The organism is Streptomyces sp. NBC_01288 (genome assembly GCF_035982055.1).
Classification (GTDB): Bacteria; Actinomycetota; Actinomycetes; order Streptomycetales; family Streptomycetaceae; genus Streptomyces.
The window spans coordinates 10,056,025-10,112,200 of the sequence record NZ_CP108427.1 but is presented as its reverse complement, the minus strand read 5'-3'; the positions used below and the strand labels follow the sequence as shown (position 1 = coordinate 10,112,200).

General features: G+C 70.8%; 57 protein-coding genes (2 of these 57 running past the window's edge). 34 read left to right on the top strand and 23 right to left on the bottom strand.

The features are described from left to right. From OG194_RS45545 to OG194_RS45505, 9 genes are all read left to right on the top strand, one after another. Nucleotides 1–396, top strand: partial view of a carbohydrate ABC transporter permease gene (locus tag OG194_RS45545; RefSeq protein ID WP_327406603.1) — the end only. The gene continues 516 nt to the left of window position 1, outside the view; only the last 396 of its 912 coding nucleotides appear in the window; its start codon lies beyond the left edge, outside the window; it ends in the stop codon at nt 394–396. Continuing rightward, complete coding sequence (locus tag OG194_RS45540) at nt 393–1,295, top strand: carbohydrate ABC transporter permease (RefSeq protein WP_327406602.1); 903 nt, start codon at nt 393–395, stop codon at nt 1,293–1,295. Before OG194_RS45545 ends, OG194_RS45540 begins: the two co-directional genes overlap by 4 nt. Before the next feature lie 79 nt (nt 1,296–1,374). Then, nucleotides 1,375–2,505, top strand: a complete 1,131-nt coding sequence (locus OG194_RS45535; protein WP_327407413.1) for an ROK family transcriptional regulator — start codon at nt 1,375–1,377, stop codon at nt 2,503–2,505. A 34-nt stretch (nt 2,506–2,539) separates the two neighbouring features. After that, nucleotides 2,540–4,066, top strand: coding sequence for a GMC oxidoreductase (locus OG194_RS45530; RefSeq protein ID WP_327406601.1), 1,527 nt, complete (start codon nt 2,540–2,542; stop codon nt 4,064–4,066). Nucleotides 4,067–4,097: 31 nt separating this feature from the next. Beyond that, nucleotides 4,098–4,709: a nucleoside deaminase gene (locus tag OG194_RS45525; RefSeq protein WP_327406600.1), complete on the top strand. Its 612-nt coding sequence runs from the start codon at nt 4,098–4,100 to the stop codon at nt 4,707–4,709. Then, nucleotides 4,706–5,632 (top strand): sugar phosphate isomerase/epimerase family protein, encoded by a 927-nt coding sequence (locus tag OG194_RS45520; protein WP_327406599.1) that lies wholly within the window; start codon nt 4,706–4,708, stop codon nt 5,630–5,632. Before OG194_RS45525 ends, OG194_RS45520 begins: the two co-directional genes overlap by 4 nt. Before the next feature lie 49 nt (nt 5,633–5,681). Next, a complete protein-coding gene (locus tag OG194_RS45515) occupies nt 5,682–6,926 on the top strand; it encodes an MFS transporter (RefSeq protein WP_327406598.1) in 1,245 nt (414 codons plus the stop codon). An 83-nt stretch (nt 6,927–7,009) separates the two neighbouring features. Then, on the top strand, nt 7,010–7,192 hold the full coding sequence (locus OG194_RS45510) for an antitoxin (protein ID WP_327406597.1): 183 nt from the start codon (nt 7,010–7,012) through the stop codon (nt 7,190–7,192). A gap of 154 nt (nt 7,193–7,346) precedes the next feature. Beyond that, a complete protein-coding gene (locus OG194_RS45505) occupies nt 7,347–8,420 on the top strand; it encodes an MHYT domain-containing protein (protein WP_327406596.1) in 1,074 nt (357 codons plus the stop codon). Nucleotides 8,421–8,490: 70 nt separating this feature from the next. On the opposite strand, the gene OG194_RS45500 is transcribed toward OG194_RS45505, so the two are convergent. Continuing rightward, nucleotides 8,491–10,779 carry a zinc-dependent metalloprotease gene (locus tag OG194_RS45500; protein ID WP_327406595.1) on the bottom strand — a complete coding sequence of 763 codons (2,289 nt, stop codon included), beginning with the start codon at nt 10,777–10,779 and terminating at the stop codon, nt 8,491–8,493. Between the two features lie 88 nt (nt 10,780–10,867). On the opposite strand from OG194_RS45500, the gene OG194_RS45495 reads away from it, so the two are divergent. Both OG194_RS45495 and OG194_RS45490 read left to right on the top strand, forming a co-directional pair. Beyond that, complete coding sequence (locus tag OG194_RS45495; protein ID WP_327406594.1) at nt 10,868–12,373, top strand: metallophosphoesterase family protein; 1,506 nt, start codon at nt 10,868–10,870, stop codon at nt 12,371–12,373. A gap of 72 nt (nt 12,374–12,445) precedes the next feature. Then, nucleotides 12,446–13,501, top strand: coding sequence for an LLM class flavin-dependent oxidoreductase (locus OG194_RS45490; RefSeq protein WP_327406593.1), 1,056 nt, complete (start codon nt 12,446–12,448; stop codon nt 13,499–13,501). Between the two features lie 8 nt (nt 13,502–13,509). On the opposite strand, the gene OG194_RS45485 is transcribed toward OG194_RS45490, so the two are convergent. Further along, entirely contained in the window at nt 13,510–14,493 is a 984-nt protein-coding gene (locus OG194_RS45485; protein WP_327406592.1) for a TauD/TfdA dioxygenase family protein, read from the bottom strand. A 176-nt stretch (nt 14,494–14,669) separates the two neighbouring features. On the opposite strand from OG194_RS45485, the gene OG194_RS45480 reads away from it, so the two are divergent. Beyond that, nucleotides 14,670–15,500: an aldo/keto reductase gene (locus OG194_RS45480; protein ID WP_327406591.1), complete on the top strand. Its 831-nt coding sequence runs from the start codon at nt 14,670–14,672 to the stop codon at nt 15,498–15,500. Between the two features lie 133 nt (nt 15,501–15,633). Continuing rightward, nucleotides 15,634–16,068, top strand: a complete 435-nt coding sequence (locus tag OG194_RS45475; RefSeq protein WP_327406590.1) for a cupin domain-containing protein — start codon at nt 15,634–15,636, stop codon at nt 16,066–16,068. 18 nt (nt 16,069–16,086) lie between these two features. Here OG194_RS45475 and OG194_RS45470 read toward each other — a convergent pair whose 3' ends face one another. The 3 genes from OG194_RS45470 to OG194_RS45460 form a co-directional block, all read right to left on the bottom strand. After that, nucleotides 16,087–18,438 carry an ATP-binding SpoIIE family protein phosphatase gene (locus OG194_RS45470; RefSeq protein WP_327406589.1) on the bottom strand — a complete coding sequence of 784 codons (2,352 nt, stop codon included), beginning with the start codon at nt 18,436–18,438 and terminating at the stop codon, nt 16,087–16,089. A 64-nt stretch (nt 18,439–18,502) separates the two neighbouring features. Further along, nucleotides 18,503–18,970, bottom strand: a complete 468-nt coding sequence (locus OG194_RS45465) for a peroxiredoxin (protein ID WP_327406588.1) — start codon at nt 18,968–18,970, stop codon at nt 18,503–18,505. Then, complete coding sequence (locus tag OG194_RS45460) at nt 18,967–19,347, bottom strand: DoxX family protein (protein WP_327406587.1); 381 nt, start codon at nt 19,345–19,347, stop codon at nt 18,967–18,969. The genes OG194_RS45465 and OG194_RS45460 overlap by 4 nt, the downstream gene beginning before the upstream one ends. 118 nt (nt 19,348–19,465) lie before the next feature. Between OG194_RS45460 and OG194_RS45455 the strand changes: the two genes are divergently transcribed. The 13 genes from OG194_RS45455 to OG194_RS45395 all read left to right on the top strand — a co-directional run bounded on the left by OG194_RS45455 (nt 19,466) and on the right by OG194_RS45395 (nt 32,720). Further along, nucleotides 19,466–20,083 carry an HAD family hydrolase gene (locus OG194_RS45455; RefSeq protein ID WP_327406586.1) on the top strand — a complete coding sequence of 206 codons (618 nt, stop codon included), beginning with the start codon at nt 19,466–19,468 and terminating at the stop codon, nt 20,081–20,083. 46 nt (nt 20,084–20,129) lie between these two features. Next, entirely contained in the window at nt 20,130–21,296 is a 1,167-nt protein-coding gene (locus OG194_RS45450) for an acyl-CoA dehydrogenase family protein (protein ID WP_327406585.1), read from the top strand. Next, complete coding sequence (locus tag OG194_RS45445) at nt 21,297–22,064, top strand: SDR family NAD(P)-dependent oxidoreductase (RefSeq protein WP_327406584.1); 768 nt, start codon at nt 21,297–21,299, stop codon at nt 22,062–22,064. It begins immediately after the preceding gene. Between the two features lie 114 nt (nt 22,065–22,178). Then, complete coding sequence (locus OG194_RS45440; protein WP_327406583.1) at nt 22,179–22,979, top strand: FadR/GntR family transcriptional regulator; 801 nt, start codon at nt 22,179–22,181, stop codon at nt 22,977–22,979. Nucleotides 22,980–23,078: 99 nt separating this feature from the next. After that, nucleotides 23,079–23,879 (top strand): enoyl-CoA hydratase/isomerase family protein, encoded by an 801-nt coding sequence (locus OG194_RS45435; RefSeq protein ID WP_327406582.1) that lies wholly within the window; start codon nt 23,079–23,081, stop codon nt 23,877–23,879. 2 nt (nt 23,880–23,881) lie between these two features. Then, nucleotides 23,882–24,853 (top strand): acyl-CoA dehydrogenase family protein, encoded by a 972-nt coding sequence (locus OG194_RS45430; RefSeq protein ID WP_327406581.1) that lies wholly within the window; start codon nt 23,882–23,884, stop codon nt 24,851–24,853. Beyond that, the gene (locus tag OG194_RS45425; protein ID WP_327406580.1) at nt 24,850–25,989 is read left to right on the top strand and encodes an acyl-CoA dehydrogenase family protein; all 1,140 of its coding nucleotides are present in this window, start codon (nt 24,850–24,852) and stop codon (nt 25,987–25,989) included. Before OG194_RS45430 ends, OG194_RS45425 begins: the two co-directional genes overlap by 4 nt. Before the next feature lie 15 nt (nt 25,990–26,004). Then, on the top strand, nt 26,005–27,603 hold the full coding sequence (locus tag OG194_RS45420; RefSeq protein WP_327406579.1) for a FadD3 family acyl-CoA ligase: 1,599 nt from the start codon (nt 26,005–26,007) through the stop codon (nt 27,601–27,603). A 1-nt stretch (nt 27,604) separates the two neighbouring features. Beyond that, nucleotides 27,605–28,810 (top strand): CaiB/BaiF CoA transferase family protein, encoded by a 1,206-nt coding sequence (locus tag OG194_RS45415; RefSeq protein WP_327406578.1) that lies wholly within the window; start codon nt 27,605–27,607, stop codon nt 28,808–28,810. Beyond that, entirely contained in the window at nt 28,807–29,643 is an 837-nt protein-coding gene (locus OG194_RS45410) for an enoyl-CoA hydratase/isomerase family protein (RefSeq protein WP_327406577.1), read from the top strand. The genes OG194_RS45415 and OG194_RS45410 overlap by 4 nt, the downstream gene beginning before the upstream one ends. Continuing rightward, nucleotides 29,643–30,788 (top strand): thiolase family protein, encoded by a 1,146-nt coding sequence (locus OG194_RS45405; RefSeq protein WP_327406576.1) that lies wholly within the window; start codon nt 29,643–29,645, stop codon nt 30,786–30,788. The genes OG194_RS45410 and OG194_RS45405 overlap by 1 nt, the downstream gene beginning before the upstream one ends. An 11-nt stretch (nt 30,789–30,799) precedes the next feature. Then, nucleotides 30,800–31,948: an acyl-CoA dehydrogenase family protein gene (locus tag OG194_RS45400; protein ID WP_327406575.1), complete on the top strand. Its 1,149-nt coding sequence runs from the start codon at nt 30,800–30,802 to the stop codon at nt 31,946–31,948. A 10-nt stretch (nt 31,949–31,958) separates the two neighbouring features. After that, a complete protein-coding gene (locus OG194_RS45395) occupies nt 31,959–32,720 on the top strand; it encodes an SDR family NAD(P)-dependent oxidoreductase (RefSeq protein WP_327406574.1) in 762 nt (253 codons plus the stop codon). 1 nt (nt 32,721) lies between these two features. Here the strand turns inward: OG194_RS45395 and OG194_RS45390 are convergent, their stop codons facing one another. Further along, the gene (locus OG194_RS45390; RefSeq protein WP_327406573.1) at nt 32,722–33,972 is read right to left on the bottom strand and encodes an amidohydrolase family protein; all 1,251 of its coding nucleotides are present in this window, start codon (nt 33,970–33,972) and stop codon (nt 32,722–32,724) included. Next, entirely contained in the window at nt 33,966–34,997 is a 1,032-nt protein-coding gene (locus tag OG194_RS45385) for a CoA transferase (protein ID WP_327406572.1), read from the bottom strand. Before OG194_RS45385 ends, OG194_RS45390 begins: the two co-directional genes overlap by 7 nt. Nucleotides 34,998–35,067: 70 nt before the next feature. Here OG194_RS45385 and OG194_RS45380 point away from each other — a divergent pair, with 70 nt between their 5' ends. After that, complete coding sequence (locus OG194_RS45380) at nt 35,068–36,057, top strand: enoyl-CoA hydratase/isomerase family protein (RefSeq protein WP_327406571.1); 990 nt, start codon at nt 35,068–35,070, stop codon at nt 36,055–36,057. Nucleotides 36,058–36,123: 66 nt separating this feature from the next. Here OG194_RS45380 and OG194_RS45375 read toward each other — a convergent pair whose 3' ends face one another. From OG194_RS45375 to OG194_RS45345, 7 genes are read right to left on the bottom strand one after another with little or no spacing between them, the layout of a single operon-like run. Further along, nucleotides 36,124–36,852 (bottom strand): enoyl-CoA hydratase-related protein, encoded by a 729-nt coding sequence (locus tag OG194_RS45375; RefSeq protein WP_327406570.1) that lies wholly within the window; start codon nt 36,850–36,852, stop codon nt 36,124–36,126. Next, entirely contained in the window at nt 36,849–38,147 is a 1,299-nt protein-coding gene (locus tag OG194_RS45370) for an amidohydrolase family protein (protein WP_327406569.1), read from the bottom strand. Before OG194_RS45370 ends, OG194_RS45375 begins: the two co-directional genes overlap by 4 nt. Nucleotides 38,148–38,173: 26 nt before the next feature. After that, a complete protein-coding gene (locus OG194_RS45365) occupies nt 38,174–38,497 on the bottom strand; it encodes a hypothetical protein (protein WP_327406568.1) in 324 nt (107 codons plus the stop codon). Continuing rightward, on the bottom strand, nt 38,463–38,846 hold the full coding sequence (locus OG194_RS45360; RefSeq protein WP_327406567.1) for a hypothetical protein: 384 nt from the start codon (nt 38,844–38,846) through the stop codon (nt 38,463–38,465). The genes OG194_RS45365 and OG194_RS45360 overlap by 35 nt, the downstream gene beginning before the upstream one ends. Further along, nucleotides 38,843–39,550: an ABC transporter ATP-binding protein gene (locus tag OG194_RS45355; protein WP_327406566.1), complete on the bottom strand. Its 708-nt coding sequence runs from the start codon at nt 39,548–39,550 to the stop codon at nt 38,843–38,845. Before OG194_RS45355 ends, OG194_RS45360 begins: the two co-directional genes overlap by 4 nt. Further along, on the bottom strand, nt 39,547–40,257 hold the full coding sequence (locus OG194_RS45350; RefSeq protein ID WP_327406565.1) for an ABC transporter ATP-binding protein: 711 nt from the start codon (nt 40,255–40,257) through the stop codon (nt 39,547–39,549). Before OG194_RS45350 ends, OG194_RS45355 begins: the two co-directional genes overlap by 4 nt. Further along, nucleotides 40,238–42,352 carry a branched-chain amino acid ABC transporter permease gene (locus tag OG194_RS45345; protein ID WP_327406564.1) on the bottom strand — a complete coding sequence of 705 codons (2,115 nt, stop codon included), beginning with the start codon at nt 42,350–42,352 and terminating at the stop codon, nt 40,238–40,240. Before OG194_RS45345 ends, OG194_RS45350 begins: the two co-directional genes overlap by 20 nt. A 209-nt stretch (nt 42,353–42,561) precedes the next feature. Here OG194_RS45345 and OG194_RS45340 point away from each other — a divergent pair, with 209 nt between their 5' ends. Genes OG194_RS45340 through OG194_RS45325 form a run of 4 tightly spaced genes read left to right on the top strand, consistent with a single transcriptional unit; the run spans nt 42,562 to nt 45,680 of the window. Then, entirely contained in the window at nt 42,562–42,957 is a 396-nt protein-coding gene (locus tag OG194_RS45340) for a nuclear transport factor 2 family protein (protein WP_327406563.1), read from the top strand. After that, nucleotides 42,954–44,069 (top strand): acyl-CoA dehydrogenase family protein, encoded by a 1,116-nt coding sequence (locus OG194_RS45335; RefSeq protein WP_327406562.1) that lies wholly within the window; start codon nt 42,954–42,956, stop codon nt 44,067–44,069. The genes OG194_RS45340 and OG194_RS45335 overlap by 4 nt, the downstream gene beginning before the upstream one ends. A 2-nt stretch (nt 44,070–44,071) precedes the next feature. Then, complete coding sequence (locus OG194_RS45330) at nt 44,072–44,857, top strand: acyl-CoA dehydrogenase family protein (protein WP_327406561.1); 786 nt, start codon at nt 44,072–44,074, stop codon at nt 44,855–44,857. A gap of 19 nt (nt 44,858–44,876) precedes the next feature. Beyond that, on the top strand, nt 44,877–45,680 hold the full coding sequence (locus tag OG194_RS45325; protein WP_327406560.1) for an acyl-CoA thioesterase: 804 nt from the start codon (nt 44,877–44,879) through the stop codon (nt 45,678–45,680). A 54-nt stretch (nt 45,681–45,734) separates the two neighbouring features. Here OG194_RS45325 and OG194_RS45320 read toward each other — a convergent pair whose 3' ends face one another. The 3 genes from OG194_RS45320 to OG194_RS45310 are packed head-to-tail and all read right to left on the bottom strand — an operon-like array spanning nt 45,735 to nt 49,124. Beyond that, the gene (locus tag OG194_RS45320) at nt 45,735–46,496 is read right to left on the bottom strand and encodes an SDR family NAD(P)-dependent oxidoreductase (RefSeq protein WP_327406559.1); all 762 of its coding nucleotides are present in this window, start codon (nt 46,494–46,496) and stop codon (nt 45,735–45,737) included. Nucleotides 46,497–46,555: 59 nt separating this feature from the next. Beyond that, the gene (locus OG194_RS45315) at nt 46,556–47,704 is read right to left on the bottom strand and encodes a thiolase family protein (RefSeq protein ID WP_327406558.1); all 1,149 of its coding nucleotides are present in this window, start codon (nt 47,702–47,704) and stop codon (nt 46,556–46,558) included. Then, on the bottom strand, nt 47,697–49,124 hold the full coding sequence (locus OG194_RS45310; RefSeq protein WP_327406557.1) for a class I adenylate-forming enzyme family protein: 1,428 nt from the start codon (nt 49,122–49,124) through the stop codon (nt 47,697–47,699). The genes OG194_RS45315 and OG194_RS45310 overlap by 8 nt, the downstream gene beginning before the upstream one ends. 66 nt (nt 49,125–49,190) lie before the next feature. Between OG194_RS45310 and OG194_RS45305 the strand changes: the two genes are divergently transcribed. The 3 genes from OG194_RS45305 (at nt 49,191) to OG194_RS45295 (ending at nt 51,032) form a co-directional block, all read left to right on the top strand. Then, on the top strand, nt 49,191–49,952 hold the full coding sequence (locus tag OG194_RS45305) for an SDR family NAD(P)-dependent oxidoreductase (protein ID WP_327406556.1): 762 nt from the start codon (nt 49,191–49,193) through the stop codon (nt 49,950–49,952). A gap of 5 nt (nt 49,953–49,957) precedes the next feature. Next, nucleotides 49,958–50,719 (top strand): SDR family NAD(P)-dependent oxidoreductase, encoded by a 762-nt coding sequence (locus OG194_RS45300; RefSeq protein ID WP_327406555.1) that lies wholly within the window; start codon nt 49,958–49,960, stop codon nt 50,717–50,719. A 127-nt stretch (nt 50,720–50,846) separates the two neighbouring features. Beyond that, on the top strand, nt 50,847–51,032 hold the full coding sequence (locus OG194_RS45295) for a hypothetical protein (RefSeq protein WP_327406554.1): 186 nt from the start codon (nt 50,847–50,849) through the stop codon (nt 51,030–51,032). Nucleotides 51,033–51,086: 54 nt separating this feature from the next. Here OG194_RS45295 and OG194_RS45290 read toward each other — a convergent pair whose 3' ends face one another. The 6 genes in view from OG194_RS45290 to OG194_RS45265 are tightly spaced (at most 31 nt apart) and all read right to left on the bottom strand, a layout consistent with a single transcriptional unit that may run on beyond the window. Further along, on the bottom strand, nt 51,087–51,920 hold the full coding sequence (locus OG194_RS45290; protein WP_327406553.1) for an SDR family oxidoreductase: 834 nt from the start codon (nt 51,918–51,920) through the stop codon (nt 51,087–51,089). Next, nucleotides 51,917–52,372 carry a VOC family protein gene (locus OG194_RS45285; protein WP_327406552.1) on the bottom strand — a complete coding sequence of 152 codons (456 nt, stop codon included), beginning with the start codon at nt 52,370–52,372 and terminating at the stop codon, nt 51,917–51,919. Before OG194_RS45285 ends, OG194_RS45290 begins: the two co-directional genes overlap by 4 nt. After that, nucleotides 52,369–53,427: a CaiB/BaiF CoA transferase family protein gene (locus OG194_RS45280; RefSeq protein WP_327406551.1), complete on the bottom strand. Its 1,059-nt coding sequence runs from the start codon at nt 53,425–53,427 to the stop codon at nt 52,369–52,371. The genes OG194_RS45285 and OG194_RS45280 overlap by 4 nt, the downstream gene beginning before the upstream one ends. After that, entirely contained in the window at nt 53,424–54,380 is a 957-nt protein-coding gene (locus OG194_RS45275; RefSeq protein WP_033282963.1) for an LLM class F420-dependent oxidoreductase, read from the bottom strand. The genes OG194_RS45280 and OG194_RS45275 overlap by 4 nt, the downstream gene beginning before the upstream one ends. A gap of 31 nt (nt 54,381–54,411) precedes the next feature. Then, nucleotides 54,412–54,810, bottom strand: coding sequence for a cobalamin B12-binding domain-containing protein (locus OG194_RS45270; RefSeq protein ID WP_327406550.1), 399 nt, complete (start codon nt 54,808–54,810; stop codon nt 54,412–54,414). Next, on the bottom strand, nt 54,810–56,176 hold the 3' portion of the coding sequence (locus tag OG194_RS45265) for a methylmalonyl-CoA mutase family protein (protein WP_327406549.1). The gene runs 235 nt beyond the window's last position; 1,367 of the gene's 1,602 nt are visible here — the last part of the coding sequence; its start codon lies beyond the right edge, outside the window; its stop codon occupies nt 54,810–54,812. Before OG194_RS45265 ends, OG194_RS45270 begins: the two co-directional genes overlap by 1 nt.

Genomic DNA, 56,176 nt, shown 5'->3' with positions numbered 1-56,176 from the left:
GTGGTGATCCTGCTCGGCGTCTGGCGCAACTTCGGCACCGCGATGGTCCTGTTCCTCGCCGGACTTCAGGCCGTGCCGGAGGACGTGTACGAGGCCGCGGCGCTCGACGGGGCGGGCAGATGGCGGCAGTTGAGGCACATCACCCTGCCGCTGCTGCTGCCGACCACCCTCATGGTGTCGGTGCTGCTGACCGTCTTCTACCTCCAGGTCTTCGACGAGCCCTATCTCCTCACGGACGGCGGACCGTTGGGCTCCACCGAGTCCGTGTCGCTGTACACCTACCACCAGTTCGGATCCGGTCAACTGGGCATGTCCTCGGCCGCGTCCTTCGTGATGCTGCTGCTCGTGCTGCTGGTGAGTGTTGTCCAGTTCCGACTGCTGAGGCCCCGCACATGACCGCCGTAGCCGCGTCGTTGAACGACGCCGACGCCGACCTGATCGCCACAGCCGCCGAGGCCCCAATCGCCCTACGCACACCGTCCGTTGGCCGACCCCTCCTGTACGGCGCGTTGGTGCTGTGCGCGCTGCTCACGCTGCTGCCCTTCTTCTGGGTGGTCAGCGGTTCGCTGCGCGGACTCGACGAGTTCCGCTCCGACCCGGGCGCGTGGCTGCCGCGGCACGTCACGCTCGACAACTTCGGGCGGCTGTTCCGGACCGAGGGCTTCGGGCGCTTCCTCACCAACAGTGTCCTGGTCGCCCTCATGGTGGTGATCGGCAACATCGTGGCGGCCTCGGCGGCCGGATACGCCCTGGCCAAGCTGGAGTTCGCGGGCAAGCGGCTCGCGTTCGGGGCGGTGATGGCGGCGATGATGGTGCCGTTCACGACGGTGTTCGTCACCCAGTTCGTGATCACCGTCGACATGGGCCTCGCCGACACGCTCACCGGCATCGCGCTGCCCGGTGTTGCGCTGCCGCTCTCGGTGTTCATCATGCGGCAGTACGCGCAGTCGGTGCCCGACGAGTTGCTGGAGGCGGCGCGCATCGACGGCGCGGGCGAGTTCCGGATCTTCTTCCGGGTCTTCCTGCCGCTGGCCGGTCCCGCGGTCGCGACGATCACGATCATGTCGTTCCTGAACTCGTGGAACAACTTCATCTGGCCGCTCATCGTCGCCCAGAGCACGGCGAGTTACACCCTCCCGGTCGGCCTCGCCGCCACCAGCCAGGCGGCCCAGCACGTCACCGACTACGGACTGGTCCTCGCCGGCGCGATCGTCGTGATGCTGCCGGTCCTCGTGCTCTTCCTGTTCCTCCAGCGGTACTTCGTGCAGGGCATCGCCGGATCTGGGATGCGGTGACGCATGTGACCGAGACCTGTGGGTTCACGCCCGTCCCACGGGGCAGGTCCGAGGAGGCGGAGGGGTGTTGATGTCGGGGATGAACCAGAGCGCCGTGCGGCGCGTCAACACCTCGGTCGTCCTGCGCGCGCTCGCGGTGTCCGCGGGGCCCACGACACTGACCGCGCTCGCCGAGCGGGCCGGACTGTCCCGCCGTACCATCGAGCTGATCCTGGACTCCCTCGTCGAGGCGGGCTGGGTGGCCGAGTTGGAGCGGATACCGATCAGCGGCTCTGCCGGGCGACCGGCCCGGCGGTACGAACTGCGCGCGGAACACGCCCTGTTGGCCGCCGTCTACATCAACACCGCTGACGCCTCGGCCGTGATCGCCGACGTACGCGGCCGTATCGTCGGCCGGGCGCACCGCCCGCTGCGCGCCTACCAGGACCCGCGGGTCACGCTCGACGACGCGGCGGCCCTGGTACGGGAGGCGCTCGACGACGCGGGCGGATCACCGGAGCGGCTGCGCGCGGGCGCGGTGGCGGCCGGTGGCGCCATCGACGACGAGGGTGTCGTACGACGCCTGGTGCACACCACGCGCTGGGAAGGTGTGCATCTGCCCAAGGAGCTCGAACAGCGCGTCCGGATGCCCTGGTTCGCGGACAACGACTCCAACCTCGGTGCGCTGGCGGAGCGTTGGCGCGGTGTGGCCGGTGATCACGACAATGTCGTGTGGGCGATCCTCGGCAACCGGACCGGTCTCGGCATCCTGATCCGCGGGGCCGTACACCGGGGCCTGGACGGCGCGGCGGGTGAGATCGTCGAGGCGCGGTCGATCCCGACCGGCACGGTCCAGGACCGCCCGGTGGCGTTGCTGAGTTCACCGGAGGCGGCCCAACGCACAGTGGCGCGGGCCAGGTTCGAGGCCGCCCGGGCCGGGGACGCCGAAGCGCTCGCCGAGGTCGACGAGTTCGTCGAGAACATCACCTCCATCCTCACCACCCTGTCGTGGACGGTCGCGCCCTCGCTCATCGTGCTGGGCGGTGGTCTGGAGGACGCGGCCGATGTGCTGCTCCCCCGGGTGCGCGAGGCGATGCGCGCCGCCCGTACCCCCGCGATCGAACTGCGCGCCACCGGCCTGGGCCGCGACGCCGCGCTGATCGGGGCCGTAAAGCTGGCACTCGACCGCATGGACACCGAGTTGTTCGGCCCGCTCGTCCTCAGTCCCTAACTCCCCCCACAGCAACCGATCTTGGAGTCTCCCTGTGACCGACACCCCGCACACCGACGTCCTCATCGTGGGCAGCGGCATCATGGGTTCCGTGGTGGCCCGGCTGCTGCGGGAGAGCGATCCGGGGCTGGGCATCACGATGGTCGACGGCGGCAGCGCGATCGGCGAGGCGCCCGGGCTGCATCTGCACGACGTCGCCGACCCGGACGTCTGGTCGCGGTACAACGAGCGGGTCGCATCCGGCATCCAGGGCATGTACACCGGCGCCGAGGTGGTGCGCGAGGTCGCGGACAGCCTCGCCGGACTGACGCCCGGCATGTTCCACGCGCTGGCCTTCGGCGAGGACGCCGAGGCGATGCCGGCGACCGCGCTGGCGTGGAACGCCGGCGGCATGGGCGTCCACTGGACCGCCGCGACTCCGTGGCCGGCCGGACCCGAGGTCTTCGACTTCGGCGACCCGGCCCGCTGGGAGGCCGACCTGGACACCGCGCGCCGCCTGCTCGCCGTCTCCCCCTCCCCCATCGGCCCGACCGAGGTCGGCCGGACCGTCCTCGACGTCCTGCGCCGCCGCTACGACGACACCTCACCCGCCGACCGGCGCCCGCAGCCGATGCCCATGGCCGTCACGCCGACGGACTCGGGCCCCATGCCGCGCACGGCGCCGGGGACGATCTTCCCGGCGATCGCGGCGGACGACGACCCGGCGTTCACGCTGCTGACGGGGACCCTTGCGACCCGGTTGCTCATCTCGGACGGCCGGACCACCGGAGCCCGACTGCGCCGCGTCGCCGACGGCACCGAGTCCGCGCTCCACGCGGACACCGTGATCGTGTGCGCCGACGCGCTGCGCACCCCCCAACTGCTGTTCGCCTCGGGCATCCGCCCCGGCGCGCTGGGCCGTTACCTCAACGAGCACGCGTTCATCACCGCCCAAGTGCTCCTGGACCTGGACCGGTTCGGGATCGCCCTGGACGATCTGCCGCTCGCGCGCACCGGCGAGTTCAGCACGGACTCACTGTGGGTGCCGCAGAACGGGTCGGCACAGCCGTTCCACGGCCAGATCATGAACCGGACGTACGTCGACGAGGACGGCCGCCCGCTCGCCCACGCCGTGGGTCTGTCGCTGCTCGTCCCTGTCGAGTCGCGCCCCGAACACCGGCTCGTCTTCTCCGAGTTGGAGACCGACCTGGCTGGACTGCCGCGTATCGGTGTCGAGTTCGCGTACACGGACACGGACCGTGCGCTGATCGACCGGGGGCTCGCCGAAGTCCGGTCGCTGGCGGAGGAGTTCGGCCCCTTCGACCCCGCGACCGAACTCGCCCTGCTCCCGCCCGGCTCGTCCCTGCACCTGACCGGTACCGTCCGCTCGGGCACCGCCGACGACGGCACCAGCGTGTGCGACCCGGACGGCCGGGTGTGGGGCTTCGACAACCTGTACGTCGCCGGCACCGGCGTGATCCCCACTCCGATGGCCGCCAACGTGACGCTCACCGGCGCGGTGACCGCCGTACGGACCGCCCGTGCGGTGACCACCCGCACCGCGCCGCTCGCCGCGCGCTGAGAGGAAGCCCGAACGTGAAGGAAGCCCGAACGTGATCGACATCGTGAAGGAATACCGCGTGGCGCTGCCCGCGTGGATCGACGACGAGCTGACCGACGTGCCCGCCGTCGTCCCCGGCCGCGAGGACCGGATGCGCCTCGTGCACCGGCTCGCGGACCGCAACTGGCGGGAGGGGAACGGCGGTCCGTTCGCGGCTCTCGTCGCCGAGCGCGACTCCGGCCGGATCGTCTCGGTCGGCGTGAACATCGTGCTCGCCTCCGGAGTCTCCAGCGCCCACGCGGAGGTCATGGCCCTCGGCCTGGCCCAAATGGCCACCGGAGGCTGGGACTTGGGCGCCACCGGCCTCCCGACCCACGAGCTGGTCGTCAACTGGCGCCCCTGCGTCCAGTGTTACGGCGCCACCTTGTGGTCCGGGGTGCGCGGTCTGGTGGTCGCGGGCGAGGGCCTGGAGCTGGAGGAGATCACCACGTTCGACGAGGGCCCGCTCGGCGCGGACTGGGCCGAGCAGTTCGAGGCGCGGGGCATCGAGGTCGTAGGAGACGTTCTCCGGGAGGAGGCGCTGACGGTGTTCCGGAACTACCGCGAGGCCGTCGACGAGGCGGACGGTGTCGTCGTCTACAACGCGCGCGGAGGTGCCGAGTGACCCCGCGTTTCGCGACCGATGTCGTCACCTTCTACCACCCGGACTTCTGGGATCTCCCCTCCGCGGACGCCGTACGCGCGTGGGCGCTGGCTCATCCCGAGCGTTTCTGGGAACGGGTGATGGACGCGCTGGACGAGGCAGGCGTCACGGGCATCGAACTCACCTTCGCGCCGGGCGACATCGAGTCGGCGCTGCGGGCCTTCGGCAGCGCGCAGGGCTTCCGCCGCGAGCTGGTGTCCCGGGGGCTGGCCGTCGTGAGCGCGTTCGTCGCCGGGGACGACAGCCCCGACTGGCGGGACGCCGACAACCTGCCCGCGATCGTCTCCGACGCCGAACGACGCGCGGCCTTCCTCGTCGATGTGGGGGCCGAACTCCTCGTCGCAGGACTCCCCATGCGCACGACGTTCGGAACCCGGCCGCCCCTCTTCGTCGACGCCCCGTTCATGACCCGCATGGCCGACATCGCCCACGCGGTGGGCGAGGCCGTCTCCCGGCAGGGCGTGCGGCTCGCCTTCCATACGGAGTCCAACAGCACGCTCTGGTACGAGCGCGACATCGACCTGTTCATGGCCTTCACCGATCCGCGCTACGTCTGGCTGTGCCCCGACTCCTGCCACATCGCGCTCGGCGGTGGTGATCCGGTGGCCGTGGCACGTCGTCACGCGCGGCGTGTCGCCCTGGCGCACTGGAAGGACGCGGTCAGGCCCATCGACGTGGAGCTCACGATCGACGAGACGGTCTTCGCCCAACAGCAGCCCTACATGGCCGAGTTGGGCTCGGGCATCGTCGACTGGAAGGGCTGGGCCGACGTGATGTCCCGTACACCCGGCGCCGACACGGTGCTCATCGAACTGGACGAGGCGGCCGATCCGGTCGCCGCGTTGCTGGCGGGGAGGGCGGTGGCGTCGTCGGTGCTGCCGTGACCGGGGGCACAACTGCCGTGGCAGAACGGTCACTTGATACGATCCGATCATGCCGCGCCTGGTGGATGTCCCTGGGTACGTACGCTTCTGGACCGCCTCCGCGATCTCGTCGTTCGGCTCGCAGATCACCGGACTGGCGCTACAGATCCTCACCGCCGTCACGCTCAGCGCGTCCGCCACGGAGGTGGGTCTGGTCAGCGCGGCCCGCTGGGCGCCCTATCTGCTCTTCGGGCTCGTGGCCGGGGTACTGGTGGACCGCTGCCGGCGCAGGCCGGTCATGGTGGCCATGGACCTCGGCCGGGCCGTCCTCCTCGGCGCGATCCCGCTGCTGTACGCCCTGGACCGGCTCAGCATCGCCGCGCTGTGCGCGTGTGTCTTCGCCTTCGGGGTGCTCTGTCTGTTCTTCGACGCGGCCAACCACTCCTACGTACCGCAGCTGGTCCCCAAGGAACTCCTCAACGCGGGCTATGCCCGGGTGGGGCAGGCCGACGCGGCGGCCGGATCGACCGGGCCGCTGATCGCCGGAGTGCTGATCAGGGTGGTCGGCGCGCCGCTGGCCGTGCTCGTGGACGCGGTCAGCTATCTGGTGTCCGGCCTGTTGCTCACCTCGGTGCGGGCCTACGACCCGGTTCCCGACCGAGGCGCCCGGCGCAGTCTCGTGACCGAACTGCGCGAGGGCGTGGCCTGGGTCTACCGCCATCGGACCCTGGCCTCCATCGCGCTGACCTCGCACCTGATGCTCCTCTTCAACACCGTCGTCAGCACGGTCTTCGTGGTCTTCGCACTGCGTGACCTGAGGATCGGGGACTTCGGTCTGGGCGTGACGTACGCCTGCGCGGGCCTCGGCGGAGTGATCGGCGGCGCGTTCTCCGCACGCGCGGCGCGGAGGTTCGACGTCGCCGCCGTCCTGATCGCGGGCCGTCTCGTCGCCGCCGTCGGCTGGCTGCCCCTGGTCCTCGCCCACCGGGGACCGTGGGCCCTGGTCTCCGTCTCGCTGGCCTTCTTCGTGGTCTCCGGCGCCATCTCGCTCGAAAGCCCGGTCGAGATGAGCTACCGCCAGGCGGTCACGCCCGAGCGGCTGCGGGGACGGATGAACGCCACGATCCGCTCCTTCAACTGGGGCACGGTCGCGATCGGCGCACCCCTGGGCGGCCTCCTCGCCGACCGGGTCGGCTATCGGTTCGCCCTGTGGGTGGGCCTGTCCGGGGCGGTCCTCCAGGCACTCCTGCTCGCCGTGTCCCGGACCCGGGAGGCCCGCGACACCGACGGGGTCGAGCCTCTCGTACGGGCCTGAGCACACGGCCGGTGCCCGACATGCGCCCCACCGGAAGCCGGGGGATGCTGGGAGGGCCAACGCACGTCCGAAGGAGGACAGCCATGTCGTTCATGGACAAGGTCAAGGGAATGCTGGGCCAACACCCCGACCAGGCCAAGCAAGGCGTGGAACGGGCGGGAGACATGGTCGACAAGCGCACGGGCGGCAAGCACGCCAAGCAGGTCGACACGGCCCAGGACAAGGCCAATGACTTCATCGACCGCGAGAAGCCGCAACAGCCCTGACCGCTTCTGTCCCCGTATCGACCTCGATGCGACCCAAGTGCACCCCGGAAACCACAGAGTTAATCGACTGCTGATGTGAAAGCCTTGCGCGCCCCGGGCCCGATCCGTACATACTCCCCCCACAAGAAGCCACAACTCTGGGGGGAGTTGGCTCATGCAAGGCACGATCGACGGGTTCCGCTACGGTGCGGTGACCCCGGTGGCGGCCTATCTGATGGCCTGCCTGGGAGGGGCTCTGGGGCTGCGCTGTGTGGTGCGGTCCCTGCACAACAGACAGTCATGGAAGGCGGGTTGGCTCGCGCTCGGCGCGACGTCGATCGGCAGCGGCATCTGGACGATGCACTTCATCGCGATGATCGGCTTCCAGGTCGAGGAGACCCGGATCGGCTACGACGTCGGCCTCACGGTGCTGAGTCTGGCCGTGGCGATCGTCGTGGTCGGCATCGGCGTGTTCGCCGTGGGCTACCGCGGCGCGACCGCTGGGACGCTCTCCGCGGCCGGCGTCATCACCGGATTAGGAGTCGCCGCCATGCACTATCTGGGCATGGCGGCCCTGAAGTTGAACGGCGACATCGAGTACCGGACCAGCACGGTCGCGCTCTCCGTGGTGATCGCGATCGTCGCCGCCACGGCGGCCCTGTGGGCGGCCGTCTCCATCCGGGGCTTCCTGGCGAGCCTGGGCGCCAGCCTGGTGATGGGCGTGGCCGTGTCCGGGATGCACTACACGGGCATGGCCGCCGTGAGCGTCCATCTGCACGGCACCGGCGGGGCGTGGACGGGCGACTCCGCCAACTCCATTCTGCTGCCCATGCTGTTGGGACCGGCGATCTTCCTGCTGCTGGCCGGGGTCGTCGTGATGTTCGATCCGCTGCTGGTGATGGGCGAGGGCGACTGGGACCGCTCCTTCGCCCGCCACCCGGTCGGCCCGGACACCGGCGGCAAGCGGCCCGCCCAGCGCCCCGACTCCCTTTTCGACACGCAGGACCGCCCGGCGGCCGGCCGACCAGGCGGGTACGAGAGCCCGCCCGCCCCACCGGGCAGCCGCCGGAGCCGAAGCCGGACCACCCGCAGAAACCCCGCCGCCCCGGCACCGGGCCGACCGGCCCCGTACGGCGGCCCCGCCATCCCGTCGCCGCCCAATCCCCGCGGCGCCCACAACACCCCTGCCGCTCCCCGACGCGGGCGCCCCGATCCGTACGGCACCCCGCCACGCCCCGGGGAGTGGTGACCAACACCGCGCGCCACAGCCCGACTTGAGCGGCCCATCGCCGTAGCCGTCACGTGGCCCTACGGCAGGCTCAGTTGGGCGCGCCCGGCGGCACCCGGGGCAGCGGGTCGACCCGCACCGATCCGGCGTCGGCGAGGAACGCCCGGATCAACTCACCCGCCTCACCCGCCTGTTCGTCGCCCTGGCACCGCAGCTCCGTGCCGAACCGTCGCACGGCGCCGCGCAGTGCCATGCGTACCGGCGCGTGGAGAGCCGTGTCGTCGAGCAGGGTCAGCAGGTGGTTCAGGAGGGTCCAGTCCGCCGCGTGCTGCACGGCGGCCCCGCCGGGCAGTTCGCCGGGTACCGGGTCGGTACGGCGCCAGGTGGTGGCGAGGAGCGCGTCGACGATGTCGGTGACACCGGGCGCCGCGGGGTCGGCGGCATGCTGCCAGGCCGCCCGGTTGAGCCGGGCCGGGTCCAGCAGCTGCTCCGTGACCAGTGCGGTCGCGACCCGTACGGCCTCGAAGGGGTCGAAGATCCGCCCGGCACCCGTGTCGAGGTACTGCTCCGTCCGGTCGTAGCGGATCGCGGGCGGGGTGAGCGTGTCCAACACCGCGCGGGGAAGGGCCAGTTGCTCGGCGCGCAACAGTTCGGCGAGCCGGGTCAGTGCCGTGTGCTGGGTGGCCGCGTCGACGGCCCGCACACCTCGGCCGTCCTCGCCCGCGAGACCGTACGCGTAGCGCACCCCGCCCACCAGCCGGGCCACGGCTGCCACCTCGTGCCGGTGCAGGAGGTGCAACAGGACGGCCCGTTCCTCCAGTTCACCGGTCTGCCGGTCGGGCGGCAGCACCCCGAGGGAGAACCCGTCCAGGGCGATACGGCGGACCCGCAGCATCGCCTCCAGCGCCTCGACGGCGTCCGGCCCGGTCACCCAGGTCACGGCGTCGGCGTGGGCGGCGTTCGGGCCCTGGGCGTCCTCGTCGGAGAGGTAGATCAGGCCCGACTCGGCCGCCTCGCGGCGCAGTTGGGCGAGCGCGGTCTCCTCCGCGCCGTCGTCGAACCGGCCGTAGCCGTGCGCGACCAGGAAATGGTCCCACGGCCCGAGTCCCGTGCCGTACGCGGCGGACAGGTCGAGATCACCCTCCTCCGTGACCTGGACGCGGGCGTGCGGGTAGTCCATGACGGACGGCTCGGGGTGTCCCGTACTGGCGAAGTTGTGCATGAAGCCGAGCGCGTGGCCGATCTCGTGCGCGGCGAGCTGACGCAGCCGGGCGAGCACCAACTCCTCGACGGCGGCGAGCCGTTCGGCCTCGTCCGGGCGGCCGTAGGGGGCGAGGAGGGACTCACCGAGCGCGCGGACCTGTTCGACGCGCTGGGAGCCGAGGCGGACCCGGGCGTGCAGGATCTCGCCGGTGCGCGGGTCGGTCAGGCCCTGGCCGAGGGACCAGCCGCGGCCCGCCCGGTGCACCCAGACCACCCCGTTGACGTCAACGTCGTACGGGTCGAAGCCGTCACCGCCGGGCTCGACCCGGTAGGCGTCGGGGAGTCCGATCCGGGCGAAGGCCTGCCGCCACCAGTTGCCGCCCTCGACGACCGCCGAGCGGAAGGGTTCGGGGACGGCCGGGTCGATCTGGAAGACGATCGGGGCGCCGCCGGGTTCCGCGCGGAAGCGGGGCTGGAGCTTGACCTGGGTGCTCGCCCGGCCGACGCGGCCGTGGTCGGCGTGGCCGATGCCGTAGCCGCCCGAGGCGGGGTGGTAGCGCCGGACGGGCAGCGGGGAGGCGGGCAGTCGCAGCAGGTTCAGCTGCTGCACGACGGTGAGGGCGCGCGGGTCGGCGGCGACGGCACGGACCGCCGAACCGCGGCCGGGGCCCCGGAAGGTGAGCAGCGCGGGCAGCCGGACGGCGGTGGGTCCGGTGCGGCTGTCGGCGACCAGCGGGAGGCTCGTGGACGTGTCGATCGCGTAGTCGCCCTGCTCGCGTGCGTACAGGTGCTCGGCGATTCCGTCGTGGTCGGCGAGGACGAGCCCGGTGGCGTCGACGACCGCCGCGCCGTTCTCCTCGCGCAGCACGGGCCCGCTCCACAGCACGGACAGTGCGAACGACTCGTCCCCGGCCCGTACGGCGGCCGCGTCGCCGGAGGTCAGGAAGTGCTTGTTGCGGACGGCGAACAGGACCCGGTCGCCGACCCGGCGGAACTCCGCGAGCCAGGTCCGGCCCGCCTTCCCCCGGTCCAGCCACAGGTCGCTGGAGCCCAGCCCCTGGGAGAGCGAGACGGTGAGGAGGAAGGGTTCGTCGAAGCGGCGGATGCCCAACAGCAGCCTGTCCGAACGGAGTTCGGGGTCGGGGATGAGGTCGATGAAGTCGGCTTCGCCGGGCATACGGGGGCCTTTCGGTTGAGCAACGTCGAGTTGATGTTGCCAGGCCCCTGCCTCTCGTACCGCGTTGGCTCGTTGTTACGGTTCACCGGTGTCTGAATCTTCACGCGATACTCCCGAGGGCGCCGGTTGGGGCACCGCGGAGCGCGGCGCGTATCAGCAGCTCATGCCGTCCCATGTCGAGAAGGTCTCGTGGCTCAGCCCGAAGACTCTCTGGGCCGCGCGCAACGGCGTGTTGGCCTCCTGGTTCGGGGACCCGACCGGCTCCACCCGCGGCCGTTGGGTGGCGCAGCGCGCGGAGGCCGGCGCTGCCGCCGACAAGGTGATCCGGCGCGACGATCCGGACACCTTCTCCTTCATGGTCATCGGTGACACGGGCGAGGGCGACGATCCCCAATACGCCGTCGTGCCGGGCTTTCTGAAGGCCGGTCAGGACACGGCGTTCGCGGTCGTCGCCAGTGACGTCATCTATCCCGTCGGCACCGCGGACGACTACGAGACGAAGTTCTTCCGCCCGTACCAGGGCTATCCGGCGCCCATCTACGCGATACCCGGCAACCACGACTGGTACGAGGGCCTCGGCGGTTTCATGCGCGTCTTCTGCGACGACGCGCCCGCGCTGCCCGCACCGAAGGCGCCGCGCCCGCTGACGCGCGCCTGGTTGCGCTCGCTGCTGTGGCACCGGCCCAGCCCCTCCGACGGCGAACGCCTGGACAAGGCAAGGGAGTTGCGTTCCTCGCCGGTCCAACAGGCCGTGCAGCCGGGCCCGTACTGGGCGATCGACGCGGGTCCGGTGCGCATCATCGGTATCGACACGGGCCTGTTGGGCACGATCGACGCCGAACAGGGCGCCTGGCTGCGCGAGGTGGCGAAGGGAACCACGCCGAAGATCCTCATCACCGGTTCGCCCCTGTACGTGGACGGCGAGCACCACCCGTGCGCCATCGAGGGCGGCGGCACGGTCGACGACATCGTCAGCGATCCGGCCCACCACTTCGTCGCGGCGATCGGCGGCGACATCCACAACTACCAGCGGTATCCGGTGCAGTTGGCGGACGGCCGCACGCTCCAGTACGTGGTCTCGGGCGGCGGCGGCGCGTTCATGCACGCGACGCACACCGTGCCGCGCGTCGACATCGCGGACGTGACCGAGCAGAATTTCCGCTGCTACCCGCTGCGCGGCGACTCCCTGGCCTTCTACAGCAGGCTGTACGGGCGCCGCCTGCATCTGCGCCGCTTCTTCACCCTGACCGAGGCCGAGGCGTCGGCCGTGATCTGCAAGCGGCTCGGCATCCCACCGACCCGTACCCCGGGCCCGCCCGTCCGGATCACCCGCCGCATCCGCCTGGTCGCGAGTCTGCTGGGCGCCGGGAGCCGTCCCGACCGCCGCTCGCGCTTCCGCCTTCCGGTGCGCAAGATCTACACGCAGCTCTTCTCGCCCAGCTCGGTGACGTACAGCCCACCGTTCTTCAAGTGCTTCCTGCGGCTGGACGTCACCCCGGACGCGATCCGCCTGCGCTGCTTCGCGGCCACCGGCAACCACGCACAGGAGATCGACCCGCCGGTCGAGGACGAGATCACCATCCCGCTGCACTGATCACACGCCCGCAACGTTCGCCTGTCACCATCAGGACAGAACAGAACCGACGTACGACCGCCGGAGGAGCCCGTGCCGCCCACCTCACGCCCGCTGCGCAAGCTGGGCTTCCTCACGATCGGCCTCTTCGACGAGGCCGATCCACGCCGGGGCCACGAGTCGACGCTGGAGATCATCGAACTGGGCGAGCGCCTCGGCTTCGACAGTGCGTGGCTGCGCCACCGCCACCTCCAGTACGGCATCTCCTCCCCCGTCGCCGTGATGGCGGCGGCCTCGCAGCGCACCAGCCGTATCGAACTCGGCACGGCGGTGATCCCGCTCGGCTGGGAGAACCCGCTGCGGCTGGCGGAGGACCTGGCGACCGTCGACATCCTGTCCGGGGGCCGTATCAACCCGGGCGTGAGCGTCGGCCCGCCGATGCATTTCGAGCAGCTCAAGGAGGCGCTGTACCCCGACACGGCCGACGTCGAGGACTTCGGCTACGAGCGGGTGCGCCGGCTGCTGGACTTCGTGCGGGGCAAATCGGCCACCGACTTCAGCGGGGTCGAGGGGTTCGAGGCCACGCGGCGGCAGCCGCAAATCGAATACAGCTCCGACCGGGTCCAGCCGCACTCCCCCGGTCTGGGCCGTCGCCTCTGGTACGGCGGCGGCAGCGCAAGCTCGGCGAAGTGGGCGGGCGAGCACGGCATGAACTTCCTCACGAGCAGTGTCGTCAAGGCCGAAGGGCCGGACGAGTCAAGGGACTTCGCTGAGATCCAGCTCTCCCACGTCCGCACGTTCCGCGCCCACCACCCCGACGGAGACGCGGCCCGCGTCTCCCAGGGCCTGGTGGTCATCCCGACCGACTCCGCGTCGCCCGAACAGCGCGCGAAGTACGAGGAGTTCGCCCGCAAGCGCACTCCCCGTACGACGTCACCGCAGGGGCCGGCCCGGTTGATGTTCGCGCCGGACATCGTCGGCACCTCCGACGAGATCGCCGAACTCCTGCACGCGCACGCCGCGTTCAGGGAGATCGACGAGGTGGCGTTCGCGCTGCCGTTCACGTTCGAGCACGAGGACTACGTGCAGATCCTCACGGACATGGCGACGAAGCTGGGGCCGGCACTCGGGTGGAAGCCCACCGTCTGACCTCGGTGTCACCAGCGGCCCGGCTCGGTGCCGACGATCGGGTCCGACGGCTTGCCGTCCACGCCGACCGGTATGTCGCCGGTGAGCATCACCCGGTGCATGGTGCGCGGGAAGCCGAGGTGGGCGTTGTCGCTGGGGGCGAGGTGGATGGTGGCCCGGTTGTCCCAGAAGGCCACGCTGCCCGGCTCCCAGCGGAACCGGACCGTGTACTCGGGCCGGGTCGCCTGCGCGAGCAGCATCTCCAGGATCGCGGCGCTCTCCGCACGGGAGATGTCGGTGATCCGCTCCAGGTAGTAGCCGTTGACGAACAGCACCCGCTCCCCCGTCTCGGGGTGCACCCGTACCAGCGGGTGCACGGAGGCGATCTGGTGGTCCAGGAGGTGGCGTACGTACGCGTCGTCGCCGGGCCGCGGCTGGTAGCCGACGCCGAGCCGGTGCTCGGCCCGCAGTCCGTCCACGAACTCCCTTACCGGCTGCGACAGTCCGGCGTACGCGGCCGCCAGATTCGACCAGGTGGTGTCGCCGCCGTACGGCGGGACGGTCTCCGCGCGCAGGATCGTCGCGGCGGGCGGGTCGACGCGGGCGCCGTGGTCGCAGTGCCAGCCGCGCAGAAGGGTGTGCCTGCGTCGCTCCAGCCACTCCTCGTGCTCCATGCCGAACCGGCCGCCCAACTCCAGCCGGTCGGCGGTCGTTTCGACCTCGGGGAAGCCTGCCGGTGACGCGCTGCCGCGCCGCCCGAGCACCACCGGTTCCCCGAAGCGGCGCGCGAACGCCACATGCCCGGTGTGGTCGAGCCGTTGCTCCCGGAAGAACACGACCTTCCAGCGCAGCACCGCCGCCCGGATCGCGGCGACCACGGCGTCGTCGAGTTCACCGGCCAGGTCGACACCGGTGATCTCGGCCCCGATGTGCCCGGAGGCCGGCCGCACCTCCATGCCGTCCACGCGCACCGTCTCGTCCGTAGTCGTACCGCTGCTGCTGTCCGTGGTCATGCCCGCTCCGTCGTCGTACGTGCCCGGCCGGTCGTCCGTACCAGGTCCTCCCTACCGGGGTCGTACCCAGGTCGTACGGGTTCCAAGGAAGATCGTGTCAGCGATCCCCGCACAGGGCGACCGGGGTTCAGGTCGCCCATACTGGGTGGGCCGCACAGTCAAGGGAAGGTCCGACCGTGATCAGCATCCCGACGCATACGCTCAACGACGGCACGAAGATCCCCGCCATCGGCCTGGGCACCTGGCCGATGGACGACGCGACGGCCGAGGAGGCGGTCGCCGGTGCGTTGCGCATGGGCTATCGCCTGGTGGACACGGCGACGAACTACCGCAACGAGACCGGCGTCGGCCGTGGCATCGCCCGCAGTGGCGTACCGCGCGAGGAGATCCTCGTGACGACGAAGCTGCCGGGTCGCCACCACGGTTACGAGGAGACCCTCGCCTCCTTCGAGGAGTCCCGGGCGCGGCTCGGCGTGGAGTACGTGGACCTGTATCTGATCCACTGGCCGCTGCCGCGCGTCGGCAAGTTCGTCGATTCCTGGAAGGCGATGATCAAGCTCCGCGAGGAGGGTCTCGTCCGGTCGATCGGCGTCTCGAACTTCACCCCCGGGCACATCGAGCAGTTGGAGAAGGAGACCGGCGTCCTGCCCTCCGTCAACCAGATCGAGCTGCACCCGCTGTTCCCGCAGGACGAACTGCGCGCTTTCGATGCCGAGAAGGGTGTTCTCACGGAGAGCTGGAGTCCTCTCGGACGCGGTTCCGAGCTGTTGAACGACCCGGCTGTGGTGACGGTCGCCGAGGCCTTCGGCGTGACCCCGGCCCAGGTGGTGCTGCGCTGGCACACCCAGCTCGGGGCCATCCCGATCCCCAAGTCGGCGGACCCCGACCGGCAGCGCGCGAACCTCGACATCTTCGGCTTCGAACTCGGCCCGGCCCAACTGGCCGCCATCGCCGACCACACGCCGCAGCGGCTGGGCGGGGACCCGGAGACGCACGAGGAGTTCTGAGAAGCCCGGGAGTTCCGGGACTTCCGGAAGTCTGAGAGTTCCCGGGATGGAAGTCGGCGTTTCTGCCCCCAACTCGCCTTCCCTGCCTCTATGTTCACGGCGGATGCTCAGGATCTCATCGGAAGGTTCTCGTATGCGCACCGCGTTCCGTACGGCCGTGACCGGGTCGGTGGCCGCCGCCGCTCTGCTCGTCGGCGGCACCGCCCAGGCGACCCCGGCAGGCCCCGGAGTCACCGCCAAGCTGATCAGCCAGACCACGATCGGCGACACCGACTACACCCTGCGCGAGATCACCATTCCGCCCGGCCAGGCCACCGGCTGGCACTACCACGACGGTCCCCTCTACGGCATCGTCAAGCAGGGCACGCTCAGCCACTTCGACTCCAGCTGCGCCTCCGACGGCGTGTACCGGGCGGGCAGCCCCATCCAGGAACCGGCCGGTTCGGGCAACGTGCACATCGGCCGCAATCTGGGGAACGTCCCTCTCGTCCTCGACGTGCTGTACGTCCTGCCGCACGGATCGCCGTTCTCGGAGGACGCGCCGAACCCGGGTTGCCCCTTCGAGTGAGCCGAGCCGAGCCGTCAGTCAATCGGTCGGCAGCGGCTGTTCCGCCCAGATCGTCTTGCCGCTGCCGGTCTGCCGGCTTCCCCAGCGCTGGGTGAGCTGGGCGACGAGGAGGAGTCCGCGTCCGCCCTCGTCGTTGGCGTGGGCGCGGCGCAGATGCGGTGAGGTCGAACTGCCGTCGGAGACCTCGCAGATGAGGGCGCGGTCCCGGATCAGGCGGAGCTGGATGGGCGGTTCGCCGTACCGGATCGCGTTGGTGACGAGTTCGCTGACGACGAGCTCGGTGACGAAGGACTCCTCGTCCAGTCCCCAGGCGGCGAGTTGCTCGGTGGCGGCCTGCCGGGCCCCGGCCACGCGCGCGGGGTCTGGTTCGATGTCCCAGGTGGCGACCCGGTCGGCGCCCAGTGCCCGGGTGCGCACCAGCAACAGGGCCACGTCGTCGCTGGGTTCCTCCGGCATCACGGCCTTCAGCACCACGTCGCACAGCGCGTCCAGCGACTCGGCGGACGTGGTGAGCGCGCGGCACAGTTCCGCGGTGGCGTGGTCGACGTCGCGGTCGCGGTCCTCGATCAGGCCGTCCGTGTAGAGGGCGACGGTGGCTCCCTCGGGAAGCTCCAACTCCACCGCCTCGAAAGGGAGTCCGCCGACGCCGAGCGGTGGTCCCGCGGTCATGGGGACGAGGCTCGCGGTCCCGTCGGGCAGGACGACGGCCGGCGGCGGATGCCCGGCCGCGGCCGTCGTGAGGCGGCGCGAGACCGGGTCGTAGACGGCGTAGAGGCAGGTGGCGCCGAGTTCCGCGACCTCGTCGCCGGTGTCGTCCGTCGCGAGGTGGGTGACCAGGTCGTCGAGGTGGGTGAGGAGTTCATCGGGTGGCAGGTCCACGTCGGCGAGGGTGCGGACGGCCGTGCAGAGGCGGCCCATGGTCGCCGAGGACGCGATGCCGTGTCCGACGACGTCGCCGACGACCAGCGCGACGCGGCTGCCGGACAGCGGGATCACGTCGAACCAGTCGCCGCCGATGCCCGCGAGCGACCCGGAGGGCAGATAGCGGTGGGCCACCTCGACCGCCGCCTGCCCGGGCAAGTCCCTGGGCAGCAGGCTGTGTTGGAGGGCGAGCGCGGTGGAGCGCTCGCGGGCGAAGCGGCGCGCGTTGTCGATGCAGACGGCGGCCCGGCTGGCCAACTCCTCGGCGAGTACGGCGTCGTCGGCGGCGTAGTCGTCCGGGTGGGCCATGCGGACGCCCACCGCGACGCCGAGCGTGGTGCCCCGGGCCCGCAGCGGCACCGCGATCATCGAGTGGACTCCCTTGCGGTGCGAAATCCCCTCGGGGGAACGGGCGTTGCGGTCGTCGACCCAGCGGACGAAGTCGGGTTCACCGGCCTGACTGCGCACCGCCCGGCCCTCGCGCAGGGCCCGCACGGGTGGCGAGAACGGCGGGTAGACGTCCGTCTGCCCCAGGGGTACGGCGGCGTCCGGCGCCCCCTCGGTGACGGAGCCGTGGGCGACGCGCCGCAGCACGATCTCGCCGTCCGGGGCCGGTGGTTGTTCGTCCGCGCCGAGCACCCACGGGAGCAGGTCCACGCTCGCGAAGTCGGCGTAGCGCGGTACGAGGATCTCCACCAGTTCCTCGGCGGTGCGGACCACGTCGAGGGTGGTGCCGATGCCGGCCGCCGCCTCGTTCAGCAGGGCCAGCCGCTGCTGGGCGAGATACTGCTCGGTGCTGTCGAACGCGGCGAGGGCGACCCCGGTCACGTCGCCGGAGTCGTCCTTGAGGGGCCACATCTCGATGCTCCAGGCGTGCTCCCGGTTCAGGGCGGGAGCGCCCGCCCAGCTGTTGTAGCGGACCGGCCTGCCCGTCTCGGCGACCAGGCGCAGGTTGCTCAGGAAGCTGTGGCTGTGCTCGGCGTCCTCGACGCTCTCCGGGAAGAACCGGCCGATCAGGACGTCCTCGGGCACTCCCATCACCCGGCAGGCGACGTCGTTGAGGCGGAGGTAGCGCTGCTCGGTGTCGAAGACGGAGAGCGACATCGACGCCTGCTGGAAAGCCTGCTCCGCCAAGGTGGGCTCGGGTGCGGGCGCCGGTTCGGCGGGGGGTTCGGCGGTGAGGACGTATCCGTCCGGTGCGCCGTCCGCTCCGAGCACCGGGCACGCCCGCACGGTGAGCGGGAGCGGGGTTCCGTCCCGGTGTCGTAGGACCAGGGTTCCCGTCAGCGCGGCCAGGGCCGTGGTGGAGGGAGGTTCGGCGAGCAGTGCCGCCACCGACCGGCCCACGGCCTCCTCGGCCGGGTATCCCGTCAGTGACCGGGCACCGTCGCTCCACCCCGTCACGATGCCTCGGGCACTGATGACCGCCGCGGCGGAGGCCTGCTCCATATCGTCCAGGATGGTCCCTATACCGCGCCGCAACAACCGCGATACGGCATTTGTGGCCCCTGTGTCACTTCCGATGGGCGCGGAGGGCGGCGAGGGCGCGGTCGGCGTGGGTGTTCATCCGCAGTTCGCTGGAGACGACCTCCAGGATCGTGCGGTCCTCGCCGATGACGAACGTGGCCCGCTTGGTCGGCGCGAGCGAGAACCCGCGCTTCACCCCGAACCGCTCCCGGATCGTCCCGTCGGTGTCCGAGAGGAGCGGCATGCCGAGGGTGTGCTTCCCGGCGAACTCCTGCTGCTTGTCGACGGAGTCGCCGCTGATGCCCACGGGCCGCGCGCCGACGGCCGCGAACTCGGCGGCCAGATCCCGGAAGTGGCAGGCCTCGGCGGTGCACCCGGCGGACAGGGCGGCCGGATAGAAGAACAGCACCACCGGCCCCTCGGTGAGCAGTTCCGTGAGGCTGCGCTCGGCGCCGGTCTCGTCCGGCAGCGTGAAGTCCTCGACCTTGTCACCGACGTTCAGGCGTCCCGTCATGACCGTCCCTCCCCATTCTTCGCGACACTACGGGCCCACAGTACGAGGGGTACCTGCAACGGCAGCCGCCCGAGGGCCGCCGCCTTCTGCGGGGTCGGGCGGTCCCGCCAGTCCAGCGCCATCTTCACGTTGGCGGGGAACACGCCGACGAAGAACCCCGCCGCGGCCAGTGCGGCCATACGCCGGGTACGCGGCGCCGCGATCCCCGCGGCCAGCGCCAGTTCGACGACACCGCTCGCGTACGTCCAGGTGCGGGGCGACCCCGGCAGAGCGCGCGGGATCGTCGCGTCGAACTGTTTCGGCGAGGCGAGATGGGCGACTCCCGCGGTCGCCAACAGACCGGCGAGCAGCAGCGACGAGCGTTCGGACCGTGGCACGGTTCCTCCTCTGATGACCTGCCGCGCGATGTTACTCCACGGTAGACGGGCGGCGACGGTTGACCTTGCCCAAAGGTGAGGCCCGACGGTCGTGCGGAGACGAACGAGAGGAACCCGCATGAACGCGCGCTGCCTGATCCTCGACATCGGCGGTGTCCTGGAGCTCACGCCCAGGACCGGCTGGCTCGCCCGCTGGGACGAGCGCCTCGGCCTCCCGCCGGGCACGGCGGACCGACGCCTCGCCGACGTCTGGGAGGCCGGGGAGATCGGCACCGTCACCGAGAACGAGGTGCGCGAGCAGGTCGCCGCCCGGCTCGGACTCGACCCGGTGGACACCGAGTCCTTCCTGGCCGACCTGTGGGACGAGTACCTGGGCACCCCGAACACCGAACTCATCGACTACGTGGCAGGGCTGCGCCCGCACTGCCGACTGGGCATCCTCAGCAACAGTTTCGTGGGCGCCCGAGAACTGGAGACGGCGGCGTACGGCTTCGACCGGCTGGTCGACGAGATCGTCTACTCGCACGAGATCGGCGTCCGCAAGCCCGACCCCCGCGCCTTCGCCGTCACCTGCGCCCGGCTCCAAGTGCGGCCCGACGACTGCCTGTTCGTCGACGACTTCGCCCCCAACGTCGAGGCCGCCCGCGCCGCCGGGATGCGGGCGCACCTGTTCGAGGACAACGCCGGCACGGTCGCGCGGATCGCCGCACATCTGGACCCTACAATTTTGGTCTGACCTTTGATATGTTTCGGAACCGGAACCGGAGAAGGGTCCGCATTCCATGGACTTTGAGCTGACCGAGGACCAGGAAACGATCCGCAAGTCCGTCGCCGGACTGCTGCGCGACTTCGACGACCAGTACTGGATGGAGAAGGACCAGGCGCACGAGTTCCCGACGGAGTTCTACGACACCGTCGCGGGCGGCGGCTGGCTCGGGATCACGATCCCGGAGGCGTACGGCGGCCACGGCCTCGGCATCACCGAGGCCAGCCTGCTGCTGGAGGAGGTGGCGCGGTCGGGCGGCGGGATGAACGCGGCCAGCGCGATCCATCTCTCCATCTTCGGCATGCATCCGGTGGTGGTGCACGGCTCCGAGGAGTTGAAGCGCCGCACACTCCCGCGCATCGCCGACGGCGACCTGCACGTCTGTTTCGGCGTCACCGAGCCGGGCGCGGGACTCGACACCGCGAGCATCACGACGTACGCACGACGGGACGGCGACCACTACGTCGTCAACGGCCGCAAGGTGTGGATCTCCAAGGCCATGGAGTCCGAGAAGATCCTGCTGCTGACCCGAACCAGCAAGCCCGACGAGGTCGCCAAGAAGACCGACGGGATGACCCTGTTCCTGACGGACATCGACCGCGACCGGATCGACGTCCGCCCCATCCCGAAGATGGGCCGCAACGCCGTCACCTCGAACGAACTCTTCATCGACGACCTGCGCATCCCGGTCGAGGACCGCGTCGGCGAGGAGGGCCAGGGCTTCCGCTACCTCCTCGACGGCCTCAACCCCGAGCGCATGCTGATCGCCGCAGAGGCCCTCGGCATCGGCCGGGCCTCGCTCGACAAGGCCGTGCAGTACGGCAGGGACCGCGTCGTCTTCGGCCGCCCGATCGGCATGAACCAGGCCATCCAGTTCCCCCTCGCGGACTCCCTGGCGCACCTCGACGCGGCGGAACTCGTGCTGCGCAAAGCGACGTGGCTGTACGACAACGGGAGGCCCTGCGGGCGGGAGGCGAACACCGCCAAGTACCTGTGCGCCGACGCCGGGTTCACGGCCGCCGACCGGGCCGTGCAGACGCACGGCGGCATGGGCTACTCCGAGGAGTACGCCGTGGCCCGCTACTTCCGCGAGGCCCGCCTCATGCGCATCGCACCGATCAGTCAGGAAATGATCCTGAACTACCTGGGATCACACACGCTGGGACTCCCGAGGAGCTACTGAATGACCGACAGCACAGGGCTGTTCGACCTCACGGGCCGGTCGGCGCTGGTCACCGGAGCCGGGGGCGGCATCGGTTCCGCCGTCGCCGAGGCGCTGGCGCGCGCCGGTGCCGCGGTGCTGGTGACCGACGTCGACGAGTCGGCCGCCGCGGCCGTCGCGGGGAAGATCAACGCGGCGGGGCTGACGGCGGACAGCGCCGTACTCGACGTACGGGACCGGTCCGCCGCCGACGCGGCGGTGGCCCGCGCGGCGGCGCTCGCCGACGGGACGCTGCACATCCTCGTGAACAACGCCGGGGTCATCGCGCCGGCCATGTTCGACAAGCTGGAGGAGGAGGCGTTCCGGCGCGTCCTCGACATCCATGTGATGGGCACCTTCCACTGCGCGCAGGCCGCGCTGCCGTTCCTGCCGGAGGACGGCAGGGGTCGGATCATCAACGTCACCTCGTCGGCGGGCCTGGTCGGCACGCTCGGGCAGGTCAACTACTCGGCCGCCAAGGCGGGGATCATCGGGCTGACGAAGTCCCTGGCCCGCGAACTGGCGCGCCGGCGCGTGCTGGTCAACGCCCTTGCGCCGCTGGCCGCCACGCCCATGACGGAGACCATCCGCACCAACGAGAAGTTCTCGGCCCAGATGCTCGCCCGCATTCCACTGGGCCGATGGGCCGAGCCGGCGGAGATCGCGGGCAGTTTCGTGTTCCTCGCCTCGGACGCCGCCTCCTTCATCACCGGGCAGGTCCTGCCGGTGGACGGCGGCATGGTCATGTGACGGGCGACGTGCGCGCTGCGCGGCACGGTGATGTGACAGGCGGCGCGCGTGCTGTGTTGAATGGTTCAGCCAAAGAGGCCGAAGAGCGCGGCTTCCGACGAGAGGCCTGAACCTGTGCAGAGCGCCGAGCACTCTTCCCGCGCCCTTCGGGGGCGCGCCACGGCCGGCGAGCCCCGGCCGCGCTTCGACACGCTCACCGTACCGAAGGCGTCGGACGTGCTGGCGGCGGAGGTGCGCGAGCGGATTCTCTCCGGGGAGTTCACGGAGGGCACGGCGCTGCCGCCGGAACGGCAACTGGTCGAGCAGACCGGGCTGAGCCGCGCGACGGTGCGCGAGGCACTGCGCATCCTGGAGGTCGAACGGCTGCTGGAGATCCGGCCGGGGCGCGGGGGCGGCGCCTTCGTGCACCGGCCGGGGCGTGAATCCCTCGCGAACACCGTGCGGTTGGTGATCCGGGGGCAGCGGATCCGGCTGGAGGACCTGCACGAGACCCGGGAGGCGATCGAGCCCGCGTGCGCGGCGCTGGCGGCCAGGCGCCGTACGGACGCCGATCTCGCCGAGCTGGACGACGCCCACACGGACCTCGTGGCGGCGGGCGAGGACATCCAGCGCTTCCTGCGCGCCAACATCCAATGGCACAACGCCGTGGCGAGGGCCGGTGAGAACGAGCTTCTCATCGGGTTCATGAGCGCTCTCTCCCAGTCGATCCACGCGGCCACCAACATCGAGCAGTTCATGGACGCGGACATCCGCAAGCTCACCGCCCGTGCGCACGCCCGGATCACCGAGGCGATCCGGGACCGTGACAGCGAGGCGGCGATGCGCCGGATGACACGCCATGTGTGCGGCTTCGCCCGGGCGGCGGCCGAGGTGGACCGCCGGGACGGCGTGGAGCTCGTCGATCCGGAGAACTGACCCGACCGGAGAACTGACTCAACCGAAGACGAGAATGTGATTCTCTTCTTCGTGCAACACCATTGACAGTATCGGTCTGACCTTTAATACCATCCCGGTATGAGCAAGGTGACTCCCGTGCTGACCGTGGCCGCCGACGGAGACGTCCGCATCGTCACCCTGAACCGCCCCGACCGGCTGAACGGCGTGTCCGAGGAACTGCACCGCCGACTGTCGGAGGTGTGGCGCGAACTCGCGGACGACGCGTTGGCCCGGGCCGTCGTCCTCACGGGCGCGGGCCGCGCGTTCAGCGCCGGCGGCGACTTCGACCATCTCCTACGGCACCACACCGACCCGGAGCTGCGGGAGCGGTCGATCCGCCTCGACCGCACCATCCAGACCGAGATGATCCGCTTCCCGCTGCCGGTGATCGCCGCCGTCAACGGCCCAGCGGTGGGCCTGGGTTGCAGCCTCGCCCTGGCCTGCGACCTGGTGCTGATCTCCGAGGACGCCTACTTCGCGGACCCGCACATCTCGGTGGGCCTGGTGGCCGGCGACGGCGGGGTCACCCTGTGGCCGATGCTGACCAGCCTGCTGCGCGTGAAGGAGTACCTCTTCACCGGGGACCGCATCCCGGCCCCCAAGGCGGTCGAACTCGGCCTCGCCAACCGCACGGTCCCGCCCGGTGACCTGATGCGGGAGGCACTCGCCCTGGCCCACCGGCTCGCGGCCCAGCCCGCCGAGGCCCTCCGGGCCACCAAGCTGGCCCTCGCGGCGGTCGTCGAGCAGGTGTCGCGCGGCGGCATGGAGGCCGCGCTGATGGCCGAGCGGGCCACGATGACCAGCCCGGACCACATCCGCATCATCACCGAACTCGCGGCCCGCGCCGAACGGCGCGCCAACCCCCCCGAGGAGAACTGAGCGTGGACCGCGAGGAGTTCGTCCTGGTCCGCGACATGGTGCGCTCACTGGCGACCCGGTTCGGCGTGACATCGGCGGACGAGGTGAAACCGTCGACCCGGACGGCAGCCCAACAGGCCCTGGACGAACTGGGTTTGGCTGATCTACGACGCACCTCACCCCCGGCCGCGACCGCACAGGAGTGCGCGCTGCTCGCGGAGGAACACGGCCGCCACCCGCTCACGACGTCCCTGCTCGGCACGGTCCTGCTGGCTCCCGAGCTGCTCCGCCTGCTCGGCGACGACACCTCGCGGTCGACCCCCACCATCGCGCTCACCCGCGAACTCCGCTTCCCCGGACGGACGCCGCCAGATCTCGTCGCCTGGGACAGCGAGGGAGCCGACAGCGCGCTCCGCGTCACCGCCGAAGGGGCGGTCACCCGGGTCCGGTTGGGTTCGGCGGCACCGAGCACGGACCTCGTGCGCTCGGTGCGCGCGGTGCCGTCGGATGCTCCCGTGGAGGTCGTCGGCCGTCTCGACCCACCGGACCTACTCCGTTGGCAGGCTTACGCACTTGTCGTCGTGACGGCCGAACTGGTCGGCGCGGCGGGCTCGTTCGTGGAGCAGGCGGTCGAATACGCCCGCGTCCGACGCCAGTACGGACAGGCGATCGGCTCCTTCCAGGCGGTGCAGCACCTCCTCGCGGACGCGACCGTCCTGGTGGAGGCGTGCACCAGTGTCACGCGGTACGCGGCCTGGTGTCTCGACAACGAGCCGCCGGAGCGGGCCTTGACGGCGGCGCGTGTCGCCAAGGCGGAGGTCAACTCCTCGGCGCTGGAGGCGGTTTACGCGGGGATGCAGGTCTTCGGCGGTATCGCCCAGACGTGGGAGCACATCGCGCACCTGTATCTGCGCAAGGTGCGCCTTGGCGCGACGCTGCTGGCCACGACGGACGAGTTGCTCGCCGCGCTGGCCGTACCGGAGGTGACGCGATGACCGACACCCCGCTGGACTTCGGCGACCCGGCCGATCTGGACCGGCTGCGGCGGGAGTTCCGTGCCTGGCTGGCCGAACACCCGCTCCCCGAGCGGCAGTCGGGCGAACCGGTACCGGTCTTCCTGCGCCGCTGGCACCGTTTGCTGCACTCGGGCGGCTGGGTCGGCCTCGACGTCCCGGAGCGCTACGGCGGCCGGGGCCTGACCGCGCTGCACCAGGTGGCGATCAGTGACGAACTGGGCGCCTGCCGGGCCCCGGGCGTCCCCCGGATCGGCTATCTCGCCCACGCACTCCTGGAGTTCGGGTCGGAGGAGCAGCGACTGCGGTTCCTGCCCAGGATGTTGGCCGGTGACGAGGTGTGGTGCCAGGGCTTCAGCGAGCCGGGTGCCGGTTCGGACCTGGCGGGCATGAGCACCTTCGCCGAGCGGCACGACGACCACTACACGGTGCGCGGGCAGAAGCTGTGGACGAGCTACGCCCAGTACTCCGGCCTGTGCCTGCTGCTGGCCCGCACCGACCGCGCGGCACCGGCGCACAAGTCCATCTCGGCGTTCGTGCTGCCCCTGGACCGGCCCGGCGTGACGGTACGACCGCTGCGCGCGGCCAACGGCGACGACGAGTTCTGCGAGCTGTTCCTGGACGACGTCCGCATCGAGGAGTCCGAACGCATCGGCGCCGAGGGCGTCGGCTGGGCGCTGGCGATGACGACGGTGTCGTACGAGCGCAACGCCCTCGACACCGGGCACATCTCGAAGTACGGGCTGCTCGTCGAACGGCTGCGGCGCCATGCCGCCGAGCACCAAGGCGGCCTGCCCGACGGGCTGTTGTCCCGGATCGGCCGGTGTGTCGTGGACTACGAGGTCCTGGTGGCGCACGCCCGTCGCCGTACCGCCGAACGGCTCGCCGGGCAGGTCGCCGGCCCGGAGTCGTCCGTGGACAAACTCCTGATGACGAGGACCGAACAGCGGCTCTACGACACGGCACTTGAGGTGTTCCCGGCCGAACTGTCCGGAGAGGGCGGCGAGTTGTTCGGCGACTACCTCTACTCCCGTGCGGCCTCCGTCTACGGCGGCACCTCCCAGATCCAGCGGAACATCATCGCCAAGCGGATCCTGCATCTGCCCTCGAACGGCTAGCCCTGGAGCCAACTGATGCGCTACGACGACGAATTCCTGAGCATCCCGAACGTCATCAGGCTGGCGGCCAGGCGTTTCGGGGACGCCACGGCGCTCATCGACGGTGACCGCCGGTGGACGTTCCTGGAGTTGGAGGAGCAGATGGTCGACTCGGTCCGCGCCGTCATGGCACTCGGCGTCAAGCCGGGCGACCGGGTCGGGCTGTGCGCCCCCAACTCGGCGGAGTGGATCTTCGCCGCGCTGGGCATCCACGGCGCCGGAGCCATCCTCGTTCCGCTCAACACGCGGTTCAAGGCGCAGGAGATCTCGTACATCCTGCGGAAGTCGGAGGCGGCGGCCGTGTTCGCGTCGCCCTTCCTCGGCAACGACTACATCGGCGAACTACGGAAGGCCGATCCGGGACTGCCGGCCCTACAGAAGACGGTGTCCGTGCTCGGCCCCCAGGGAGCGGCCGAGGTGACCTGGAACAACTTTCTCGGCGCGGGAGAGGGCGTTTCCGCGTCCGCGGCCCATGAGTCGATCGACCGGTTGACGCCGGACAACGTGTCCGACGTGATGTTCACGTCCGGCACGACCGGCCACCCGAAGGGCGTGATGCTCACCCACGGCCAGTCCCTGCGCGCCTACGGGTGGATGGCGAAGGAGTACACCTTCGAGGCGTCCGACACCTTCCTGGTGATCCCGCCGTTCTTCCACTGCTTCGGCTACAAGGCGGGCTGGCTGGCATCGCTCATGCACGGGGTCACCGTCATCCCGATGCCCGTCTTCGACGCCGGTCGGGCGCTGGACCTCATCGCGAGGGAAGGGGTGAGCATCCTCCTCGGACCGCCGACGATCTTCCACGACCTGGTCAACCACCCGGACCGTGCCGCGCACGACCTGTCGTCGCTGCGGATCTCCATGACAGGCGGCACGACGATCCCGGAATCACTGATCCGCGCCGTGAAAACGGAGCTGTCGTTCGACATCGTGATGAGCGCCTACGGCCTGACCGAGTCGACGGCGCTGGTGACCACGACCCGCGTCGGCGACTCCGAGGAGACGGTCGCTCGCACCACCGGAAGCGCCATTCCCGGTGTCCAGGTCCGCATCGTCGCCGCCGACGGTCTCGACGTCCCGATCGGCCTCGACGGCGAGATCCTCGTCCGCGGCTACAACGTCACCCGCGGCTACTGGGACGACCCCGACGCCACCGCAGCGACGATCGACGCCGAGGGCTGGCTGCACACCGGGGACATCGGGCGGTTGGACGACGACGGCAACCTCGCCATCGTCGACCGCAAGAAGGAGCTGTACATCGTCGGCGGCTTCAACGCCTATCCGGCGGAGATAGAGAAGCTGCTTCTCGGCTGCGAGAACGTCCAGCAGGTCGCCGTGATCGGGGTTCCCGACGAACGGCTCGGCGAGGTCGGCTGCGCCTTCGTGGTCGCGCCCCCTGGGCGGACGCCGACCGAGGCCGAGGTCATCGCCTGGGCCCGCGAGCACATGGCCAACTTCAAGGTCCCCCGGCATGTCCGCTTCGTCGACCAACTCCCGCGCAACGCGAGCCAGAAGGTACTGAAGGACGACCTCCGGGCCCAGTTCACGTCCGCGAGCCGAGACGCGACGATCTGAGATGACGACAACAACAGGGCCGCTGGCCGGAATCACCGTGGTCGCGTTGGAGCAGGCGATCTCGGCCCCCATGTGCACCCGCACGCTCGGCGACTTCGGCGCCCGCGTGATCAAGGTGGAGAACCCCAAGGGCGGCGACTTCGCCCGCCACTACGACGATGTGGTCAAGGGCCTGGGAGCGCACTTCGTCTGGGTCAACCGGGGCAAGGAGTCGGTGGCCCTGGACCTGAAGACACCCGGCGGCATGGGCGTACTGCACCGCCTGCTGGAGCGCGCCGACGTCCTCGTCTCCAACCTCACGCCAGGCACCACGGCCAAACTCGGCGTCTCCCCCGAGGACTTGAAGACCCGTCACCCCGATCTCATCGCCGTCGAGATCGACGGTTACGGCCCCGGCGGCCCTCTCTCCCACAAGCGCGCCTACGACCTTCTCGTACAGGCCGAGTCGGGCGCCTGCGCGGTGACGGGCCACCCCGGGGCACCCGCCAAACCGGGCCCGCCGATGGCCGACGTGTGCAGTGGTCTCTACGCCGCCCTGTCGATCGTCGCGCTGCTGTGCGGCAGGGAACGCGGGGTGGGGCCGGGGCCCGCGGCCTCGTCCGTCGCGGTGAGTCTGTTCGACACGATGACGGAGCTGATGGGCTATCCCCTCACCTACACCCGCCACTCCGGCATCGAGCAACAGCCGCTCGGCATGAGCTCCCCCGCCGTGGCACCGTACGGCGCCCACCCCACGGCCGACGGCCACACCGTGGTCCTCGGCACGACGAACGACCGTGAATGGCAGCGCCTGGCACGGGAGTTGATCGACCGGCCGGATCTGGCGGACGACCCGCGCTTCGCGAGCAACGCCGGGCGGGTGGAACACCGCGCCGAGCTGGAGCCGGAGATCAGCGCCTGGTGCGCACGGCATGACCTCGCCTACGTGCAGGAGCGTGCGGACGCGGCCGGGATCGGCAACTCCCGCTACAACACGCCCAGCGACGTCATCGCCCACCCTCATCTACAGGCCCGCGACCGCTGGCGCGAGATCGACACCCCGTCGGGTCCGGTCCCGGCGCTGCTGCCGCCTCCGGTCATCGCCGGGTACGACCCGCCGATGGGCGCGATTCCCGCTCTCGGCCAGCACACGGACGCCGTACTGGCCGAACTCGGGCTGGCGGAAGAGGAGATCACCGTTCTCCGAGCGCAGGGAGCGGTGCGATGAGTGAGTGGCCGGTCCTGCTGACGAGCGACGCCGAGGGAGTGCGCACACTCACCCTGAACCGCCCTCACCGCAAGAACGCGATCGACGCCGAGCTGTGGGACGCCCTGAGAACGGCGCTCTCCGCCGTCGGCAGCGATCGTACGGTGCGTGCGTTGGTCCTGACCGGTGCCGACGGCGCGTTCTGCTCCGGGGCCGACATCCGCAACGGCGTCAGCAGCGAACATCCCCTGTACCGGATGCGGACCCTGAGCGAGGTCACGCTGCTGCTGCACGAGCTGCCGATCCCCACCATCGCCAAGGTGAACGGCGCTGCGGTCGGGGCGGGTTGGAACCTCGCCCTGGGCTGCGACTTCGTCGTGGCGACTCCGGACAGCACGTTCTCGCAGATCTTCGCGCGCCGCGCCCTGTCCCTGGACTGCGGCGGCTCGTGGCTGCTGCCGAAGCTGGTGGGGTTGCAGCAGGCGAAGCGGCTCGTGCTGCTGGCCGAGACGATCGACGCGGAGGAGGCCCGGGCCATGAACCTGGTGACGTGGGTCGAGGACGCCGACAAGATCGACGCTTTCGTGGACGACCTCGCCGCCCGGCTGGTGGCCGGAGCGCCGGTCGCACTCGCGCAGAACAAGGCGCTCCTCAACGAGAACGCCGATCGCACCCTGCGCGAGGCCCTTGCCGGCGAGGCACGGGCGCAGGCCATGAACTTCGCCACGGCAGACGTCCCGGAGGCGTACGCCGCCTTCGTGGAGAAGCGCCCGCCTCGCTACACGGGGAGCTGGGCGGTGCCGGGAACAGCGGCGCCAGGAACGGCCGTGCCGACAGCTACGGAGGACATGTGATGCGCGAGGCAGTGGTGGTGGAGGCCGTCCGTACCGCCGTCGGCAAGCGGAACGGCGGGCTCGCAGGTGTGCACGCGGCCGACCTCTCCGCCGTCGTCCTTCAGGCCCTTGTCGACCGCACGGGTCTAGACCCCGAGATCGTCGACGACGTGGTCTGGGGCTGCGTCGGCCAGTTGGGCGACCAGTCGAGCAACATCGGCCGCTACGCGGTGCTGGCCGCGGGCTGGCCCGAGACCATCCCGGGGACCACGGTCAACCGGGCCTGTGGATCGAGCCAGCAGGCACTGGACTTCGCCGCCCAGGCGGTCATGTCGGGTCAGCAGGACGTCGTGGTGGCGGGCGGCGTCGAGGTCATGAGCCGGATACCGCTCGGCGCCTCGCGGGCCGGCGGAACGCCGTACGGACCCCAAGTCCTCGCCCGTTACGAGGGGTTCTCCTTCAACCAGGGCGTCTCGGCCGAGAAGATCGCGCAGAAGTGGGGGCTGGGCCGGGGTGTCCTCGACGAGTTCGCCGCGCTGTCGCACGAGCGGGCGGCGGTCGCGCAGGACGGCGGGGCGTTCGACGCACAGATCGTGCCGGTGGCCGACGGCGCGAGGACGGTGACCGCCGACGAGGGCATACGGCGCGGTACCGGCGTCGACACTCTCGCGAGGCTGAAACCGTCCTTCCAGGAGGACGGGGTGATCCATGCCGGCAACTCCTCCCAGATCTCCGACGGGGCCGCCGCACTGTTGGTCACCACCCCTGAAAAAGCACGCGAGTTGGGGCTGACACCGATCGTCCGCTACCGCGCCGGCGTGGTCACCGGCTCCGATCCCGTCCTCATGCTGACCGGCCCGATCCCGGCGACCGAGAAGGTGCTGCGCAAGGCTGGAGTGGGGCTCTCCGAGGTGGGCGTCTTCGAGGTCAACGAGGCCTTCGCACCGATCCCGCTCGCCTGGCTGGCCGAGACCGGCGCGGACCCGGCGCTGCTCAACCCGCTCGGCGGCGCCATCGCCCTCGGGCACCCGCTCGGCGCGTCGGGCGCCGTCCTGATGACCCGCATGATCCACCACATGCGGGACCACGGAATCCGCTACGGACTCCAGACCATGTGCGAGGGCGGCGGCACCGCCAACGCCACCGTCGTCGAACTCGCTTCCTGACAGGGGATGTTGTGCGCCGAGACGTCTTCACCGACGACCACGAGGCGTTCCGCCGGCTCGCGCGGGACTTCATCGCCAAAGAGGTGGTCCCCCACTACGCCGAGTGGGAGGAGGCCGGCCGACTCCCCCGCGCACTCTTCGAACAGCTCGGCTCGCTGGGCCTGTTGGGTACGGCCGTTCCCGAGGAGTACGGCGGCGCGGGTCTCGCCGACTACCGCTACAACGTCGTCCTCCAAGAGGAATCGGCCCGCGCCCTGGTGACGTTGGGCACCGTGCGCACCCAACTCGACGTCGTGCTGCCGTACTTCCTCACCTACGCCGACCGGGATCAGCGCGAGCGCTGGTTCCCCGGCCTTGCCTCCGGGACGTTGCTGACCGCCATCGCGATGACCGAGCCGGGGACGGGGTCCGACCTCGCGGGGATCCGCACGACCGCCGTGCGCGACGGGGACTCGTACGTTCTCAACGGTGCGAAGACGTTCATCACCGGCGGACTCCTCGCCGACCTGGTGATCGTAGTGGCGCGTACCGCGACCGACCCGGACAACCGCCGCGCCGGGCTCACCCTGCTGGTCGTCGAGGACGGCATGCCCGGGTTCACGCGCGGCCGGGTGCTGCACAAGATGGGCATCAAGGTGCAGGACACAGTGGAGTTGGCCTTCGACGACGTACGGGTCCCGGTCGCCAACCGGCTCGGCGAGGAGGGCGCCGCGTTCGGCTATCTGGGCAACAACCTGCCGCAGGAGCGCATGACGGTGGCGGTCGGCTCGGTCGCGCAGGCACGGGCGGCGCTGGACACGACGATCTCGTACGTCAAGGAACGCAAGGCGTTCGGAAAGACGGTCGCCTCCTTCCAGAACACCAAGTTCGAACTCGCCGCCGTGGCAGCCGAGATCGAGGCCGCCCAGGCGATGCTGGACCGCGCGGTGCTCGAACTCGTCGCCGGTGAACTGAGCGGACCCGACGCCGCCAAGGTCAAATTGTTCTGCACCGAGATGCAGGCCCGCGCGGTCGACCGCTGCCTGCAACTGTTCGGCGGCTACGGCTACATGCTGGAATACCCCATCGCCCGGCTCTACGCGGACGCACGCATCACCCGCATCTACGCCGGGACCAGCGAGGTCATGAAGGTCATCATCGCCAAGTCCCTCGGATTGTGAGGCGGTTACGGTGCCGGACTTCTCCAGCAGACCAGGTGTCGCGTTCGTCGCGGGCGGCTCGGGCGGGATCGGGGCGGCGATCGTCCGACTCCTCGCCGAGCGCGGCAGCGACATCGTGTTCACCTACCGGGCCAACCAGGAGGCGGCGGACACGGTGGCCACCGAGGTCACGAAGCTGGGCCGTCAAGTCCGTTCGCTGCGAGTGGACTTGACCGACGAGTCCGCCACAGCCGAGGCCGTGTCGGAGGTGGGCGGTGGCATCCACACCCTCGTGTACGCGGCGGGCCCGCACGTGCCGATGCGGCACCTGAGCAAGGTGACGCCGAGCGAGTACCGCGCCCAACTCGAAGGCGACGCCGTGGCGTTCTTCAACCTGGTGCATCCCGCGCTGCCGCCGCTGCGCGAAAGCCGGGGCAACATCGTCGCCGTGACGACCGTCGCCACCCGCCGCTTCCCGGTACGGGACGGGCTGTCGTCGGGCGCGAAGGGCGCGGTCGAGGCGGTGGCCCGGGCGCTCGCCGCCGAGGAGGGCCGCTACGGCGTCCGCGTGAACTGTGTGGCACCAGGGATGCTCAACGACGGTATCGCCGGCCGTCTGATCAGCTCCGGCGAGCTGGACGAGGCCGCCCTCGCTGTGACCCGGCGCAACATCCCCATGCGCCGCTTCGGCGATGCGACCGACATCGCGGAGGCGGTCGCGTTCCTCGCCTCGGACCGGGCCGGGTTCATCACCGGGCAGGCGTTGGGAGTTGACGGCGGGTACAGCGTGTAGGTCACAGGGCGTCGATGCGCCGGCCGGCCACGTAGGCGGCACGGACCAGTTCCCCGGACAGCGTGCGGAGGACCTCGCGCAACGGTACGTGGAGCAGGCACAGGTCGGCGGCCGACCCGACCGTCAACCGGCGTGCCCGCGCCGGGTGTTGGGGCTCACCGGTGAACAGCCGCAGAGCAACCCGGGGTTGGAGTCGTTCCGCGTCGTCGCGTTCGGTCGCGGCCCGCATGACCGCCCAAGGGTCGGCGGTGCCGTACGGCGCGTCGGTGCCGGCGGCGAGCGGGACGCCCGCCTCGATCAGGGTCCGGCAACGGTAGAGGTGGGGGCGGTCGTCGGGGTCCACGTCGGTGGCGTACGCGGCGCCCCGCTCGACCGGGAAGTGGGGCTGGGTCACGACCGTCACTCCGAGCCGTCGTAGCCACGGAATCGTCTCGGCCGGGATCACCGACCCGTGCTCGATCCGGTCGCCGTCGGCCGGTCCCACCTCGTCCAGGGCGAGCAACGTCACCAGCAGCTGCACCCGGGTCACGCAGTGCACGGCGACCGGCCGGGGTCTGATCTCCCCTATGGTGCGAGCGAGTTGGGCGGGAGTGGGGAGTGTCGGATCGTCGAGCATCAGCTTCACCGGTTCGTCGACGCCCATCACCAGGAGCCGTTGCGGGAGGGCCGACAGCATCTGGGTGAGTCCGCTCGCGGGATGCGGGTCGGCGTTGGTGAACCCCGTGACGCCGAGCGCCGCCGCCCGCCGCCCAACACCCTCCAGATCCAAGCGAATTGGCGGCACGAACCCGCGCAGCCGCTCGTCCTCGCGCCAGAACCGCCCGTCGCCGTCCAGCCCGACCGCCCGAAGCGCGGCACTGTTCCACACCCACAGCGCACCGGTCCGATGCTGCACCCGCACCGGCCGATCCGGCGCGAGCGCGTCCAGCACCCACCGGTCCAACTCCCCCGCGACGCTCTCGTGATAGCCGACCGCCCGCACCCACTCCCCCGGCGGACCGCTCACCAGGGCCGCCGAAAACGCCGTACGGTCATGGACATCCGTCGGCCCGACGCGCACAGAGGCGGCGTCGGCGGCCAGCGCCGCGAGGTGTACATGGTGATCATGCAGGCCCGGCAGCAACGCACCGCCCCGACCGTCCACGTCACCCGCGCCCGTCAGCCCAGGCCCGATCTCGGCGATCCGCCCGCCGTCGATCCGTACGTCCACCGCCTCCGCGTGACCCTCGACCTCAACGTTCCTGATCAGCACGGCGGTTGGACCCGGGGTCGTGAATCCGCGAGTGTCGCGGCGCAGGCCGCCATGGAGACGCAGAGCAGTTCTCCGCCCCCCGCCGCGAGTGAACGGGCTACGGCCTGAGCGGCGAAGACTCCGGTGACGGGATCAGCGAGCGCGTCACCGAGGAAGACGGGGTCGCCGTTCGGGTCGCAACCCGTCAGTCCGCCGGCGACGGAAGCGTCGTCTCCGAAAGCGATACGGTCGCTCTCGCGTCCATATCCGGTGATGCCCACCCACACCCGGCCGGGACGGGCGGCAAGGAACTCCTCGGCACGGAGGCCGAGTCGGCGCAGCGCGCGCGGGCGTGACGCCTCGATGACGACGTCGGCCTCGGCGACGATCTCGTCCAGCGCACCCGGGGCAAAATCCACGACCAGGTTGTCGTGTCCGTCGTGCAGCCAGCGATAGAAGGCGGGCGTCCCGAAGCGCGCTCCATCGGGTCGGGTCGCGCTCTCCACCTTCAGCACCCGGGCGCCCGCCAGCCCCAACAGCCGCGCGGACAAGGGCCCCGCCCAGAGCGCGGAGAAGTCGACGATCCGTATCTCCGTCATCGCGCGGCTACTCCGTTCCCCGAACCGCTCGGCGTGCACCGCAGGCCGTGCACCTTGAGCCGATCCCGGTACCGCAGCGGCGATGCCGAGCAGCCGCGCACTCTCTACGGCCTCGGCGGCGGTAGCCCGTCTAACCGCGGCCCGCAGGCCCTCGGGTTCGTCCGGTGAGCCGAGAAGCGCCAGCAGTGCGGGTACGACGGCCAGGTCGTCGGGGCGGGCCAGGTTCACGGCAGCCCAGCCGTCGGTGGCTTTAAGAAGGTGGCAGGAACCGTTGGCGGATGTCCTGCCCGGGCGTTCCAGGCCGGCCAGTTGGGCCCGTAGGAACAGAGCGGTCGGGAGGTCGACCGGCACGCCCGTCAGATCCGTGAACAAGCGGGCGACGTCGACGAGGGGATCCAGGAACGGCTCGACGGAGCGCATCCAGTCGCGGAGAACATGATTCTCCATGAGTCGAACCCCCTTCTCTCCCGAGGTGATCTCAAATTACACTCCGGTCCACGCCTGGAGGGAGATCACTGTGGAGTCGCCCTTCGTGATCGTCGACCTGGACCACGCGCCCGAGGAGCGCGCCCACGCACAGGAAACGGAACCGCGTGACCGGGACCGCGTCGTGATCGGCGTGGCGGCGGAACCCAGGGAGCCGGTCGAGGGCTTCGACATCCTGCTCACCGGGGTTCCCGATCCGCCCAGGCCGTGGGTGGGGTGCGCGGACCCGCATGCCACGGCCCGGCAGCTGGGTGACCTCGTCGAGAACCGGCCCGCCGCGTGCGTCGCGCTCGTGCAGGTGCTGCGGATGGGTGGCGGGCTCTCGATCCCCGACAGGCTGGTTCTCGAATCTCTCGCGTACTCGACGCTTCAGGGTGGAGTGGACTTCCGGGCTTGGCTGGCCGCCGCGCCCCGGCGCACCCACCGTCCCGCCGAGACTCCCGTACGGCTCGGCCGTGACGGTCCCCGGTTGTCCATCACGCTGGACCGGCCCTGGGTGCGCAACGCGTTCGACGCGGCGACGCGGGACGCGCTGTGCGAGGCGCTCCAGGTGGCCGTGGCCGATCCGTCGATCAGCCGGGTCGATCTGTACGGCAATGGCCCGGCCTTCTGTAGCGGCGGCGACCTCGCCGAGTTCGGTACGTCGCGTGATCCGGCGCGGGCTCATCTCGTGCGGGTTCATCGGAGCCCGGGTGCGCTGCTGCACCGTTGCGCTCCCCGGGTGACCGCGCATCTGCACGGCGCGTGTGTCGGCGCGGGGATCGAACTCGCGGCGTTCGCGGGGCGGGTGGTCGCCGCGCCGGACACGGTGATCCGGTTGCCGGAGATCGGGATGGGGCTCATTCCGGGCGCGGGCGGTACGGCGAGCATCCCGGTCCGGGTCGGTCCGGAGCGAACGGCGTATCTCGCCCTGTCCGGGATGGAGTTGAGTGCCGAGGAGGCGTTGTGCTGGGGGCTCGTCGACGAGATCAGCGAGTTGGACGACGCGGCTACGGACCCTCAGCGAGCCTTCCAACACTGAGGCACCGCGCGCTTCGCACCGGTGTCCCCGAGACCATCCCGCGGTCTCGGGGACACCGGAGTTCGGTCACTTCCCGGTCCACACCGGTTCGCGGCGTTCGGCGAAGGCCCGTGCCCCCTCCACCGCGTCGGCGCTTCTGAACACCGAGTCGACCTCTGCCGGTTCGGCCCAACGGCGTTCTCGCATCAGCCTCTTGGTCATCGCGACGCCGAGAGGGCCGTTCTCGGCGATGCGTCCGGCCAGGGTCAGTGCCGTCTCCCGCACCTCTCCGGCCGGGACGGCGCGGTTGACCAGGCCGAACCGCTTGGCGTCCGCCGCGGTGACGAGGTCGCCGGTCAGGCCCATCTCCAGGGCGACGGCCAGCGGGACCCGGTCGGCGAGGGTCGTACCGCCTCCGGCCGCGAACAGGCCCCGCTTCACCTCCGCGATGCCCAGCTTGGCGTCCTCCGCGGCGACCACCAGGTCGCAGGCCAGGGCGAGTTCGAAGCCGCCGGCGAGTGCCGAGCCGTTGAGGGCGGCGATCACCGGTGTGGTGACGCCCTCGCGGAAGAACCACACCAGGCCGTCGAACTTGCCGCCGCCCTTCGCGAACGCCTTGAGGTCCATGCCGGCGCAGAAGACCGTTCCGGCGCCCGTGAGGACGATCACCCGGACCGCCGGGTCGGTGTCCGCCTCCCGGAGCACGGCTGACAGTTCGTCGATCAGCTCCGGGTTGAGGGCGTTTCGGGCCTCCGGACGGTTCAGCGTCGCCACGAGGACGGCGCCGATCCGCTCCGTCAGGACCAGGTCGCTCATCGGGCAGCCGCCGCCACAGCCGCCCGGGCCTTGGACCGGAACGCCTCCAACTTCTCGGCGGGCTCGATGAGTTGGTGGCTGCGGGAGCGGGTGCTGACGTCGTGGCCCTCGGCCGCCTTGCGCAGCGCGCCCACGGTGGCCTGTTCGCGCGGGATGTGCGCGAAGGGGTCGAAGGAGTACCAGCGCATCGCGTTCTCGTAGGTGATCTTCCTGGCCTCGTCGTCCGGGACGTCGCAACTCGACAGCACGTCGTGCAGCTGCTCAGGAGCGTCCGGCCACAGCGAGTCGCTGTGCGGGTAGTCGCCCTCCCAGCAGATGTTGTCGATGCCGATGTCGTGGCGCAGCCGTACGCCCAGCTTGTCGGTGATGAAGCAGGTCAGGAAGTGCTCCCGGAAGACCTCGGAGGGCAGCTTGCCGCCGAAGTCCTGGAGGGTCCAGGTCGAGTGCATCTCGAAGGTGCGGTCGAGGCGCTCCAGGAAGTACGGGATCCAGCCCGTTCCGCCTTCCGAGAGGGCGATTTTCAGATTCGGGAACTGCTTGATCGGAGGCGACCAGAGCAGGTCGGCGGCGGCGGAGACGATGTTCATCGGCTGGAGCGTGATCATCACGTCGGGCGGCGAGTCGGCGGCCGGCACGGCGAGCCTGCCGGAGGAGCCGATGTGCACCGACATGACGGTGTCCGTGTCGGACAGCGCGCGCCACAGCGGGTTCCAGTACGGGTCATGGAAGCTCGGGTAGCCGAGAACAGCGGGGTTCTCGGTGAAGGTGAGGGAGTGAACGCCCTTCTCGGCGACCCGGCGGACCTCCGCCGCGCACAACTCCGCGTCCCAGATGGCGGGCAGCGCCATCGGGATGAAACGGCCCGGGTACGCGGCGCACCACTCGTCGATGTGCCAGTCGTTGTACGCCCGGACAAGCGCGAGGGAGAAGTCCACATCCTTTGTGGCGAACAGACGGGCCGAGAAGCCGGGGAAGGACGGGAAGTTCATCTGGGCGAGGATGCCGCCCGCGTTCATGTCCTTGATGCGCTCGTGCACGTCATAACAGCCGGGGCGGATCTCGTCGAGGCCCTGCGGTTCGACGCCGTACTCCTCCTTGGGCCGACCGGCCACCGCGTTGAGCGCCGAGTTGGTGATGGTCGCGCCGCCGAACTGCCAGACGTCGGTGCCGTCGTCCCGGTGCACCAGCTGAGGCGCTTCTTTCTTGTACCGCTCGGGAAGGTGGTTCACGAACATGTCGGGGGGTTCGATGATGTGGTCGTCGACGCTGATGAGGATGAGGTCGTCGCGGTCCATGACGGCTCCTTACGGGGGTGGGTCGGTCAGTCGGAAGCGGGCAGCGGCTTGGCCGCCTTCAGGGCCATGGGGGCGCCGTCACAGGTGAGTTCGCCCGCGCCCGAGGCGGTGCAGAGGAGTTCGAGCGTCCCGGTGGTGTCGACGTACCGCTTGCCGATGAGGGTGGTGGTGCCGGCCGGTCCGGGCTTCACCGGGGGCGCGTCGGCCGCACGGATCAACGGGCTGCCACCGCACGCCAGTTGGGGCTGCGGCTGGGCGGCGCCGGGTGCGCGGATGACGACCACGCGGGTGCCGCAGACGGTGCTGGCGAGTTGGTCACCGGGACGCGGCGTCGGTGCCGGTGGGGTCATGGCGGAGTTCCCTTTCGAGCAGGCGGTCGGCGAGGAGTTCCACGTCGTAGGACTGACGGGCCATCCAGTACCGCAGGAAGCCGGTGAGCGAGTACCGCAGGAAGAGCGCGGAACCGACGACGCTCCCGGCGACCGCGGCCAGGCCGAGGGTGAGAGCGTCGTTCTGCACCAGCGGATCGCTGGTGTCGTGCGAGATGAAGTAGGCGCACACGCCGAGGACGACGCCGATCGTCATCAGGGCGGCGCCCGCGCGCAGCCAGAGAACGGCCCTTCCGGCCGCCGGGTCGGGGATTTTCAGGACGGTGAGTTCGCGGACGAAGCGGTCCGCTCGCGTCTCGGTGGACGTCATGTGGAACTCCCCAGGTAGAGAGCGGACAGTTCGGCACGCAACCCGCCGTCGGGGTGGCCCTGCCGTTCGACCCGGCCGCGTACGAGGACGGCGGCGTGGTCGCAGATGTCGAGTACCGCGGCGGCGAACTGCTCGACGACGAGCACGGCGACGCCCTGGCGGGCGATCTCGCCGACCTGTTCGTAGAGCCGGCCGACGACCAACGGGGCGAGCCCCATGGAGAGTTCGTCGAGCAGCAGGACGGCGGGGTCGGTGGCGAGGCCGCGGGCGAGGGCGAGCATCTGCTGTTCGCCGCCGGAGAGAGTGCCCGCCGCCTGACCGGCGCACCGGGCCAGGACAGGGAAACGGGCGAACGCGATCTCCTCGATCTCCTCCCGGCTGCGGCCGGTGAAGGTCATCATCAGGAGGTTGTCGCGGACGGACAGGTTCGGGAAGACGCCTCGCCCCTCGGGGATAAGGCAGACTCCGGCGCGGGCCAGGTCGCGGGGGTCGGCGCCGGTCATGTCCCGTCCGCCGAGGACGAGTTGGCCCGACTCGACGGGGTGGACTCCGGCGGCGACGCGCAGGGTGGTGGTCTTTCCGGCGCCGTTCGGACCGAGCAGTGCCACCACCTGTCCGGCGGCGACATCGAGGTCGACGCCGTGCAGGACGGTGATGCGTTCGTGGGCGGCGCGGATGCCGCGCAGTTCGAGAAGTGCGCTCACGCGTCCCCCAGGTAGGCGGCGAGAACCGTTTCGTCTCTGCGGATCACCTCGGGCGGGCCGACGGCGATGATCTTGCCGAGGTCGAGGACGTACACCTCGTCACAGACGGCCATCACGAGGCTCATGTCGTGCTCGACGAGGACGACTGCGGTGCCGTCTTCGGTGAGGGCGCGCAGGAGTTCCGCGAAGCGTTCGGTCTCCTCCGCGTCCTGTCCTGCGGCGGGTTCGTCGAGGAGAAGCACCTTCGGGCGGATCGCGAGCGCCCTTCCCACCTCGACGAGGCGGCCTACTCCGGTGGGGAGGGCGTCGGGTGAGGTGTCGGCGAGGTCGGCGAGACCGAGCCGGTGCAGGATCTCGGTGACGACCTGGTCGGCGCGGCGGCGTTCGGGTCCGAGTTCGGCGGCGACGAGGAGGTTGTCGCGCACGCTGAGCCGGCCGAAGAGTTCGAGGCGCTGGAAGGTGCGGGCGAGTCCGTGCCGGGCGCGGGCGGAGGGCCGGGCCCGGGTGACGTCCCGGCCATCCAGCCTGACCTGCCCGGAGGACGGCCTGCGCAGTCCGGAGGCGACGTCGAACAGGGTGCTCTTCCCTGCCCCGTTGGGTCCGATGAGTCCGGTGACCCGGCCCGCCTCGGCGGTCAGGGCGACCCCGTCGAGAGCGCGGTTCCCACCGAAGGAGACGGTCACTCCACTAACCTGCAGCGACGCCACGGGCCAGCACCTCCTTGTCCTCGGGGCGCCAGTCACGCCGTAGGCCCCACCACTCGACGGGGATCTCCGGCTCGGCCGGAGCGGTCTGCCGGGCGCTCGCCCAGGCGCGGAGGGCGGCGGCGAGGACGAGTGAACCGCCGTAGTACGTCCAGTCGTTGATGACGTCGGTGAAGCGCAGGGCCCAGGCCAGGGCGAGGGCGCAGAGCAGGGTGGACAGGGCGATGCGGTCGCGGGCGAGGGGCTCCCACTGGCGGCGGAAGCGGGGGACGATGCCGTCGGGGTTGTGACCGAGTCCGACGCCGGCCAGGCCCGGGAGGAGGGCGACCAGGTTGGCGGTGCCCGGGACGACGGCGATCAGGGCGTTCGTCGGGCCGACGAAGGCGGTGCCGGCGAAGAGCCCGTTGCCGACGGCGCCGAGTCCGCCGACCACGGCGACGAGGAAGATGGGCAGGCCCGCGATGAGGCTGAACTGGTCGGCGGTGACGGTGCGTTGCTGCATTCCGTAGAGTGCTCCGCCGAGTCCGGCGATGCCGGAGGCGAGGGCGAACACGGCGACCTTGGCGACCAGCAGGTTGCCGCCGAGGGTGGCGTACGCGGCCTCGCTGTCGCGCAGGGCGATCAGCCGTCGGCCGAAGCGGCTGCGGCGCAGGGCCGCCACGCCGATCGAGGCGAGCGCGAGGCAGACGGCGGCGAACACCATCAACTCCCGTCCGCTGTCGAGCCGGAGGCCGAACAGGTCGGGTCCGGTGGCGTCGACCGAGCCCTGGTCGAACAGGGCGATCCGCAGGCCGAGGATGTGGAAGGCCGGCAGGGTGAAGATCCACCGGTCGAGGATCACGGCGAACGCGGCGGTGCCCAGGGCGAGATACACGCCGGAGAGCCGCAGCGCGGGCAGTGCGACCAGAGCTCCGGCCACCGCCGAGACAAGGATCGTGGCGCCGAGCGCCCACAGTTCGCCGTGCGCGCCGAGGTGTGCCCAGACGACCGCGCCGATGCCGGCCATGCTCAGCTGGCAGAGGGAGACCTGTCCGGCGTACCCGGCGAGCGGGACGTACGAGAGCGCCACTACGCCCAGCGAGAAGATCGCTCCATAGGTGATCAGGTCGGCTTCTCCGAGGAGAGAGGCCAGTACCGCGCCGAAGGCGACGACGACCGCGGCGAACACGAGAGTGCCGCGCGCGCTCGGTACCGGGACGCGGGCCAGCCGTCGTTCACGGCCGCGCAGGCGTCGGTGCGGGAAGACCAGCAGGGCGAGGAGGAGCAGCAGGGCGGGGGCGGCGAGCCGTAGTCCGGGGAGGTATTCGTTCTGCGGGAGGTAGCCGGTCAGGTAGCTCTCCATGCAGCCGACGACGACGGCGCCGAGGAAGGTGAGCGGCAGGCTGCGCAGCCTGCCGAAGACGGCCGCGGTGTAGGCGCTGACGATCAGCAGGGAGAGCTGGGCGGCGTCGAGGGTGACGGTCGGGGCGATCAGGATGCCGCCGATCGCGGCCAGTTGGGTGCCGAGGATCCAGGAGACACGGCCCGCCCTGACCGGGTCGGCGCCGGTGAGACCGACGAGTGCCCGGTCGTCGACGGCCGCGCGCATCTCGGCTCCGGCGCGGGTGCGGTAGAGCAGGATGCGCAGGCCGACGGCGACGGCGACGGCCACCGCCATGGTGATCGCCTGGTGCCAGGTGATGACGGCCGGGCCGAGGTGGATGGGCTTGCGGGCGGCGAAGAACATCGGCAGGGGCCGCGCCACGTTCGGGTCCCAGATCCAGCGCGCTGCCGCGATGAGACCGCTGAGCAGCGCGACCGTCATGACGAGCCGTTCGGCTTCGCCGAGGGCCTGGACGGGCCGCAGTACGAACCGCTCGACGAGCAGCCCGAAGCCCGGGGCGAGCACGAGCAGCACCACGACCAGGGCGACCGGAACGGGCATGCCCCAGCCGACGGTCAGCTGCCAGTACATGAACGCGGACAGCATGCCGGCCGCGCCGTGCGCGAAGTTGAACACGCCGGTGGTGGTGTAGGTGAGCACGAGCCCACTGCCGATGACGGCATAGATCGCGGCCGTGCTCAGGCCGACGATCCCGAAGGTGAGGAACTGGTCCATCGCGTCGGATCTCCCCTCTCCATCGCTGGAAACTAGCTTCTCATCTACGGAGAATCAACCATTCAGACAGAGACTGTTGACGTCGCCTCACCCACCATGGAAATCTGCCACTCATCTGAGAGAATGCCATTCTCACTCATGGTGAAGGGTGGAAGTCCTTGTCCTCCTTGCCCGTTCCGGCTCCTCCCCCTGGTCCGACCGACGACCTGATGGAGATCCAGCAGCTCCTCGCCCGCTACGCGGTGTGCATCACCCGCGGTGACCTGGACGGGGTGCTGGGCGTCTTCACGCCCGACGGCACGTACAGCGCCTTCGGGGACTCCTACGGCCTCGACGAGTTCCCGGCGCTCGTGGCCGCCGCGCCCAAGGGTCTGTTCCTCACGGGGACGCCGGCCGTCGACCTGTCCGGCGACACGGCGACCGGCACCCAGCCGCTCTGCTTCGTCGACCACGCCACGCACGACCTGCGGATCGGCTACTACGACGACACCTACGTCCGCACGGACGGGGGTTGGCGGCTGCGCACGCGGGCGATGACGTTCATCCGCCGCAGCGGAGCGCACGACTCGGGCCGCCCGCACGCCTATCAGCGCCCGGGTACATGAAAGTGGCCTCGGCGCCCGGGTACATGAACGTCGCCGACTTCCGCTCGGGCCTGCGCGTCTGGCTGGACGAGCACGACCTGTCCTCCGGCCCCGACCACTCCCTGGACGCCCAGGTCGCTCAACTGGCCCGGGTCCGCCGGGCGTTGTTCGACGCGGACTGGATGCGGTACGGCTGGCCCGCCGAGGTGAGGGGGCTCGGCGGGCCCGCGGTGCTGAGGGCTGTGCTCGGCGAGGAGGTCGCCACGAGGGAGTTGGCCGAGCCCGGGATCTACTCGATGATCGAGGTCCTCGCCCCGACGATGATCTCCTACGCCCCTCCGGCGCTGGCCGCCGAGATGGTCCCGCGGCTACTGAGCGGGCGTGAGCAGTGGTGCCAGGGCTTCTCCGAACCCGGCTCCGGCAGCGACCTCGCCTCCCTCACCACCCGGGCGGTTCCGCGCGGCGACCACTGGGAGATCAGCGGCCAGAAGGTGTGGACGAGCCTGGCCCAATTCGCCGCCCGTTGCGTCCTGTTGACCCGCACCGCGCCTGGTCACAACGGGATCACCGCGTTCTTCGTCGACATGGACACCCCCGGCATCACGGTCCGGCCACTGCGCACGATGCACGGCGTGGACGAGTTCGCCGAGGTGTTCTTCGACGATGTGATGGTGCCCGCCGACCGGATGCTGGGCCGCCCCGGCGACGGCTGGCGCCTGGCGATGGACCTGCTCCCGCACGAGCGCTCCACCTGCTTCTGGCACCGGATCGCCCATCTCTACACGCGACTTGACCGCCTGCTGGCCGAGACGAGCGTCCCCGACGACGCCGAACTCGGCGCCGCCTACCTGGCGTTGCACACCGTCCGCTGCCGCTCCCACGCCACCCAACGGCGCCTGGCCGCGGGTGAGCGTCTGGGCGCGGAGACGTCGGTCGACAAGGTGCTGCTGGCCACCGCCGAGCAACAGCTCTTCGAGACCGTGCGCGATCTGCTGCCCGGCGTACTGGAGTTGACGGACACGCCGTGGCGCTCGGAGTACCTGTACGCGAAGGCGGCGACGATCTACGGCGGTACGGCCGAGATCCAGCGGAACATCATCGCGCGCCGACTGCTCGACCTGGGGAGGGAGTAGCCGTGGACGCCGCCGAAGAGCACCTGCTCGCCGAGACACTCCGCAAGACGATGACGGCGGCCTCGGGACAGGCACTGGACGCCGCCCTGACCGACCTCGGCTGGGCCGAACTCCTCGTGGAGCAACCGGACATAGCCGTCCCGCTCACCTTCCGCCTGCTGGGCGAGACGGGCGCCCACGCGCCGCTTCTCAACGACGTGCTGCTACAAGCGGCGGACCGTCCGGTCGGAGGCACACTGCCGCTGCCGTTCACGGGTGGTGCGTGGATCGTCTGGGAGCGCGACGACGCGGCTGTCGGGACGGCCCTGGACGCCGAACTCCCCCTGCGTTCCGTGCCCATTGGAGCGTCCGTCCCCCTCGCCGCCGGCCGTGTCGCGCTCGGCTGGTGGCTGCTCGGGACCGGCCGCGCCATGCTCACGTTGGCCCGCCAACACGCCGTGGACCGCGTGCAGTTCGGCCGTCCGCTCGCCTCCTTCCAAGCCGTACGGCACCGGCTCGCCGAGACCCTCGTGGCGCTGGACGGTGCCGAGGCCACCCTGGTGGCCGCGACGGACGAGTTGGGCGCGTTGCTGGCCAAGGCGGCGGCCGGAAAGGCCGCACTGACGGCGGCCCGGCACTGCCAGCAGGTCCTCGGCGGGATCGGTTTCACCGCCGAGCACGATCTGCACCGGCACGTCCGGCGGGCCATGGTGCTCGACGGACTGCTGGGCAGCGCGCGGGAGTTGACGCGCGAGGCCGGGGCACTGCTGCGGGCCGGCGGGTCCGCGCCACGGCTCGTCCACCTGTGATCGACCGAGGAGTGAATCAGTGACCGATCTGTGGAGCGACCTGCTCGCCTGCCTGGACCTCGACGCCCAACCCCGTGACGTGTTCGAAGGTGCCAACCAGCGACTCGGCTACCACCGCATCTTCGGCGGGCAGTTGCTCGCCCAGAGCGTCCGGGCCGCCCGACTGGCCTGCCCGGAGAAGGCGGTCAAGAGCCTTCACGTGCAGTTCGCGCGCGCGGGGCGGCCGCAGGAACCGGTGCGGTACGAGGTGACGCGCCATCATGAGGGCGGCTCCTTCGCCACGTTGACGGTCGTGGCGCGGCAGACGCAGGGCGTCGCGGCCGTGGCCGCCGTATCGCTGCACTCCCACGAGGACGGTCCCGACCAGCAGATCGCGTTCCCGATGCCCGCGGTGCCGGGGGCGGAGCACGACGTCGTTCTCTCGCTGCTTCCCTGGGACACCCGGGCCACCGTCGACGTGGACTCGCCGAAGTCGGAGCCTCCCGAGTACGACCTGTGGATGCGCACACCGACCGTCGCCCCGGAGCTGGCCCCGGCGTTGACGGCGTACGCGAGCGATCTGAGTCTGATCGGTACGGCGCTTCGGCCGCTCGAAGGGGTCACCCAGCACGATTCGGGAACGGCGTTCTCTTCTGCCGTCACCGCCCACACGGTGTGGTTCCACCGCCCTTTCACCACGGACGACTGGCTTCTCCTGCGCCACCGGAGCCCGGTTCTCGCCCACGGCCGCTGTTACGGCCGGGGCGATGTGCTCACCGCGCAGGGGTCTCTGGTCGCGTCGTTCGCGCAGGAGGCACTGCTGCGCTTCCGTGCGATCGCGTAACGGCCCGTATCCGCAGGGGTTCTCGGCACACAACGGGCCGTCCACGCGGCGCGTTCAGCGCATCACCGTGCCACCGTCGACATTGATGACCTGCCCGTTGATCCAGGCCCCCTCGTCGGACATGAGGTAGGCCACCATGCCGGCGACATCGTCGGCCCGACCGTGCCGGGTGCTGCGGGTCCGGGCGAGCAGCGCCTCCAACAGGTCAGGCGCCGCGCCCTCTTGGATGGCCTGCGTCAGGATCAGGCCCGGGGCGACCGCGTTGGCCCGGATGCCCTCCCGGCCCCAGCGGGAGGCGACGTGGCGGGCGAGGGCGTTGATGCCCGCCTTGGTCGCCGAGTAGGAGGGGCGCGCGGCCTCGCCGGTGAAGGCCGCGATGGACGAGGTGTAGACGATCGCGCCGCCGCCGCGGGCCAGGAGTTCGGGAACGGCGTAGCGGGTGACGAGCATGTGGCCGCGCAGATTGACGGCGAACGTCCGGTCCCACACCGCGAGGTCCATGTCGACGACGTCGGTGTCCTGGGAGACCGCGTTCATGTCGCCCGCGTTGATGTGCACGGCGTCGAGACCGCCGTACGTCCGCACGGTGGTCCGCACGAGTTCGCCGACCGAGGTCTCGTCGGCGATGTCGAAACCCACCGCGACCGCCTGGCCACCGGCGTCGCCGATGGCCGTGGCGGTCCGTCGGGCTCCGTCGAGATCGAGATCGCCGACGACGACCCGCGCGCCCTCGTCGGCCAGCCGCCGGGCGGAGGCGGCCCCCAGCCCGGTGGCCGCGCCGGCGACGAGAACGACCTTCTCCTTCAAGCCCTCCACACTGTTCCCTTCACGTCGTCGACGCTCTCCACCACCGCGACCGACCAACAGGGGACGGACTATGGCGCGAGTACCTCGATGACCGTCGCCGAGCCCATGCCGCCGCCCGCGCACATCGCGGCGACTCCGATGCCGCCTCCGCGCCGACGCAGTTCGTGCACGAGCGTGACGAGCATCCGGGCGCCGGTCGCGGCGACCGGGTGGCCGAGGGAGCAGCCGCTGCCGTTGACGTTCACGCGGTCGGGGTCGAGGCCGAGCAGTTTCACCGCGGCGACGGGCACGGCGGCGAAAGCCTCGTTGATCTCGAAGAGGTCCACGTCGGACGTCGAAAGTCCGGCGCGGGCAAGGGCTTTGGGGATCACCTTCACGGGGGTGAGGCCCGTCTCGGCGGGGTCGGCGCCGACCGAGGCCCACGAGCGGACGACGGCGAGGGCGGGCAGGCCGAGCCGGTCGCTGGCCACCACCAGGGCGGCGGCACCGTCGTTGGCGCCGCCCGCGTTGCCGGCCGTGATGGAGAAGCCGTCTATCTCCGGGTGGAGCGGCTTGAGCGAGGCCAGCTTCTCCAGGCTCGTGGTGCGGCGGGGGTGTTCGTCGACGGAGAACAGTCCGTGCGGTGTGTCGATGGGCACCAACTCGGCGTCGAAACGGCCTTCGTCGATGGCGCGAATGGCGTTCTGGTGGGAGCGCAGCGCCCATGCGTCCATGTCGGCGCGGCTGAGGCCGGCCCGTACGGCGGTGTTCCAGCCGACCGTGATCGACATGTCCAGGTTGGGGGCGTCGGGGCGGTCGGGGTGCGTGGGCGGGCTCCATGGTTCGACCCACTCCCCGTCGACGCGGAAACGCTGTTTCGGGGATGTGGAAGCCGAGTTGACGCCGCCGGCGATGACGAGTTCGTCCATGCCCGCGCGGATGCTCGCCGCCGCGCTCTGCACGGCGGCGAGTCCGGCGGCGCAGTGGCGGTTGTGGGCGAGGCCCGGTACGGAGGTGAGGCCGACGGTCAGTGCCGCGTGCCGGGCCACGACCCCGCCGCCGTACAGGCCTTCGCCGAGGATCACGTCGTCGATCGCGTCCGGGTCGAGGTCGTCCGTGGCGGCCGCGGCGGCGACGATGTGGTGGGCCAGGTCGAACGCGGTGGTGTCGCGCAGGGTGCCCTTGACGGCGGTGCCGACGGGGGTGCGCAGGGCGGACACGAGGACTGCTTCAGGCATGGGTGGTCTCCAACTCGGCCAGCAGGGTGCGGCGCAGCAGTTTTCCGGTCTCGGTCTTGGGGAGTTCGGCGCGGAACACGATCGCGTCGGGCGTCTTGGAGGAGCGCAGCCGGTCCTTGACCCACTGGCGGACCTCGGCCGGGTCGCCCTCGCCGACCACGACGGCCACGATCCGCTGCCCCCACTCGGGGTCGGGCACGCCGATCACCGCCGCCTCGACGATCCCGGGGTGGGCGACGAGAACGTCCTCTATCTCGGCGGGAGCGATGTTCTCGCCGCCGCGAATGATGGTGTCGTCGGCGCGTCCCTCGATGAACAGATAGCCGTCGGCGTCCAGTCGGCCCCGGTCCCGGGTGGGGAACCAGCCGTCCGCGTCCAGGGCGCTGCGTCCGCCGTACTCGCCGGAGATCTGCTCCCCGCGCACGAACACGAGCCCGGTCTCCCCGGCACCGGCCGGCTTTCCGTCGTCGTCACGGATCTCGATCTCGACACCGGGCAACGGCCGTCCCACGGAACCGAGTCGGTCCCGTACGGCCGGGTCGGAGGCCGCCAGCGCCTCGCGGTGGTCGTCGGGTCCGAGGACCGCGACCGAGGAGGCCGTCTCCGTCAGGCCGTACGCGTTGACGAACCCCGTGCCCGGAAAGATCCGCAACGCCCGTTCCACCACGGGTCGCGGGGTCCTGGCGCCGCCGTAGGCGAGGCTCCGGAGTGTGGGCGTGCCTGCGTCGTCGGCGGGGACCTCCGCGACGATGCGGGCCAGCATGGTGGGGACGACGAGTGCGTGGGTGACCTGTTCGCGGCGCGCGGTCTCCAGCCACTCCCCCGCGTCGAAGGCGGACAGGTACACCAGGCGGCGGCCGGAGTAGAGGTTCGTGAGCAGGTTCATCAACCCGGCCACGTGGTACGGCGGTACGGCCACGAGTGCCGCGTCGCCTTCCTCCGCGGAGGCGAACTCCTGGGTGTTGAGGACGTAGGCCAGCAGGTGCCGATGGCGCAGCAGTGCCGCTTTGGGCTCGGCGGTCGTGCCGCTCGTGTAGAGGACCACGGCCACGGCGTCCTGGTCCTGGGCCAACTCCGGTGCGTCGACGCCGTCTTCGGCGTCCTCTTCGGCGCTCAGCAGGGCGTCGAGGTCGGCGGGGCGCAGGACGAGGGCTCCGGGGTGGCGGGCCAGGAGGCGGGCCAACTGGTGTTCGCCGAGGCGGTAGTTGAGGGGGATGAACGGGATGCCCGCCAGGGCGGCGCCGAACAGGGCCACCGGGTAGGCGAGGTGACTGGGGCTCAGATAGAGCACGGCCGGGCGGCCCCGGAAGCGGTGCGCGGCGGCGCGGGCGCGGGCGAGCAGGTCCGAGGCGGTCAGGGAGCGGCCGTTCGCCGTGACCACCGGTCGGTCGCCGCCCGAGGCCACCATCTCCAGAATCATGGTTATATTCATGAGAATGCTATTCTCGTCTCACTAGAGCGCTGTTCGCAAGAGAGGAAATCCTTGATGCAGATCAGTGGGAGCTCCGCGGTGGTCGTCGGCGGGGCGGGCGGCCTGGGCGAGGCCACCGTCCGTCGGTTGCACGCGGCGGGAGCGAAGGTCGTCGTCGCCGATCTGGCCGACGAGAAGGGCAAGGCCCTGGAGCAGGAGCTGGGGGTGCGCTATGTGCGTACCGACGCCACCTCCGAGGACGACGTCCAAGCGGCCCTGGCCGAGGCGGAGTCGGCGGGGCCGCTCCGCATCTCGGTGGACGCGCACGGCGGTCCGGCGAGCGGTGGCCGGCTCGTCGGCAAGGACGGCTCGCCCCTCGACCTCGCGGGCTTCCGTACGACGATCGACGTGTATCTCACCGGCGTGTTCAACGTGATGCGGCTGGCCGCGGCCGCCATCGCCCGCCAGGAGCCCGCCGAGGGCGGCCGGGGCGTCATCGTCAGCACGGCCTCGATCGCCGCGTACGAGGGCCAGATCGGTCAACTCCCTTACGCGGCGGCCAAAGGCGGGGTCGTCAGCATGACCCTGGTCGCCGCCCGCGACCTCTCCCCGCTCGGCATCCGGGTCGTCACGATCGCGCCGGGCACCTTCAACACACCGGCCTACGGCAAGGCGGGCGACCAGTTGGAGGCCTACTGGGGGCCGCAGATCCCGTATCCGAAGCGCATGGGGCTGCCGGTCGAGTACGCGGGTCTCGTGCAGCACATCGTCGAGAACGACTATCTCAACGGCGAGGTCGTACGTCTCGACGGCGCCCTCCGGTTCCCGCCGAAGTAACCGGCATGAGTCAAATGACGGGTGCGGGCGGGCAGTTGAAGGGCAAGGTCGCGTTCGTCGCGGGGGCCAGCCGCGGCATCGGCCGTACGGTCGCGGTGGCGCTCGCGGAGGCGGGCGCCTCGGTCGCCGTGGCCGCGCGTTCCGAGCAGGAGGGCCGGCTTCCCGGGACGATCCACTCGGTCGCGGACCGGATCACCGCGGCGGGCGGACGTGCGCTACCGGTGCCCTGTGACGTGAGCGACGAGGCGTCGGTCGACGCGGCTGTCGCCGCCACGGTCGCGGAGTTCGGCGGGATCGATATTCTCATCGCCAATGCCGGGGTGCTGTGGCTCGGCCCGGTCGAGTCGACACCGCTCAAGCGCTGGCAGTTGTCGCTGGACGTCAATCTGACCGGGGTGTTCCTGGTGACCCGGGCGGTGATTCCGCACGTACGGGCGCGTGGCGGTGGTTCGTTGGTGGCCGTGACGACCGGCGGGGTGGGCATGACGGACCGGGGTGCGAACGCGTACTGGGTGTCCAAAGCGGCAGTAGAGCGCCTCTACTTGGGGCTCGCCGCCGACCTGAGGAAGGACAACATCGCGGTCAACTGCCTCGCTCCGTCACGGGTGGTGCTCACGGAGGGGTGGCAGGCGGGTGGCGGAGGCCGGGAGATCCCGCCGGAGATGGTGGAGCCGCCGGAGGCCATGGCGCGGGCCGCCGTGCTCCTCGCGGGCCAGGACGCGACCGGCCTCACGGGAACCGTCCAGCGCTCGGAATCCCTTGCCTGAAAGGCAGTTGGCCTGCGGGCGACGCGGGACGCGCATGACTGTTCGGCATCTTCCGGGGCACTCGGGAGACAACGGCGCAGCCACCGGGATCACCGGTGGCTCGCCGTCTATCCATAGGGGTTAACAGATGCTTGCATTCGTGGCGGCCGCACTCTTCTTCATCGCCTTCATCATCAGAATCACCGAGACGTCGACCCAGATCGTCTTCAGCTCGACGAGCCTCATGCTTCTCGGGCTCGCCTTCCTCGCCGCGCACTCGGCCGGCGTGGGCTCCGGCTGGTCCGCCCGGCGCAGCAGCGGCCGTCGACGCTGAGGAAGCGGCGCGCTCCGTCCATGGCGCGCCCCGCCTCCGACAGCCGCTGACCGGTCACCGCCCGGCGCGTTCTCGCACCGCCGCACAGACCCCACCGTCGACGAGAACGTCGATCCCGGAAACGAAAGCGGCCTCGTCCGACAACAGAAACGCCACCGCAGCCGCGACGTCCTCGGCCCGGCCCACCCGCCCGAGCGGCGTCTGCTCCACCAGAGCGGCCATGGCGGGCTGGGCCGAGGCCTCCTGCTGCCCCTGAGGGGTGTCGATGACGCCCGGCGAGACGGAACACACCCGGGCGCCGTACGGTCCGAGCCGCACCGCCTCCCGCCGGACGAACCGGTGCACCCCGTGCTTGGCCCACGCGTACGCGAGACCGGTGTTCTCCACGGCAGGTCCGAGGGCCTCACGCAGCCGGTCGAGGAAGTCGTCCCGCAGCGGATCGTCGAGGATCGCCGCCACGGCGGGATCGGCCTCCAGGTTGCCGAGGAGCGGGGCCATCGAGGCGAAGCACACCATCGCGGTCCCCTCGGTGGCGAGCGGGCGGAGTGCCTCGGCCAGGAGTGCGGTGCCGACGAGGTCGACCTCGAAGATGCGCCGCCAGTCGGCCATGGTGGGCGAGATCCCGGCGGCGTGCGACACGGCCCTCAATGGGCCCAACTCGGCGACGCGGGCGGCGAGTCGGGACAGACCGGCCCTGTCCGTGATGTCGAGGACGAAGGGTTCGACCTCGATCTCCTCGTCCGCGGCGGCCAGTTCCTTCGCCGCGGCGGTCACGGCCAGCTCGTCCCGGTCCACCAGCAGCAGCGTGTCCACCAGGTCCGTGAGCCGCCGCGCGCAGGCCAGTCCCATGCCGCGCCCGGCGCCGGTCGCGATGCCTACGGTCGTCATGCGCCCTCTCCTCCGTGGCTCCAAAGCTTTTCCAGCCCCGGCCGCGCCACCCGGTCCACGAGTTCCACGAGCAGCCCGCTCGGGGCGCGCAGGAAGGCGAAGGGCGCGCCGCCGGAACCGGCTCGGGTCGCCTCGGTCGTGAAGCCCTGCCGGGTGAGTTCGGCCGCGTCCGCGGCGACGTCGTCGGACCAGTAGCCGACGTGGTGCACACCCCCGCCGGCCACCGGTTCCCACAGTGTTCCCGGGATACGGCGGACGATCTCCAGCCGGGGCTGCGTCCGGGAGTAGGCGCAGCTGATGTCGAGAACGGCGTTTCCGGTCGGCAGCGTCAGCGGTACCGCCCCGCCGATCTCGGCGCACCACTCGTACCCGAACGCGGCCGTGAACTCGGCCAGCGTCCCCTCGAAGTCCTCGACGACAAACCCGAGATGGAACTGGTCCTCCGCTCTCACGACTCCCCCACCACCCCGGAAACGTCATGCTCGCCCAGTCGGGGCGGCGGCCCGTACTCCGGCTCGTACCCCTCGACCCGCACGGAACTGCGCACCAGCCGGAAGTCCCCGGCCGTCACCACGGCCTCCGGTGTCGCCGCCAGCGCCTGCGGCAGCGTCCGTACGGCAGCCGCCGGCACCCCGAGCGGACGCAGCCGCGCCTCCCAGGCCGCGGCGGTGTCCCCGGCCAGGGCCTCCGTCACGGCGGCCAGCACCTCCTCGCGCCGCTCCGCGCGTTCGGCCATGGTGGGGAATCCCTGGACGCCGGCCTCGGTGGCGAAGGACTTCCAGAAGCCGTCGTGGGTGATGAAGAGCGCCAAGTAGCCTTCGGCGGTGGGAAAGAGCTGGGCCGGTACGTAGTAGGAGTGCGCGCCGAGCGGCAGCCGGCGTGGTTCGACACCCTCGTTCAGGTAGGCGGAGGCGCGGTAGTTGAGCTGAGACAGCATCACATCCCTCAGCGACACCTCCACTTGGCCGCCGCGCCCGGAGACGATCTGGGCGAGGAGCCCCAACGCGGCTGTCAGGCCTGAGGAGTTGTCGGCCGAGGAGTAACCGGGCAGCGTCGGCGGGTCGTCCGGGTGGCCGGTGAGGGCGGCGACTCCCGTGGCCGCCTGCACCACATAGTCGAAGGCGGGCTCGTCGCCCGCATCCAGGCCGTATCCGGTGAGCGCGACGCACACGATCCGGTCGTTCCACTTGCGCAGCACGTCGTAGGTCAGGCCCAGTCGGTGGATGGCCGACGGTTTGAGGTTGACGAGCAACGCGTGGGCGTCGGCGAGGAGTTCACCGAGGCGGGCCTGTCCGTCGTCGGTCGTGAGGTCGAGGCGGACGCTGCGTTTGCCGCGGTTGAGGCTCGCGAAGTAGGCGTCGCTCACCTGGCGGGAGATGTCACCGCCCGGCGGTTCGATCTTGGTGACCTCGGCGCCGAGGTCGGCGAGCATCATCGTGGCGTAGGGGCCGGCCAGCATGTGGCCGACCTCCAGGATGCGGATGCCGTCGAGCGGTCCGGCGGTCATCGCAGGTCCGCGGCGAGGGCGGCGAGCATGTCGCGGGTGCGGTACTTGGAGGCGACCAGCTCGTCGCGGTTGTCGCCGATGGGCAGCAGCCGTACGGAGAGATCGGTGACCCCTGCGTCCGCGAACCGCTTGAAGCGGGCGGCAATGGCGTTCTCGTCGCCCGCCGCGCACAGGTCGCCGACGTCGCGGGCGTCGCCGTATTCGAGAACGCGTTGGTAGTTGGGCGAGATCTCGGCCTCGCCGAGGATGCGGTTGGCGCGCTCGCGGGCCTCGTCGACGCGGTCGGGGCTGCACAGGCAGACCGGGATGCCCGCGACGATCCGCGGTGCCGGGCGTCCGGCGCTCTCGGCGGCCTTGGTGATGCGGGGGACGACGTGTTCGGCGACGGCGCGTTCGTCGGCCATCCAGAGCACGGTCCCGTCGGCACGTTCTCCGGCGAGCCGCAGCATGACCGGGCCGAGGGCCGCGATCAGGACCGGCAGCGGGGAGACCGGGGCGAGGGTGAGCGGGTTGTGGACGGTGAAAGTGTCGTTCTCGACATCGACCATGTCCGTTCCGCCGAACGCGGCGTCCAGGACGTCCAGGTAGTCGCGGGTGAAGGCGGCCGGTTTCTCGTACGGCAGCCCCAGCATGTCCCGGATGATCCAGTGGTGGGACGGTCCGAGGCCGAGCGCCAAGCGTCCTCCCGCGGCCGCCTGGGCCGAAATCGCCTGCCGGGCAAGGGCGATGGGGTGCTGGGCCTGCAACGGCACGACGGCGGTGCCGAGTTCGATCCGCTCGGTGCGCGCGCCCATCAGCGCGATCGCGGTGAGCGCGTCGAAGTCGGTCGGGATCTGTGGCACCCACACGGTGTCGAAGCCCGCCTTCTCGGCCCATGTCACGTCGTCGATCATCCGTGTGACCTTGCGGACCGAGTCCCCGCGTTCGGGCCCGATCATCACTCCGATACGCACGCTGCCTCCAGGTTTTCGGGTCGCCGCCGGGTCATGGCGAGGTGACGGATGTCAGAGCGCGCATCTGGGCCACGAGGGCGTCGAGCGGCGTGCCCGTCGGGAAGACCGCGGCGGCTCCCGCGGTGAGCAGCTTCGGCACGTCGGCAGGTGGGATGGTGCCGCCCACCACGACGGCGATGTCCTCGGACCCCGTGGCGCGCAGCCCCTCGATCACCCGGGTGGTCAGCGCGAGGTGCGCGCCGGAGAGGATGCTGAGTCCGACCACCGCCACGTCCTCCTGGACGGCGACGGCCACGATGTCGTCGACGCGCTGCCGGATCCCGGTGAAGATGACCTCGAAGCCCGCGTCGCGCAGGGTCCGTGCGACGATCTTGGCGCCGCGGTCGTGTCCGTCGAGTCCCGGTTTGGCGACCAGTACGCGGGCTTTCATCAGAACACCACCGGCTGCTGGAACTCGCCCCAGACCGCCTTGAGCGCGGCGACCATCTCGCCGACCGTGCAGTAGGCGTTGGCGCAGTCGATCAGGATGGGCATGAGGTTCTCGGTACCTTCCGCGGCGCGGGTCAGTTCGGCGAGGCGTTGCCGTACGAGAGCCGCGTCGCGGGTGGCCTTGACGTCGGCGAGCCGTTTCAGCTGCCGGTCGCGGCCTTCCGCGTCGAGTTCGTACGTGGCGAGGTCGGGCGGGGGTTCCTCGGAGACGAAGCGGTTGACGCCGACGACCGGCCGGGTGCCCGCCTCGACCTCGCGGTGCGACTGGTAGGCCTCGTCGGCGATGAGGGTCTGGAGGTAGCCGTCCTCGATGGCCCGGACCATGCCGCCGTAGCGCTCCAGGTCGTCCATGATCTCGACGATCCGGGCCTCGGTGGCGTCGGTGAGTGCCTCGACGAAGTACGAGCCGCCGAGCGGGTCCGCGACCCGGGTGACGCCGGTCTCGTGGGCGAGGATCTGCTGGGTGCGCAGGGCGAGTGTCGCCGACTCCTCGCTGGGCAGGGCGAACGGCTCGTCCCAGGCCGCCGTGAACATCGACTGGACGCCGCCGAGGACCGAGGCGAGCGCCTCGTAGGCGACGCGGACGGTGTTGTTCTGCGCCTGCGGCGCGTACAGCGAGGCGCCTCCGGCGACGCAGCCGAAGCGGAACATGGCGGCCTTGTCGCTGTCCGCCCCGTACCGCTCGCGCACGATGGTCGCCCAACGCCTGCGTCCGGCACGGTACTTGGCGACCTCCTCGAAGAAGTCGCCGTGCGTGTAGAAGAAGAAGGAGACCTGCGGGGCGAACTGATCGATCGTCATACGGCCGCGGGCCAGCACCGTGTCGCAGTAGGTGACCCCGTCCGCGAGCGTGAAGGCCATCTCCTGTACGGCGTTGGCGCCGGCGTCGCGGAAGTGCGAGCCGGCGACCGAGATGGCGTTGAAGCGCGGCACTTCGGCCGCGCAGAACTCGATGGTGTCGGCGATGAGGCGCAGCGACGGCTCGGCCGGCCAGATCCAAGTGCCCCTGGACGCGTACTCCTTGAGGATGTCGTTCTGGATCGTCCCGGTGAGTTTCGCCCTGGGCACACCAGCCCGTTCGGCCGCGGCGACGTAGAAGGCGAGCAGGATCGCGGCCGTTCCGTTGATGGTGAAGCTGGTGCTGATCCTGTCCAGCGGGATGCCCTCGAAGAGGACCTCGGCGTCGGCGAGAGTGTCGACGGCGACGCCCACCCGGCCGACCTCCTCGGTCACTTCGGGGTCGTCGGAGTCGTAGCCGCACTGCGTGGGCAGGTCGAGTGCCACGGAGAGTCCCGTGCCGCCCTGTT

Bases quoted from the DNA above. Each gene is read 5' to 3' on its own strand.
- OG194_RS45420 (WP_327406579.1), top strand. From the start codon at position 26,005: ATGCGCTACGACGACGAATTCCTGAGCATCCCGAACGTCATCAGGCTG.
- OG194_RS45345 (WP_327406564.1), bottom strand. From the start codon at position 42,352: ATGGACCAGTTCCTCACCTTCGGGATCGTCGGCCTGAGCACGGCCGCG.
- OG194_RS45305 (WP_327406556.1), top strand. From the start codon at position 49,191: ATGCAGATCAGTGGGAGCTCCGCGGTGGTCGTCGGCGGGGCGGGCGGC.
- OG194_RS45295 (WP_327406554.1), top strand. From the start codon at position 50,847: ATGCTTGCATTCGTGGCGGCCGCACTCTTCTTCATCGCCTTCATCATC.
- OG194_RS45290 (WP_327406553.1), bottom strand. From the start codon at position 51,920: ATGACGACCGTAGGCATCGCGACCGGCGCCGGGCGCGGCATGGGACTG.
- OG194_RS45335 (WP_327406562.1), top strand. From the start codon at position 42,954: ATGAAAGTGGCCTCGGCGCCCGGGTACATGAACGTCGCCGACTTCCGC.
- OG194_RS45370 (WP_327406569.1), bottom strand. From the start codon at position 38,147: ATGGACCGCGACGACCTCATCCTCATCAGCGTCGACGACCACATCATC.
- OG194_RS45445 (WP_327406584.1), top strand. From the start codon at position 21,297: ATGACCGACAGCACAGGGCTGTTCGACCTCACGGGCCGGTCGGCGCTG.
- OG194_RS45470 (WP_327406589.1), bottom strand. From the start codon at position 18,438: ATGGAGCAGGCCTCCGCCGCGGCGGTCATCAGTGCCCGAGGCATCGTG.
- OG194_RS45475 (WP_327406590.1), top strand. From the start codon at position 15,634: ATGCGCACCGCGTTCCGTACGGCCGTGACCGGGTCGGTGGCCGCCGCC.
- OG194_RS45535 (WP_327407413.1), top strand. From the start codon at position 1,375: ATGAACCAGAGCGCCGTGCGGCGCGTCAACACCTCGGTCGTCCTGCGC.
- OG194_RS45365 (WP_327406568.1), bottom strand. From the start codon at position 38,497: ATGACCCCACCGGCACCGACGCCGCGTCCCGGTGACCAACTCGCCAGC.
- OG194_RS45310 (WP_327406557.1), bottom strand. From the start codon at position 49,124: ATGATTCTGGAGATGGTGGCCTCGGGCGGCGACCGACCGGTGGTCACG.
- OG194_RS45375 (WP_327406570.1), bottom strand. From the start codon at position 36,852: ATGAGCGACCTGGTCCTGACGGAGCGGATCGGCGCCGTCCTCGTGGCG.
- OG194_RS45455 (WP_327406586.1), top strand. From the start codon at position 19,466: ATGAACGCGCGCTGCCTGATCCTCGACATCGGCGGTGTCCTGGAGCTC.
- OG194_RS45505 (WP_327406596.1), top strand. From the start codon at position 7,347: ATGCAAGGCACGATCGACGGGTTCCGCTACGGTGCGGTGACCCCGGTG.
- OG194_RS45510 (WP_327406597.1), top strand. From the start codon at position 7,010: ATGTCGTTCATGGACAAGGTCAAGGGAATGCTGGGCCAACACCCCGAC.
- OG194_RS45415 (WP_327406578.1), top strand. From the start codon at position 27,605: ATGACGACAACAACAGGGCCGCTGGCCGGAATCACCGTGGTCGCGTTG.
- OG194_RS45360 (WP_327406567.1), bottom strand. From the start codon at position 38,846: ATGACGTCCACCGAGACGCGAGCGGACCGCTTCGTCCGCGAACTCACC.
- OG194_RS45270 (WP_327406550.1), bottom strand. From the start codon at position 54,810: ATGAAAGCCCGCGTACTGGTCGCCAAACCGGGACTCGACGGACACGAC.
- OG194_RS45435 (WP_327406582.1), top strand. From the start codon at position 23,079: ATGAGCAAGGTGACTCCCGTGCTGACCGTGGCCGCCGACGGAGACGTC.
- OG194_RS45300 (WP_327406555.1), top strand. From the start codon at position 49,958: ATGAGTCAAATGACGGGTGCGGGCGGGCAGTTGAAGGGCAAGGTCGCG.
- OG194_RS45425 (WP_327406580.1), top strand. From the start codon at position 24,850: ATGACCGACACCCCGCTGGACTTCGGCGACCCGGCCGATCTGGACCGG.
- OG194_RS45540 (WP_327406602.1), top strand. From the start codon at position 393: ATGACCGCCGTAGCCGCGTCGTTGAACGACGCCGACGCCGACCTGATC.
- OG194_RS45515 (WP_327406598.1), top strand. From the start codon at position 5,682: ATGCCGCGCCTGGTGGATGTCCCTGGGTACGTACGCTTCTGGACCGCC.
- OG194_RS45450 (WP_327406585.1), top strand. From the start codon at position 20,130: ATGGACTTTGAGCTGACCGAGGACCAGGAAACGATCCGCAAGTCCGTC.
- OG194_RS45410 (WP_327406577.1), top strand. From the start codon at position 28,807: ATGAGTGAGTGGCCGGTCCTGCTGACGAGCGACGCCGAGGGAGTGCGC.
- OG194_RS45385 (WP_327406572.1), bottom strand. From the start codon at position 34,997: ATGGAGAATCATGTTCTCCGCGACTGGATGCGCTCCGTCGAGCCGTTC.
- OG194_RS45500 (WP_327406595.1), bottom strand. From the start codon at position 10,779: ATGCCCGGCGAAGCCGACTTCATCGACCTCATCCCCGACCCCGAACTC.
- OG194_RS45340 (WP_327406563.1), top strand. From the start codon at position 42,562: ATGGAGATCCAGCAGCTCCTCGCCCGCTACGCGGTGTGCATCACCCGC.
- OG194_RS45315 (WP_327406558.1), bottom strand. From the start codon at position 47,704: ATGCCTGAAGCAGTCCTCGTGTCCGCCCTGCGCACCCCCGTCGGCACC.
- OG194_RS45485 (WP_327406592.1), bottom strand. From the start codon at position 14,493: ATGACCACGGACAGCAGCAGCGGTACGACTACGGACGAGACGGTGCGC.
- OG194_RS45405 (WP_327406576.1), top strand. From the start codon at position 29,643: ATGCGCGAGGCAGTGGTGGTGGAGGCCGTCCGTACCGCCGTCGGCAAG.
- OG194_RS45280 (WP_327406551.1), bottom strand. From the start codon at position 53,427: ATGACCGCCGGACCGCTCGACGGCATCCGCATCCTGGAGGTCGGCCAC.
- OG194_RS45465 (WP_327406588.1), bottom strand. From the start codon at position 18,970: ATGACGGGACGCCTGAACGTCGGTGACAAGGTCGAGGACTTCACGCTG.